Source organism: Bacillus canaveralius, assembly GCF_002860125.1.
GTDB classification, from domain to species: domain Bacteria; phylum Bacillota; class Bacilli; order Bacillales; family Cytobacillaceae; genus Bacillus_BJ; species Bacillus_BJ canaveralius.
Map to the genome: position 1 here is coordinate 1 of NZ_PGVA01000058.1, position 46077 is coordinate 46077.

Genomic DNA, 46077 nt, shown 5'->3' on the forward strand with positions numbered 1-46077 from the left:
TTCGGACAAGGGAAGGATAAAAAAGGTTAAGCCAGTCTGAACGCAAGTCTGATTCGGACAAGGCAAGTCCAAAAAAGCGAAAGCGAGTCTGAAGGCGGGTGTAGTTCGGACAAGGGAAGGATAAAAAAGGTTAAGCCAGTCTGAAAGCCGGATCTATTCGGACAGGGCAAGGCTAAAACAAGCGAAAGCGAGTCTGAAGGCGAGTGTAGTTCGGACAAGGGAAGGATAAAAAAGGTTAAGCCAGTCTGAACGCAAGTCTGATTCGGACAAGGCAAGTCCAAAAAAGCGAAAGCGAGTCTGAAGGCGAGTGTAGTTCGGACAAGGGAAGGATAAAAAAGGTTAAGCCAGTCTGAACGCAAGTCTGATTCGGACAAGGCAAGTCCAAAAAAGCGAAAGCGAGTCACAATGCGTGTCTCTTTCGGACAGGGGAAGGCGTAGCAAGCTTAAGCTAGTCTGAATGCATTAGGATTAGAGCTGGTTCATACAACTTTCAAGCCAAAAAGGTTATTAATATATTTATACATAATAAGTATCGCTTGTACTTCCAAATGAAGTATAGTTTTTCTTTAAAACCCTGCAAAATGTCCTTTTATTTAAACCCACCTTGCACCACTCATAGATGCTCCGAGTAGTAATCTTCCGATCAGGAAATAGCAGCTGAAATTCCTTCACATTCCGCAAAATAGCTAGTTGGATATTTTCATGTCCTCCACACTTTCTGCACACAAAGTCATTATTTTTTATAGAAACCAGAAAGGACTTGCAAGTTTTACAATACATTCCCTTTTGTAGCTGTTCATAATTATATTTAGGCAATTGCGTAAATGGATTTTTAGTTTGGTGTAGTGAAATTAATGTTTGGGCTAGTTTCTTGTGCCCATCATTCAACTTAGACGGAGTTTGATTTAAATCTTTCAAAAAACGATTTACCTGGGTTGGTAAAATAATGGGTTGGTCCATTGGGGCTTGAAATAAAGTGAATTCAGGGTTAATAAAGATAACGGGGGCTTCAACAAGGTAATTTTGCTTGAGGTTTTGGAGCAGCTGACGGAAAAGAGTCGCACTCCTTTTCAACTGGTCTACAGGATTCTTATATTCACGAGCGGTTGTCACGGAATAAAGTTTGTCCGCTTCCAAGTAACAATCACCTTGATAATTTTTTATATCCAAAAGGTGAATAACTCCCTGCGATATGATTAATGTATCAATTTGAAAATAAGAGTTATTTACTTCAAGCAGCAAGTCATTTATGATATATCTTTCTTCTTCGAGAATCTCTGCCTGCAGGTCAAATCTTACCTCCCCTTCATAGCCTTTTTCCAGGTTTGCATAGTGAAACTTTTCCTTATTAGTCAACTCCATTCGTGTGTTTAAATAGCGTGTAGCCTTTAATTCATCCGATTCAGATCGACCTTTAAGTAACATAAGCCACTTCCTTTCTTAATCTCTAAACTTATTTTATAAAAAATCACACTAGAGATATGTGAATATTCCGTTAACATTTCAGTTTGGATTCATGTTTCAACTGCTTTGTAGAATAATCATTATTAGAGGACGCAACTGCCGGGTGGAGTATTATCATACATAAGGACAAAAAATAATACACACGAGATTTTCCTATAAATCTAGCAGGTAGGAGGAGTCTCCCTTCTATATGTTGCATAACTAAATTAAAAGCCTCTGTGCAATTATCGTATTGATTTTCTAGCCAAAAAGAAAGTGGGTCTTATATACTTGCTTTTTTAACTTCGTTCTTCAAGTAACGCATCAGGAGCTTTTTTGACCCCAATTAAATGGAATTATACGAAGTATCTAATAATTCTAGAATTATTGATATAAGTCATACGCACTTCAACATTACTCATTGCCAGCATGATAAAAAATTTCTTTTGAATAAACTGTAACACCAGAGTTTAGTAACCCAAGACACTAAAATAAAACAGAGCTTGAAATAAAGTCAAACTCTGCCCAAGCACAATCTGTACTTTAACCTTATTTACCTTACAAAGCCATTCCTTAGGTCACCTTACTTGAATTCATAGATTCAAAATGTCCCGCCTTTATAAAATGAGGGGGGAACCGTCTTTCCGAAAAAGTAATCGTCAGAAGAAATGTTCTGTCGATCACTGCCAGTCTGTGTGAAAGACTCCAGCCATATCAGTTCGTTCATACGTATGGGCACCAAAATAATCACGTTGTGCTTGCAAAAGGTTGGCATTTGAACGGCCTGTCCGGTAACTATCGTAATACGAAAGTGAAGTACTTAAGCAAGGGAGCGAGATACCGGAGTTTATTCCCTCACAGACCACTTTTCTTAATGCAAATTGGTATTCTTTAACCTTTTCTGCAAAATAGGGAGCGATCAGCAAATTGGATAGGTTCGCTTCTGCTTCAAATGCTTCACTTATTACATTTAAAAATTCTGCGCGAATGATGCAGCCACCACGGAAAATCAGGGCCATATCCTTTAGAGGCAAATTCCAGTCATAAAGGTCTGAAGACATTTTATATTGACTGAATCCTTGCGCGTAAGCACAAACCTTCCCCATGTACAATGCTTGTCGCACGTACTCAATCCACAAGTCTTTATCTAAATTTTGTTGTTCCATTGATGGACCTTCCAGAATCGTTTCGGCAATAACCCGTTCCTCTTTGATAGAAGAAATATAACGGGCAAACAAAGATTCTGTAATAATGGATGATGGGATTCCGTTATCAATGGCTTGAATACTTGTCCATTTACCGGTGCCTTTTTGTCCTACTTTATCAAGAATAACATCTATAAGTGATAATCCCGTTCGTTCATCCTTTTTCCTCAGGATCTCTGCAGTGATTTCGATTAAATAACTTTTCAGCTCTCCTTGATTCCATGTTGCAAAGATGTCAGCAATTTCATCGATAGGTAAAAGTAACTTTTCCCTCAAAAAAGTATAGGCCTCTGTGATCAGCTGCATATCTGCATACTCAATTCCGTTATGAACCATTTTAACAAAGTGACCCGCACCTTTTGGACCAATGTACACACAGCAAGGGGTATCTCCTACTTGATCTGCTATTTTGGTAAGAAAGGGGGCTACTTTTTCATACACATCTTTATCTCCGCCTGGCATGATGGATGGGCCATTTAAAGCCCCAACTTCGCCACCAGAAATACCGATTCCTAAATAACCAATTCCTTTAGCTATCAATTCACTATATCTACGTTCCGTATCTTCGTAATGGGAGTTACCACCATCCATGATTATATCGCCTGCCTCAAGAAAGGGGACTAATGAATCTATCACGGAATCTATCGGTTTGCCTGCTGTCACCATCAAAAAGATCTTTCTTGGAGTTTTTAAGGACTCAACAAAATCTTGAATGTCATAGTACGGATTGATAGGTTGCCCTTTACTTTTTTGTACAAGTTGATCGGTTAAATCGCTCGTGTAATTATAGACAGCAATTTGATCGCCCTCACTAGCCATGTTTAAGGCGATATTGCTGCCCATTACCCCTAATCCAATGACACCAATTGTATTGAACATTGTGACCTGCTCCTTTATCTCAAATTAAGAGGCAGTAAAGACCTCACTTAAGCTTAGAAGATACTAAGAGGATAAGTGGGAATTTACTGCCCGGAATAACCAGATTTTTTCCTTGGGCATTTACCCCTGGAGAAATTAATCAGGCTCCTGCATGCCGGTGATTAATTCCTATCATGAAACGAACCGGCTTATACAACTAAACTTAATAATAGAACAAATCCTAATCCAGCTACCGAAATAATGGTCTCAAGCAATGTCCATGTCGCAAATGTTTCTTTCATGCTTAAACCAAAATACTCTTTGAACATCCAGAAACCAGCATCGTTCACGTGAGAAGCTATTAAACTACCAGCTCCAGTTGCAAGCACGACTAAAGCGAGGTTAACATCAGATTGACCTAACATTGGAATCACTAAACCAGCAGTTGTTAATGCAGCAACGGTTGCAGACCCTAAGGAAATACGTAAAATCGCTGCGATAATCCAGGCAAGTAAGATGGGTGATAATGAAGTTCCTTTGAATAAGTCTGCTACGTAGTCGCCTACACCGCCATTTATTAATACTTGTTTGAAGGCACCGCCGCCCCCAATGATCAAGAGCATCATTCCAATGTGGGTAATCGCTGTTGTACAAGAGGCCATCACTGTTTTGATTGGAATTTTTCTGGCCAGTCCCATCGTATATACTGCAACTAATAAGGAAATCAACATGGAAGTAGATGCATCACCAATAAAACGGATACTTGCCAATAAACTATTATCCTCAAATCCCAGTGTTTTTTGCAGTAAAGTAATAATCGTTGCGATTGACATTAAAATAACTGGAAGCATTGCTGTAAATACACTGATTCCAAAACCAGGTGTGTCTTCAAGTTTAAACGCTTTTTGTTCACCTAATGACGCAATATTACCGGTTTTCGTAAATGATTCAGGTACGAGTTTTTTTGCTAGTTTAGTAAACAAAGGTCCAGCTAAAAGCACTGTTGGAATGGCGATAATAAAACCGTAAAGTAAAACTTCACCAATGTTAGCGCCATACTCACCAGCAATAACTGTCGGCCCTGGATGTGGCGGCAAGAAACCGTGTGTAACGGATAAAGCTGCTGCCATCGGAATACCGAGGAACAAGATAGAAATTTTTAATTCTTTTGAGATAGCAAATACGATTGGAATTAATAAAACTAATCCTACTTCAAAGAATAAAGCAACACCGATAATGAATGAGGCAACAACGACTGCCCACTGAATATTTTTTTCACCGAATTTGTTGACGAGGGTCATCGCAATTCGTTGAGCTCCCCCTGAATCTGCGATCAGCCTGCCCAACATTGCTCCGAGTCCGAAAATTAATGCTAAATGACCGAGTGTCCCGCCTAATCCTGCTTCAATTGTTTTGACAATTTCCTCTAGCGGCATCCCGAGTGCTAAAGCGACGCCGAACGATACAATAATTAATGAAATAAAAGTGTTTAATTTTAAGCCCATAATTAATAGTAGTAATGCTAAAATTCCAACTGCTACAATGATTAATGGCATTATAATTCCTCCAAATAATTATTTATTTGTGTTTATTAAGCTTCTTTGATAATTTGCAATCCGTGTATAATCATCTTCTAATGCTCTGGATAAGTTAATAAAGATTGGCATTAACTGCCTATACTCCTTAGCTGAGTCTTCTTTTGGTGTATGTCTGTAGGTGCTGCCAATCATTTCAGAAACTACATCAAAAGAATCAATTTTTCCTGTGGCATATAGGCCTAAAATACAGGCACCCAGACAAGAACTTTCGTAGCTTTCTGGGACTACAACTTCGGATTCGAATATATCGGACATCATTTGACGCCAAACATCCGACCTTGCAAAGCCTCCAGTTGCTTGAATTCGGGTTACAGGACCGTCCATGCATTCAGTTAAAGCTAAAAATACAGTGTATAAATTGTAAATGACTCCTTCTAATGCCGCTCGAATCATATGTTCTTTCTTATGCGACATTGTTAGACCGAAAAATGAGCCACGCACGTCTGGATTCCATAAGGGAGCACGTTCACCTGCGAGGTATGGATGGAATAACAATCCATCAGCACCTGGCCTTACGCGTTCAGCAATCTTGGTTAATACTTCGTATGGATCAATGCCCAGTCTCTTCGCTGTTTCTATTTCTGAAGAGGCAAATTCATCCCTAATCCAGCGAAGGACCATCCCGCCATTGTTTACTGGCCCACCAATTACCCAATGTTTTTCCGTTAAGGCATAGCAAAATATTCGTCCCTTTTCATCTGTTTGCGGCTGGTCAATAATGGTTCGAATGGCACCGCTAGTCCCAATTGTGACTGCAATCTCGCCCTTTTTAATGGCATTTACACCCAGGTTGGATAGCACTCCATCGCTTGCGCCAATGACAAAGGGCGTTTTTGGATCAATTCCCATCTGTTTCGCTAAATCTGGCTGACAGTTGTTAAATATCTTGGTTGTTGGTACGAGTTCAGCTAATTGATCAGGTGTAACACCTGCAATTTTTAATGCTTCTTCATCCCAATCCAAGTTTTTAAGATTCATCATGCCCATGGCTGAAGCTAAGGAATAATCGACAACGTATTGATCAAACAACTTTTTAAAGATATATTCCTTGATCCCGATGTATTTTTTAGCGTTGGCAGCGATTTCAGGACGCTCATTCATAATCCAGGCGATTTTGCTTAAAGGTGACATAGGGTGAATGGGTGTTCCTGTTCGTCGATAGACTTCATGTCCATTCAATTCATCTTTTATTTTATGTGCCCAAGCTTCACTTCGATTATCTGCCCAAGTAATACATGGCGTAAGCGGTTGGTCATTATCATCAATGACAATAACACTATGCATGGCACTACTAAATGAAACAAACGATAGCTTTTTTTGCGAATGATGTTTCATTATATTAGAAGTGGCTTGTATGACAGCCTGAAAAATCTCTTCCGGGTTTTGTTCAGCTGTCGATATATCCGGTGTGTAAAGCGGGTAACCAATATTTTCTTGTTGAATGACTTCTCCTTTTTCACTAAATAAAACAGCCTTCGTACTTGTCGTACCGATGTCTATACCTAACATATAACTAGTCATTTTCTTGCTCTACCCCTTTAGCTAGCAGTTGTTGTGACATCCATAGGTATTCTACTTTACCTTGAACATCATCAAAGTTTTGATGTAAGGACTTAATCATCAGGGCTCTATCTTTTGTTTTTATTGCTTCAATATAAAGCTGATGATTTTCCAAAATTCTTGTAAAGTCATCGTATTTTTCCTTAAAACGTATACGCATCGATAAAAGAATGAAACTCTCCATAACGGGTTTTAAATTATTCCAGATCATAAGCATGTAGGAATGATTAATCGCACGAATAATCGTTTCATGGAATAAGACATCTTGATATGAAAATTCATCAGCATCTCCATATCTTATGGCAACTTTCATCATTTCAAGTATTTTACTTAGTTCCATCACTAAATCATGAGTGTCTATCCTTACAAGTCGTTCAAATACAAACGATTCTATGAGTAAACGAACATCGTAAATTTCTTCTATTTCTTTTTCTGTTAAACCAATGACAACTGCACCCATTCTTTCTAATCGAATGATATTTTCCGACGCAAGTATTTTTAAAGCTTCACGAACGGGAGACCGGCTCACCGAAAAGTCTGCAGCTATTTTATTTTCCGATAGGATGGTACCGCTTTCAATTATGCCGGCGATAATACGCATCCTAAGCTCGCATGCTACACGATCACCTGCCGAAGCTCTTGTGAGCCATTTTGAGGGATATAAAAATTCCCTTGTTTCGGCCATAAACTCACCCTCTTACTTTTTAAGTATACTTGTATACAAGTATTATAACCTAAATTTTAATTTATGCAAGCGCTTTATTTTTGCCTTCTTTAGAGTTTTAATCAAACAAAATATCATAAGCTTAGCGGATTTATACGCTTTTCTCATTTTGATCTGTACTGAGAACCGTGATATGACAATAATTTGAGTTATAAACGTGCTGTATTTTCAACACTCAAAAAGTTGCTATCTAAAAGGGGAACTTTTACACTGGAGAAGTAATATACTAAATTTAACAGGTGGATAAAGATGGCTAAAACAATAGTAGAGAAACTAAACTTACAAAAATATAACAAAGTAGCGGTATTGAATTTGCCTGATGGAGCAGATTATTTAGCGGAGTTAGCAGATTATGATACAGAGCTAACCGATAGTGCATATGATCTTATTTTTGCTTTTGTGTTGGATATGGAGTCTTTAAAAGGACTCGTAAACAAGGTTATCGAAAAGAATTATCTAAATAAAAACGGCTATATCTTTTTGGCTTATCCAAAAAAAGGGAATAAAGTATATCCAACGTTTATTCATCGCGATGAGCTATTAGATGGGTTAGGTGCAGATGAGAATGGTTATGTTGGGACAAGTAATATTAAATTTGCGCGGATGGTAGGATTGGATGATGTCTTTACTGTTGTCGGTCTAAAAGAAGATGCTCGAAACAGAAATCAAACATCTACAAAAGCAAGTCAATGCGTAGATGACTATATAGCGTTAATTCCGCAAGTGGAAAAAGATCTGCAAGATACTCCAGATTTACTTGCGTTCTATCAAGCATTAACCCCAGGGTACCGTAAAGATTGGGCTCGTTATGTGTATAGTGCTAAACAAGAGGCGACAAAAGCAAAAAGACGCGAGGAAATGAAAATGATTCTTGGATCGGGTTACAAGAGCCGGGATCTGTATCGCAGAGATAAAAATTAAATATGCCTTAATGACCAGTGCAGCCGTATAAATGGTGGGACTGGTCATTATTGTTATTAAGGACGCAGTTTTAAGCAAAAATACCCTTGAAAAATGGCAATCAGCATGAGTTTAACTGCCAATCTTCATTTTACACGATAACTTTTTACCGGTGTATACAACGTCCCTCTATAAGGATAGTTGTTTGATACAAATCTAAGGGCTTATCATTTACTATAATTACTTCAGTTACGTCTAACTGCAGACTTTTTTGTAAATAATAAGAAGGAGATTTTGTTAAAGACAAAGAATATGTAAAAAAAGGTTTGCTTTTATGCCTAACTGCAGACCATTTTGTAAAGGGATGAGTTAAATGAATGGGCAAATTCAAGAAAAAATCGAAAATATCTTTGAACGGCAAAAAGGGTTCGCAAAAACGAAGGATTTTATCAACGAAGGTATTAGCAATTATTATATTCGCAAGCTGGAAACTCAAGGAGACATCAATCGGATAAAGCAAGGACTGTATCGGCACTCAAAATATGAGGGAGAGCAGCAAGATGAAATTGTAGAGGTCTCAAAAATAATTCCTAAAGGTGTAATATGCCTTCTCTCCGCGCTAGCTTACCATGATTTAACTACATACAATCCGTGGGAATATCAGGTTGCCATTTACAGAGGGGCTAAAAAGCCGACTTTGCCAAACTATCCACCAATTAAGATAATTTATTTTTCTGAAACACAATATCAATATGGGATTGATGAGATCGAGATAGATGGGAATAAAGTCAAAATATATAATCGAGAAAAAACGATTTGTGACATTATCCGTTATCGGAAGAAAATCGGTATTGATATCATGAAGGAAGGTTTACGAAATTACCTACAAAGACCAGAAAAGAACCTAACAAAACTTGTCGACTGTGCAGAAAAACTGCGAATCAAAACGGTTCTTCTAAAGTATCTAGAGGTGCTTTTGTGATGAGTGAGATAAAAAGTATTCCTGCTTCTGTTGCGGAACGATTAAAAAATGTGGCCAAACAGAGTGGTGAGGCGTTTGATCTCGTATTACTTCTATATTTTCAGGAGCGGTTCTTGTATCGGTTATCAATTTCGGAATATAGGGACAAAATTCCTAATTTTTTTTAAAATAATTTTGCTGGCTATATTCATTGAGGTAAATTTGGGAGTGTAGCGATAGACATGGAACAGAACCGTATAAAAATTTTTTTCGAATCCTAAGGTGACTGGGGAATTCTGTCATTGTTTATGGCGTGTAAGATTGCGTTTAGTTGTAAAAAAATCCTTACCCAATGAAGGATAAGTATTTTTTTATCAGGTAACAAACGCACTAACCATATTATTCATTAATGAAACTCAACATCAATTCTTCTCCTGTTATCAGCCTGCAACTTCGGCATATGGATTTCCAGAACGCCATTTCTATATGTCGCTCTCACACCGTCTTCAGAAACGGGGCTTGGCAAGGTAACAGAACGTTGAAAACGGCCAACAAAGCGTTCTCTTCTGTGCATATTTTCTTCTTTTAACTCATTCACTCTGTGAACAGTCCCGCTAATCGTAAGCATGTTATTGTCAATGTTGATATTCACATCTTCCTTCTTTTCCAAGCCTGGAATATCACAAGTGGCTACAACTTCATTTTCTGTTTCATGAATATCAATGTTTGGCGAGCCAAAATTCTGGCCAAATCCAGTTCTTATCGTAGGAAAATCAGAAGTGAAAAAACGGTCTAACTCTCTTCTAACGTTTTCAAGATGGCGAAATGGTTCAAAAGGGGTCAATGACAATGTGGTTACCTCCTGTAAGTTAAATTTGTTAGGATTATTTTACCTAAATAACTTATCGTTATTCATAAGTAGAGCAACCAAAAAAAGAAAAAAAGAAAATCGACTCGAAACAACTAAATATTGACACAAGCTACAGTGTATGTTATTTAAATAGTGGTTAGCACTTAAGGAGATAGAGTGCTAATAATGTAAATTCCTATTTTTGCAGACTTCTTTATAATCATTAAATGGCACTATACATATTGAAAGGAGAAACTTTAATGGCAAAAAAGCAGTTTAAAGCAGAATCTAAAAGACTATTAGAAATGATGATTAACTCTATTTATTCTCAGCGGGAGGTTTTTTTACGAGAGTTAATTTCCAATGCCAGTGATGCAATCGATAAAATCTATTACAAAGCCTTAACCGATGATACTTTAAGTTTTAATAAAGACAGCTATTACATACAAGTCATACCAGATAAAGCAAATAGAACCCTAACAATCATCGATACTGGTATTGGAATGACAAAAGAAGAACTGGAGAACAACCTTGGAACCATTGCCAGGAGTGGCTCTTTAGCATTTAAAAATGAAAACGAAGCGAAAGATGGGCATAATATCATTGGCCAATTTGGTGTCGGGTTTTATGCGGCTTTCATGGTTGCTGATGTGGTTACTGTTATCAGTAAGGCTTTAGGCAGCGATGAAGCTTACAAGTGGGAATCTAAAGGTACAGATGGATACACGATCGTTCCAAATGAAAAACAGTCCATTGGCACTGAGATTATTCTGGAAATCAAAGCGAACACAGAAGAAGAGAATTATGATCAGTACTTAGAAGAGTATCAATTAAGACAGACCATCAAAAAATACTCTGACTTTATTCGCTATCCAATCAAAATGGATGTTACTGGTAAGAGGCCGAAAAAGGGCAGCGAGACTGAATTAGAAGATTATACAGAAGAACAGGTTATCAACAGCATGGTTCCGATTTGGAGAAAGAATAAAACTGAGCTTACTCCTGAAGATTATGAGAATTTTTATACGGAAAAACATTACGGGTTTGACAAGCCGATCAAGCACATCCATATCAATGTCGATGGTGCCGTCAGGTATAATGCGATATTATATATTCCGGAAAAAATACCGTTTGACTACTATTCAAAGGAATATGAAAAGGGTGTCGAATTATATTCTAACGGTGTGTTGATCATGAACAAGTGCGGCGACTTGCTTCCTGATTATTTTAGCTTCGTTAAAGGAATGGTTGATTCTGAAGATTTATCCCTTAACATATCGAGAGAGATGCTGCAGCAGGATCGTCAATTGAAGCTGATCGCAAAAAATATCAACAAGAAAATCAAAAGCGAACTGCAAAGCTTATTGAAGAATGATAGAGAGAAGTATGATGAATTTTATAAATCATTTGGCCGGCAGTTAAAATACGGGGTTTATAGTGATTTCGGAGCCAACAAAGAAGATTTGCAGGACCTGTTAATGTTTTACTCATCGAAAGAGAAGAAGCTGGTCACGCTGGATGAGTATGTTTCCAGAATGCCGGAGGACCAGAAATATATTTATTATGCTTCAGGCGAATCGTATGAAAGAATTGAAAAGCTGCCACAGACAGAGCTGGTATCTGAAAAGGGCTATGAAATACTATACTTTACCGAAGATATCGATGAGTTTGCCATCAAAATGTTGATGACATATAAGGATAAGGAATTTAAATCTGTTTCCAGCGGTGACTTAGGGATTGAAGCAGAAGAAAATCAAGATAATGCCAGCTCAGACGACAATGAAAACAAAGACCTCTTCGACTACATGAAAAATATTTTATCCGGGAAAGTGGAGGATGTCAGGGTCTCCAAAAGATTGAGGTCTCATCCAGTGTGTTTATCAACTGATGGTGAAGTGACGATTGAAATGGAAAAAATACTGAACACCATGCCTGATAGCCAAAATGTCAAAGCGGAAAAGGTGTTGGAGATTAATCCAAATCATGAGGTATTCAACTCCTTAAAAGAAGCATTTGAAACCGATAAAGAGAAATTGAATTTATACACAAACTTGCTGTACAATCAGGCACTTCTGATTGAAGGGTTGCCAATCAATGATCCAGTAGAGTTTACAAATGATATTTGCAAAATAATGGTATAAAAGAGAGGTGCCTGACCCCGACCGCGTTAAAGCGCTGAAGGTCAGGTGCTTTTTTTTTATGTCAATTTTTCTATAAAAATCAGTCTATTCCCGAAAAAAGAAAATTTTAAACTCCTTCTTCTGCATCAGTTCCGAGACACGAAATTTGTCAAAACAATAGGTAATCGTTTCTATTAACACGACCAGTAATGAATATTAAACTAGTATTGTACGTTACTTAGAGTGTCTAAATAATTAAATGGAGGGATTCGATGAGTATCAAGAAAAAGGTTTTAAGTGTTTCTTTATCCGGCTTAATGGCATTGGGTGCTGTTACTGCAATTGGACTTCCAACGGGCGCGGTTGGCAATGGACCAAGTGCCGGCAATGGTTCCATCCAGACTTCTATTCTACATACGTACGCAAGCATGGTTGACTATCTCAAAACTCAGGATGAAAAACAAGGAGCAATGGAGCTCGAAGTGATTGGGCAGACAGTGAAAGGCCGTGATATTTACATGGCGAAGTACATCTCCAATCCTGAAAATCCTACTATTCTCTTTTTAACTCAGCAGCACGGGAATGAACAGCTAACGACTGAAGGTGCACTTGAATTTATTAAGCACTTGGGAACGAATAAAACCAAGGGTGTCCTCGATAATGTAAACGTTCTGATCATTCCAATGCTGAATGCCGATGGCGCGATGGGCGATGTGAATTTCTCCCTTGATGAATACCATGCAGACGGTGATCGCCATCTTACCCGCTACAATGCGAACAATGTGGACTTAAACCGTGAGCATGATAAAACTACAACGGCAATGCAACCGGAAGTACGGGTCCTTCATGAAAATGTTTTTCAACAATACAACATTGATTATATGATCGATTTGCACCATCAAGGTACACTAAGTGAAACAGAAGGCGAGCTTGTTTCGGGATCTATTCTCTATCCGACAAATTCGAGAGTAAAACCTGAAGTTTTAGAAGGCTCAAAAAAACTTGGTGCAGTGGTCTATCATGAGCTAGAGAACACGGGCTGGGGACATATTGGCAAATATAACGGAGGCTCCGGTGAAAATATCGGCCGTAATGGTGCAGCTGTTCGCTATGATATCGCAACGCTTTTGTTTGAAATGCGCGGGATGTCTGATCACTACATTGAATCCTACGCTCTTGGACAAAAGAGCAATGGCTACTTAATTAAGCAGACCATCTTAACATTGGATGCGACGGTTAAAGCTATTGCCGATGGATCAATCGAAACAGCTGATACAAGCTTTTGGGATACCCTGCCGACACAAACGAGCAGATCAGGTGAAGAAGCGGACGAATAAAAAATGCCCGTCAATGCCTGTTTATTCATATAACCAAAATCAAGATACAAATGGCCTGCCGGAGAAAGTACCGGCAGGTCTTTTGCTCTGTTTTACGAACTCAAAAACTGACACTCGCATATATTCCAGCAGACCATCATTTAAATCCGGCAGGGCATTTTTTTAAATCTATCCAATCTGGAACAAGCGGCGCCAGCTTCATAGCCAAAATAACTACAACTCTTCTAATCAGCTATGCCCACTTTGAGTTTCGCCAGTTACTTCTGTAAAATAAATTTTATAAAAACACTTGAAAAAGGAGCTTAAATGAACGAATTTATTGTAATTGGTGCGGGGGTTTTGGGTGCGTCGACAGCGTACCATTTAGCCAAAGCAGGCGGAAACGTGACTGTAGTCGACCGGCACGATCCTGGCCAGGCGACAGATGCAGCTGCTGGCATCATTTGTCCATGGTTGACCCAGCGGCGCAACAAGGCGTGGTATGCACTCGCTAAAGCTGGAGCGGCGCATTATTCATCACTTATTGCACAGCTTGAAGAGGAAGAAGAAACGAAAACGGGTTACAAGCAAGTCGGAGCGATTAGTCTTGGTACGGCTGCCGGCAAGCTCAAAAATATCGAGGAGAGAGCGGCTAACAGACGTGAAGATGCCCCTGAAATCGGCGCTATTCGTCAGCTGACACCGATGGAAACAACAGCTATGTTCCCGCCTTTATCCAGTGACTACGGATCAGTTTATATTAGCGGCGCGGCGCGTGTCGATGGACGTGCATTGCGGCAAGCTCTTGTGAATGCGGCGAAAAAGCAAGGTGCCAAGTTTATACACGGCTCGGCCCAACTGGAGCATACAGGCAGCATAGTGACGGGCGTAAAGGTTGAGGATACACGGTACAGAGCTGAGTGTGTGATTGTGGCGGCTGGTGCATGGGCGAATCAGCTTTTAGCACCTCTCGGCCTTAACCTGTTAATCACATCGCAAAAAGCACAAATTGTTCATCTTCACCTCGAAGACGCGCAAACTGGCGAGTGGCCAGTCGTCATGCCTCCGAATAATCAATATATTCTCGCCTTTGATGAGGGCCGTGTCGTGATTGGGGCTACACATGAAGATGATATGCAGTTTGATCGCCGTGTGACAGCAGGCGGCTTACATGAGGTCCTCGATAAAGGTTTAGCCGTTGCACCGGGGTTGTCCAACGCTACGTTCGTTGAATCCCGTGTCGGGTTTCGCCCTTTCACACCGGACTTTCTGCCGATTATCGGAGAAGTACCTGGTTACAAAGGCCTTCTTCTTGCGAATGGGCTCGGCGCTTCAGGATTAACCGTTGGACCGTTTCTTGGCTCCCAGCTTGCCAAATTAGCCCTCGGACAATCGGTCGATATAGACCTCACTTTGTATAATGTGGCAGGGGCTATTGGCTGATAAAAAACGATGTGACTTATTAAAATCGCTTTAAACACAATCATTCCACTGTCTATTGAGATATTTATCATTTTTTATTGTGCCCGTCACTCTTTTCTGTGATGGGCATTGTTTTTAAAAAGAATTATAAATAAATCTGTTCATCTTGGGTATACAACTTATAAATAATACAGTCAGTTACTTCACGAATGGACAGGAGAGGAATAATGTGCGATGGAAAGGCAGACGAGGAAGCTCAAACGTTGAAGACCGACGGGGCATGGGAGGTAAAACGCTTGTCGGAGGCGGGATTGGCGGTATCGTGATCCTCTTGATTGTGACACTGCTAGGCGGTGATCCAGGAGCCATTTTGAACAATATCGGGATAACCGGTTCAGACACAACCACCCCATACGAGGAAACGAAACAGGAGGAAGAGCTTGCGGATTTCGTATCTGTCGTTCTTGCGGATACAGAGGAAGTGTGGACCGAGCAGTTCAGGCAACAAGGCCTCGTTTACGAGGAGCCGACCCTCGTCTTGTACACGGACAGTGTCCAGTCCGCCTGCGGAGCAGCTGGTTCATCGGTTGGGCCATTTTATTGTCCGGGTGACCAGAAGCTGTACATCGATTTGAGCTTTTATGATGAACTTCAAAAAAGATTTGATGCTCCCGGGGATTTTGCGATGGCCTATGTGATTGCTCATGAAGTGGGACACCACGTACAGACGCTTCTTGGAACGACTGACGAGATCATGCCTCTACGTGAACAACTCAGTGAAACAGAGTTCAATAAGTATCAAGTTCGCTTTGAATTGCAAGCAGACTATTATGCTGGCGTGTGGGCACATCATGCGCAGGGAATGGATTTACTGGAGGAGGGTGACCTTGAAGAGGCTTTGAATGCAGCAAGCGCTGTTGGTGATGACAGCATCCAAAAACAGTCTCAGGGCTATGTTGTACCCGAGAGCTTCACGCATGGCACTTCCAAACAGAGGAAGCGTTGGTTTTACAAAGGGTTTGAATCCGGAAGCATCGACGGAGGAGATACCTTTAATGCAAGCGATCTATAAGGTTGTTATGAGCCGATTCACAACGACTGTTGTATCTTAATTGGATGAGTGATAGAGACTTGTCAGTAGAAAGGAGAAGTCGTATGCAAACACAAGTAAGATCATTCATACTGAAGGACGATGGAGAAATTCCAAATAACCCGGAGCTGCCTGTTATTGTGTATGAGGGCATTTTCCGTGATAACCCGAATGGGATTGAAGCTACTTTCAACCGTTATAATTGGTCGGGCAATTGGACAGGTGGTGTTTACGATTACCATCATTACCATAGCAATACGCATGAAGTATTGGGCGTAAAAACTGGAAAAGCAACGATTCTTGTCGGGGGTGATCAAGGAGAGCGCCTGGAGTTGAACGCCGGTGATGTTGTTGTGCTTCCGGCCGGGACAGGCCATAAGAAGATTGAGAGCAGTGACGATTTCGAAGTTGTTGGTGCCTATCCGGCCGGGGCTGGCTACGATTTGAGACAAAGGGATCCCGGACTGCGTGCACAGTCGCTCGCTGAAATCCGCAATGTCCCTGTTCCCGAAACCGACCCGGTGTATGGGGATAGTGGCCCCTTACTTGAAAAATGGAACAAATAGGACGGCTTGAATAAACCGAATGATTGTTACGAAAAAACTAGGGGTGCCCCAATGTTGGGACACCCTTTTGCTTCTGATAAAACTATTAGAAAAACTTATTTACGGTGCATTTTGAATTCAAGGAATAATTGGTTGTAATAAGCCAGGTTCTTTTTGCCGAGGTTTTCGTACACCTCCAGCTTTTTCGTTAACGCTGGCGGTGGATAGAACCGCGCATCGGTGACCATTTCTTTTGGCAAGTATTTGAGAGCTTCTTTGCTCGGCGTCGAATAGCTTACATATTCGGCATTTTGTGCCGCAATCTCAGGGTCGAGCATGAAGTTGATAAACTGATGGGCAGCTTCGATTTTTGTCATCATCGCCTCGTTGGAATCGAAAGTTTCATAGATTACTTTGATGCCTGTTTCTTTCTCAAAGCGATCGATTAACTCGGCATCAATATAATCGCCCCAGTTATAAACCGTCAACGTGTTGCCAATCCCTGCAGAATATCAAGGGATATTTATGGTTGCGCAGGTGCCCACCTTTGATGGATCCCAAGGTACTTTACTTGTCAATCAGGGGCCTAATGGAGATTACCTTGGTGGAAAAGTGCTGGCGAAATTCACCACAATAGATGACGGAGCTACATGGTTCTTCGCAAACTTGGTTGATCCGGATCATGTAATTGATCATAAAAGTGAAGAGGCTAACTAGTGGATATTAATCAAAGAAAAAGGATGTAAACCGCTTATTCGAGGCTTACATCCTTCTCTTTTAAACCTCCTTGGAATAACGCATATCAACAATTAGCTAATAGGCATACCATGGCGTTCTAGTGCTGCAGCTTCTAAAATGGACATCCCCTGGTCTTCAGCAAATGCTGCAAGCTTCGCGGAAACAGCAGGAGCAAGGTTTACAGGAGGAGCTGCATGATTCATCGCGCGCTGGCGAGCAGCATTTCTGCGCGCAAACGGTCCCCAAATCGCAAAAGTAATACCCGGATCCTGAATATTAATGAAAAGCGTCTTTCCATCCGGGGAGAAGGCAGGGCCGGCAAATTCAGAACCATTCAGCTGGTTTTCTGCAAACGGATAAACCTTGCCTTCCGGGGTCAGGCCGACAATTCGATCATTTCCTGGTCCATCCTCTGCAATCCAAAGATCCCCCCATGGCGTAATCGTGATATTATCAGGCATATCCAAATCATTCGAAGCAGCCGATTCATAAAAAAGCTCCAATGTATTTGTGGAAGGAAAATATCGATAGATACGTCCATGTCTTCCATCGCCGGCACTTGTGTCATCAAACCAGAATGCACCAGCAGAAAACCAGGCTCCCTCTAAACGGCTGAACTGGATACAGCCGTTCGCTGTTGCATCTTCCTTGGCCCGTTCTGGCTTTACTTCTTTCCAAACGATTCCAAACGTTTGTCCATTTCTAAACGTACTTGCTGATGATAGAGGCAACTCATCAATGGCCGCAGCCTCAAGCACCCCGCCTTTTTGAAGAGAACCAAGCTTCTGGCTGCGATCATGTGGTGTAAAACGATATAGAAAGCTAGGGCTGTTATCTTCTGTTAAATACCAAATGCCTGTGGTCGGGTCAACGGCACACGCTTCGTGTGAGAAATAACCCATGTCACGGATTGGGGTTTTAGACATTTCATTTTCAGGATCAAGGGGATTTACTTCAAACACAAAGCCATGGCCAAGATCACGTGTCTCTTCACAGGTCAGCCAAGTACCCCAAGTTGAAGGTCCACCGGCACAGTTGCGGATATTTCCTGAATTGGTTACGTACTCTTTAATAACTTTTCGGTTCGGTCCCACTACCAGAGCTGTTGTGCCGCCAGCAGCGCCCCGGCTCCAAGGGTTTTTCCCATTGACCGGGTAGTCCGCGTTCGTACCGAGTTCATGATTTCTTACTAGAATCGTTGTATTTTTGGGACCTTCAAACGCAGCCATTCCATCTAAATTTCCAGGTACTAGATCACCATTCGACATTTTGTTTCCGGTTTGAGAAATAATACGGTATTGGAATCCCTGCGGAAGATCAAGAATGCCATTTGGGTCCTTTACTAAAGGACCAAAACCGCCAAAACCATCAGTTGCTTTGCTGGTAGAAGCCGCAAAACTTTTTGTAGCGCTACTGAGGGCAAATATTCCCGTACTGCTTAGTGTTAAGGCCAAAGTGCCCATTCCACTGACTTTTAAAAAATCTCGTCTGTTAAGTCCTGAATTATTAGCTTTCATCAAAATACCTCCAAACATCTTTTTAGCTGAGGTTCTCCGAAGTTAATCTATAAAAAAGTTAACAAATCATTCTTAAAGCTTTGTGAATCTACTGTAATTACTTGGTTAATGATGATAAATGCAACTTATGGAATATACAATCTATCAACACGCAACTAAATAATGGGATTTTTACCTGCTGGAAGTAATATATAAGATCATAGGAATTCTGTTTGTATTTATACAGGTGATAAGATTTAGGGATATTTTCATAAATTGTATGAGTTGTGCCACGCCCATTATTAATGTCGTATGTATATTTTTACGAAGTTATTTAATAGATGTAAAATTTGTTGAAAAATTCATAGGAACTGTGTTCTGCGTTGTAAACACGGATCTTCACATTCATCTTTTTTGAATTAAATGTGTGAAAAGTCATGCATTAGTCCCGTTTGCTCAAACTTGCAGCAGGGTACGAAGATAGAAGTAGGTTTACGAACCAAATACCTTTCAGGGAGGAATTGCTGAATGAAAGACGGGCGTAAAAACAATGAAAACAGAAAAAATGAGCAATTAGAGCAGTTTCGTGTCGATGATGCAGGCCAAAAAATGACGACCAATCAAGGATTGAAGATTTCAGAAGATGAGTTTTCGTTAAAAGCGGGTGAACGAGGACCGACGTTAATGGAGGATTTTCATTTTCGGGAAAAGATGACCCATTTTGACCATGAGAGGATTCCCGAGCGAATTGTGCATGCGCGTGGTTTCGCAGCCCATGGTGAGTTTGAAGTGTATGAATCTATGAAAGAATATACAAAGGCTAAATTTTTACAGGACCCAGCCGTGAAAACGCCTGTCTTTGTCCGATTTTCAACTGTTGCCGGTTCACGCGGGTCGGCTGAGACTGTTCGGGATGTGCGTGGTTTTGCGACGAAGTTTTACACTGAAGAAGGAAACTATGATCTAGTCGGAAATAATATTCCCGTCTTTTTTATTCAAGATGCGATAAAATTCCCCGATCTTATTCATGCGGTCAAACCCGAACCACATAATGAAATGCCGCAAGCAGCATCTGCGCACGATACGTTTTGGGATTTTGTAGCCAACAATCAGGAATCGGCCCATATGATCATGTGGCATATGTCGGATCGGGCAATTCCAAGAAGCTTGCGGATGATGGAAGGGTTCGGTGTGCACACTTTCCGCTTTGTTAATGATCAAGGGAAAGCACATTTTGTAAAATTCCACTGGAAGCCTGTCCTTGGTGTGCATTCACTTGTGTGGGATGAAGCGCAAAAAATATCAGGAAAGGATCCTGACTACCAGCGTCGCGATTTGTGGGAATCGATTGAGAAAGGAGATTATCCTGTATTTGAACTGGGCGTCCAGCTTCTTGCTGAAGAAGATGAATTCAAATTTGATTTCGATATTCTTGATCCGACAAAACTTTGGCCGGAAGAAGATGTGCCTGTAAAAATCATTGGTAAAATGACCTTGAACCGCAATGTCGATAATGTGTTTGCCGAAACGGAACAAGTGGCATTCCATCCGGGCCATGTTGTACCGGGCATAGACTTTTCAAACGATCCGTTGCTGCAAGGACGTTTATTTTCCTATACAGATACGCAATTAATCCGCCTTGGCGGTCCAAATTTTCATGAGCTGCCCATCAATAGACCGGTCTGTCCGTTCCATAATAACCAGCGCGATGGATATGGGCGCCAGACGATTAATGTAGGGCAAGTAAGCTATCATAACAATTCGCTCGCAGCAAATACACCGGCCCCTGCAAGTGAGGCAGAGGGCGGTTATGTACACTATCAGGAAAAAGTGGAAGGCCGCAAAATCCGCAGCCGGAGCGATAGTTTTAAAGACCACTTTTCGCAAGCGACATTGTTTTGGAACAGCATGAGTCAACCTGAGAAACAGCATATCATCGAGGCATTCAGTTTTGAACTGGGAAAAGTGAAGAGCATGTCCGTACGGCAGCAAGTCGCCGATATGTTTGCCAATGTCAATCTCGAATTGGCGACAGCATTTGCTGAAGCGATCGGTGTGAATCCTCCTCAAGGGGGCGGCTCAAACGTCACAAAATCTTCTGCGGCACTAAGCCAGGAAAATACAAAGAAAAAGCCAAATACGCGTAAAGTTGCTGTTATTGTCGGAAATGATTTCAACGGTACTGATCTCGTGTCCGTTCTCGGTTCGTTGAAGTCAGAGGGAATTCAGCCTGAAATCATCAGTGAAAAACTCGGGACAGTAAAAGGGTCAGATGGCAGCGGGCTTGAAGTCGCTCATACCTTTTTAACGGCTGATTCCGTCTTATTTGATGCAGTTTATGTCGTGGGCGGAAGCGGTCAAAGCAGAAAATTTCAAAATGATGCTGCATACTTTGTTAATGAAGCATTCTCCCACTTTAAGGCGATCGGCGCGACACATGAAGGTGTGAAATGGCTGGAAATTTTCAATAAAAAGAACTGTCCAGGCGTCGTAACAGGTGAAGATATCAACGGGTTTGTCACAGAATTTGTTGCAGCCGTTGCGGCCCACCGCCACTGGGACCGCCAAATCGTTTAACTAGAATAATAACCTCTCGTCAAAAACCAAATTTTTCTCTCACTGGAGAAGAGTTTGGTTTTTTCTTTTCCCCCTAAAAATAAATTCGTTTGACAGACTGATTAAGGACTTTCTTCCCTTACTAAGTATCCGGAATTTTTTTATTATTATGAAGGAACTATTTTTCAAAAAAATAGTTTACAAATGATACATTTCCTTAACAATTCTATAGAAAGGATTTACACCTGTTTTACCCTTCCTCTGTATACTTCTAAGAGTTCAATTAAGCTATTAAATAATCACTAGAAAGGTGAATGAAGGATGATTAAAAAAAAGCATGGCAATGCTAAGAAAGTACTATCAGCTTCGCTTGCATTAGCTCTTATGTCAGCTCCTTTTCTTTCCACACCAGCCAGTGCAGAGTACGCGCACAATCATCAAACAGGTAAAAATCATCATATAGAAGACCATAACGATGATGATCGAGACAGGTCACATAAGGCTTCTGTTTTAAAGCTTCGCGTTATGGAAACGACAGATATTCACACAAATCTATTAGCCTATGACTATTACAAAGACGCTGCCTATGAGAAAGTGGGCTTAGCTAAAACAGCGAGGCTTGTAAAGCAGGCACGCCAAGAAGTGAAAAATAGTCTATTAGTAGATAACGGGGATTTAATCCAGGGGACTCCGCTTGGAACATATAAGGCAAAAATTGATCCTTTGGAAAATCGGGAAGTGCATCCCGTCTTTAAGGCAATGAACCAAATGGACTATGATATGGCTACATTAGGTAACCATGAATTCAATTATGGGCTTGAATTCCTTGATGAAGCCTATGATGATGCGAATTTTCCTTTTGTGAATGCAAACGTTTATAAAGATGACCACGATAATAATCCAAACAATGATAAAAATAAATTCACCCCATATAAAATCGTCAAGAAAAAAGTAGTTGATGAGCATGGAAAGAAACATGTGATCAAGGTTGGCTATATTGGCTTCGTACCTCCACAGATCAATGAGTGGGATAAAGCGCATCTTGACGGTAAGGTCATCACGAAAGATATTGTTGAGACAGCAAGGAAATTCATTCCGAAAATGAAGAAAGATGGCGCAGATGTAGTGATTGCCATGACGCACTCAGGCTTCAGCGCGAATAAAGGAAACACGGAAGACGTCATTTACTCATTAAGTGAAGTCCCTGGTATTAACGCGATTACTTTTTCACATACGCATAAAGTATTCCCTGCTAAAACAGAGGCAGCACTGGATGGATTGTTCTTGGGACCGGATAAAAAGCCATTGCCTGGTGTTGATAATGCCAAGGGGACGATTAACGGGGTACCAGCGGTTCAAGCGGGCTATGGCGGCGGTTCTTTAGGAATTATTGACCTTGAGCTGAAAAAAGAAAAAGGCGAATGGTCGGTTGTAAATTCCCAATCGTCGACTCGGGAAACATATAAAGACGTAAAAGATCCTGCAACCGGAAAGACGGTAACGGAAAGTACAGTGTCACCGGATCAAGCGATTGTTCGAGCAGTTAAGGATGCACATGATGCAACAGTAAAATATGTGAACACACCAATTGGAAAAACAACAGATGACATTCACAGTTATTTTTCATTGGTTCAGGACGATCCTTCGATCCAAGTTGTAACCAATGCGCAAAAATGGTTTGTTGAAAAGTACGTGGCCGAGAAGAAGCCTGAATATAAAGATCTGCCAATCCTGTCTGTCGGTGCACCATTCAAGGCCGGCCGCAACGGAGTAGCCGAGTATACAGAAATCAAAAAAGGTGATTTAACGATCCGCAGTGCCGGCGACTTATATTTATATGACAACACATTGAAAGCGATCAAAGTAAAGGGTTCTGTTGTCAAGGAATGGATCGAGATGAGTGCCGGTAAGTTTAACCAAATCGATCCTAAGAAAACAGAAGAACAGGCATTGCTAAATCCAGCGTTCCAAGTCTTTAATTTCGATGTTATCGATGGGGTTCAATATCAAATCGATGTAACAAAAGCGGCAAAATACGATCCGAATGGGAAAGTGATTAATCCTGATTCAAGCCGGGTCAGCAACCTAATGTATAATGGCCAGCCTGTTGATCCGAACCAGGACTTTATCGTTGTTACGAACAACTATCGTGCTGGTGGCGGCGGTAACTTCCCGGGTGTAAAAGGAAGCGAACTGGTTGTCGATTCAGCTGATGAGAACCGCCAAATTCTCATGGATTATATTGCTGAAATGAAAGAGATTACTCCGACCGCCGATGATAACTGGTCGATCGCACCTATTGAAGGAAATGTGAATGTTACATTTACCACCTCTCCAAAAGCAGAAGCTTATATAAAAGAAGGCAGCAAAATCAGCAACACAAATAAAACAGACAGCTTGGGCTTCGGTATCTTCAAGCTGGACATTGGTGTCGCCCCTAAAGAAAACACAAAAGTGCAATTGCTGGGCTTAAACGATTTGCATGGCCAGCTTGACACAGATACGAAAGTCGGAAACCAATTTGCAGGAAGCATGGAGTACACAGCTGCCGCGATTAGACAGCGTGAAGTGACGAACCCCAACTCCCTGTTGGTCCATTCTGGTGATATGATCGGTGGAAGTCCGCTCATTTCAGCTCTTTTCCAGGATGAGCCGACAGTGGAAGTGATGGAAGCGATGGGCTTCGATGTCGGTACGCTTGGAAACCACGAATTTGACGAAGGCATAGCCGAATTAAGACGGATGATGAATGGCGGTGACCATCCAAAAGGCTCGCCAGGCTATGATGGTATGAACTTCCCTGTTGTTGCAGCAAATGCGTTTGATATGTCAACAGGTGATTTAATCACCAAGCCCTATGCGATCGAAGATGTTGGCGGCCAAAAACTCGGTTTCATTGGCGTTGTCACCCAGGAAACACCTAATATGATTGTTACAAAAGGTAATGAAGACCTGAAAATTACCGACGAAGCAGAAGCGATCAACAAATATACCCATGAATTAAAGCAACAGGGTATCGAAGCAATCGTTGTGCTTGCCCATAATCCTGCCACGCAGGACGGTTATACTGATGCATTCGATGCTTCGCAAATTGCTGAAAAAGTAGACGATGAAGTCGATGTCATTTTTGCAGCACACAACCATGTGAACGTGAACAGAGTAGTGGATAACAAGTTAATCGTTCAAGCCTATTCATATGGTTCTGCTTTCTCGGATGTCGACCTTGAGCTTGATCCTGTCAGCGGGGAAATTGTTAAAAAAGCAGCAGAAATTGTAACGGTTTATCAAAACGACTACACTCCAGATCCAGCCGTTTCAGCGATTATGAAGAAGTATGAAGATAAAGTAGCCCCAATCAAGGCTGAAGTGGTTGGTCAATCCGCGACAACCTTAGCGAAGAACTATCCTTCGACAGCATCGGAATTCGCTGATGTTGCCCTCGGTAACCTAATCGCTGACGGCATGAAGAAGGCGATGAACTCGGATTTTGCGTTGATGAATGGCGGCGGGGTGCGTGCCCAGCTTGACGCCGGCGAAGTAACATTTGGTGATCTGTTCTCGATTCAGCCATTCGGTAACATCCTGAATAAAGTAAAACTTAGCGGTGCCGATTTAGAGACGGTGCTGAATAACCAAATTACAATGAATCCGACAACTAAAGCTTTAAGTCTCGACTTCCATGTAGCTGGATTCAAGTACACGTATGATTCTGGTACAGGAAAGGTTGTCGACATCATTATGCCGGACGGAAGCAAAATTGATAAAACGAAAGAATATACAGTGGTTGTTAATAACTATATGTACGGTAATACGAAATACGGAATTGGTGCACTTTCTACTGATTTAGAGGTAGGACCGGAAGACTTACAGGCGACAGTTGATTTTGTAAAATCACTGCCACAGCCGTTTGAATATAAAGCGGAAGGACGCATTCAAAAGCTTGCACCTGTAGTTGCAACACCATAGGACAGATGGATGACAAACTGTTGATTTTATTATGATAAGTCCTATATAAAAGCGGCTTAATAAAGGGTGAAACCTTTATCAAGCCGCTGTATTATTTTTATGTTCATTGATGCATTCCATTTCCCTCAACCTTAACAATCTTGTTTACCATTTTTACTCCTCCTGTCCATTATCGTTCGACTTTCTAAACAAGTGCCATTTCCCGAAGCTTTGCAGCTGCTTCCGACATGACTTTTAATTTTGCGTAAGCGATACGATCACTATTCATCGGCCGTTGCGCAAAAGTTCCAAAGCCACAATCAGGATTCAGGAAGATTTTTTCATCTGGCAGATAGTTTCTGAGCTCTTCCACCTGCTCAACGATTTCTTCAACGGTTTCGACCGCTTCTGTCCGTGGATTTACGATCCCAAATCCGAGCTCTTTTCCGCCAAAGTCACGAACAGCATCAATTTCTCCGGCGCGGGGGGTCGCATATTCGAGGATAAGCTGGTCTACATGCACATTGGAAAGATAGGGGGTTAAAGGGTAATAAGGGCCGCGAAGCAATACTTGCTCCTGTGTGCTCCAGTTGCCACGGCAAACATGGACACCCACCCTTGTTGCCTGGCCCAGCATTCCATCTGTAACTTGATTCATTAAGTCGACGGCAAAGGCAATTTCTTCTTCAGCGTCCGCTTTAGCTGTCAGTGCACCACACATGAACGTCCGGTTTGCATTTTTCTGGGTGAAAACAAGTTCCGTCAGAACGGGTTCATCAAATTGGACAAAATCGACGCCTGCTCTAATTAGATCTTGCAATTCTTCTCGCAAAACTTTGATGATATCGGCGGATAAATCCTCTTTTGTCGGATAGGCTTCCTTTGATAATCCTTCCACCCACATTGCTCTCGTTAAAAGATACGGCCCTGGCAAAGCGACCTTAATAGCTTTATCTGTATGCTTTCTAAGGAACAAATAGTCATTTAAAGCGAGTGGTTTTTTGCGGCTGATTTTACCTGTCGCTGCCGGATTAGACATTGAAAAAGCCGGGACATCCAAAGTTCCCAAAATTTCCTCAAAGCCTGCTTTATCCTCAACATAATCAAGAAGCTCAGAGACCGTGAGCATCCGAACATTATTCAAATGATCAGCTACGAAAGAAATAAAATTATCCCGTCGCTGTTCTCCATCCGACACAATATCAATGTCTGCTTCTTCTTGCCATTTCAGGCATTCCAATATTGACTGATCGGCAGCTGCTTGAAATTCCTCATCACTTATTCTTCCGGCCCGTTTATCACGCATCGCCTTTTGTACTTCCTTTGATCTCGGCCAGCTGCCGATGACAGTGGTCGGGAATTTGGGTAATTCCATAGTTGGTTTTTCCTCCATGTTAAAATACAATTGAGAGTTTGATATCAATGTTGATCACTTGATTAAGAGTTTGATAAATTGGTGAACGGACAAGCGTGTCATTCCATAATTGTAAAAGAATTTCTTCTTGTTCAGGTGAGGAAACAAAGAATGTCCCTGATATCTGTTTGATTTGAGGGCTGCCTTCATCTTCTAATTCCAGATGGTACAAGACATTTTCCAATCCGCCTTTTAAAGAGAGCTCCAGATTATCGATCACGATGTTTCGCCTCGACGCCTGAGTTCTATAGCCAACTGTTAAACAAGAAGCAAGTGAGGCCAGCAGATAATCAATAGCACTTGGCGCAATCACCTTATGACTAAAATCTGCAGGCTGGCCAGCCATGAAGGTATGGTTCCGTGAGTGGATTTTTGCGGAGAGGCCTTGTTCTCCGCGTACACGAACACTCCACTTGTACCCTTTAGCTGCCTGTAAATCCTTCTCGAGTTCGGCATGATTGGAGCCTTTTTCAACCAAATAGCGCATTGTATGATCTCCCGGTTCTGAACCCAGGTATTTGTGCCCGACCATCCGGCACCAGGCCGGTAAATCTTCAGCAACCGTTCTTTCCCTGCTTCGTACTTCCAGTACCTGCCCAGCCAGAAGCGGGTCCATCGCTTTTTTTATGATTAACAGCAAGCCAGACCCACAATCTAAGTCTCCACCATCACATACGCCATCAACTGTTCTCATGCTAATAGGTGATCGACGCGGCACCAAGGCTAAGGAACTCAACTAATTTCGCTCCCCCGACAATGGTTGCACCCTCAATAAGGTTATCTTCTTCCAAATTTCGCTTTTTAAAGCAAGGACTGCATACCCAAACAGTTCCTCCCGCTTCAATAAACTGATCCATGAGCTGTTTTAAAGGGGCAAAACCTTCCTCATGAATTTCATCCGCATAACCTTTTGACGCAAGAAATGCACCCTCAACATTTAAGAAAACCACTGTTTCCTGACCTGATGCGACCGCAGCGTTTGCTACCACAAAACCAACAGTTGCTTTGTCCGGATCGTTCTTTGCATTCGTTAAACTGACTAAAAATTTCCCAGCCATATCATTTATTCCTCCATCGTTGAATGTTTTTTATGTAAAAGGCGGTTTTTAGCCTTTTTCAATGTAGTAATGGCTTATCCTGCCTAAGTCTGTCCGGTTAAGAAGCCGATGCTTTTGCATTCTGCACCAGGCTGGCAGATCTTCACGGGCGCCCGGGTCGTAGGAGATTACTTCGATGATTTGCCCGCTTCTCATTTTTTTCATTGTTAAGAACAGATTCATGATCAGTTCCCCGCACCCGGTCGGACCAGCATCATAAGTCAGATCTGGTTCATAGTTAAGTTCCATTCATTGTATTCCCCCTGATAAAAAAGTTTAGGCAGATATTCGCAAACTTCTCCCAAAACGCCGTCTAAAATAAATTTTTGAATCTGTCAAAAAATGTCCAAATACTTGTGTTCCATTACATTATAGAAAAATGATACTCTTATATAAATTCAATTTATCTATTATGGCGATGATAATTAATCGATTCTATGAATCGGAGGGCAAACTGTGATGGATTTACACCAATTGTATGTGTTTACAAAGGTAGTTGAACATAAGAGTTTTTCCAAGGCTGCCGATGACATTTTTTTAAGCCAATCAACAGTGAGCTCCCATATTCATGCGTTGGAAAGGATGTTAAATGTTAAACTTTTCGATCGTGTCGGCAGGGATAGTATTGTTACCCCCTATGGAGAACGTTTGTATGAATGGGCACTGAAAATATTGCGATTAAAGGATGAAGCTTTACTCGATCTAAATCAAGGTATGAAAGAGTTGCGGGGAGTTGTCCGAATTGCCGCCAGTTCTGTGCCTGGCCAGTTCATGATCCCTAAAATGGTCAAGATATTTAGAACGCAATACCCTGAGGTTACATTTCATATCAATCAATCGCCTTCAAAAATTGTTTCAGAAAAAGTGCTTAATGGTTCTGTCGATCTAGGGGTCCTCGGAGAAAAATATGAAGATGACAAGCTTCATTATATTCCCCTATTAAAAGAGAAATTGGTTCTGATCACATCTACACAGTTTAAAATCAAAGATCCCGTAAACATGGAAGACATCACGAAATACCCTCTTGTGATGAGAAGCTCTGAATCTGGAACCAACTCTATTCTTGAAAAATTTTTGAAAAAGAAGCAAATTCCAAAAGATCAATTAAATATTATTACCTATACAGACAGTGGTGAGAGTTTAATTCAATTCGTAAAGCAAGGCATCGGTATCTCAATTATTTCCGAAATAGCCGCAAAAGAATATGTGATGAATAAGATGATTTGCCTGCATGAGATTGACGATTTAAACGACGAAAGGTATTTCTACCTCGTCTACAATAAAAATAAAACGCTATCATTGATCTCAAAATTATTTATTGATGAAGCTGGTAATTTGCTTGAATAGAGAGGGTCACTGGTATATCAAAAAGGCGGACTTTTCATTTTGTGAGCAACATTTTAAACAAGCGTTGAATTACAAAATCGTGGCACAATGAAAAAAACATTTGCTAACTTAATAGCAAATGCTAATTTAAACTGACAATTTGTAACCCTTGCCCTTGCAAGTACTCAATAATCTGCGGCAACGCTTCGATAACCGATTGCGATTCGTGGAGAAGAATGATAGAGCCGGATGCCTGGGAGCTCAGTACATAATGAAAGATTTCCTCTGAACTGCGCCCTTTCCAATCTTCGGTATCTTTATTCCATAGGACCATTTTTTGTTGGTGTTTAGCCATTAAATCGATTGTGGCTGCATTCTTAGCTCCATATGGAGGTCTAAAGAGCTCGACTTTTTCACCGATAACCTCTGCGAGCAATTGATTGGATTGCAGTAACTCGCTCTCCTGCATTTCCAGGGAAAGATTCGCGAAATTGGGGTGGTTCATAGAATGACTGCCGATCGCGTAGCCATTCGACTTGGCATACTGAACGGATTCAGGATATTTTTTCACATTCATGCCTATAAAGAAAAAAGTACCGCCAACCTGATAGTTATTTAATATATTTACTATCTCTACTGAATATTTAGAAGGACCGTCATCGAATGTAAGCGCAACAGAACCTTCCGGAATGCTATAGGTCACTGCCTCGTTTAAGTCAATAACAGGAACAGCAGTTTGATTTGCCACATCGATTTCCTCTTCTGGAATTAACGGTTCTGGTTCTGCCTGGTTCACAACGGCATCTTCCACGACACTTTCCGCTTTTACCGTTGTTTTTTGGGCAATTGTTGTCTCATTTATAAAAGAATGACCTGAATATCCTAATAGAATGGTCGACATGACACTGATCATGGCCACAGCCATCCAACCAAGCTTACGATTATAGCGGCGGGATGTTACCCCTGGCTGATCTTGATTAAAATCATTAAACGGTGTATTAATAGCTAAGAATGGTAAAGTTTGAACTTCGCTTGTTTGTTGGATTTGCTTAATAGAGTTTAAGGCTTTCACATATTCTTCCGAACAAGCAAATTGTAACCGATCACTGTGATCACAATATGTTTTTGTTAAAAAACTTGTATGCTGTTGCCTTGATGGATCCCAAAAGCTCTGTAACGATAATCTATATTTATAGTTTTGTTCAAAAGCAGTGATTGCTTTTAGTTTCTCGGCAGTATCATCATCTATTTCCCACAGTAGTTCAACTTCCTGTTCAAATGTTAATTTTATATGTAAAAATGATTTATTAAACGCCCGCTCGACAGATGATAATTCAAGCAGCTTTCCCTGATAGACTGACATGGCTGCCCCCTTTGCTCTCCAGTCATAAATATTTATATAGCTGCCAGATTACTCAGATGGAGTAGATGAAGCCGCAGTCTTCGCCGAAAAAGAGATGGACATCCGATCTGTGAAATCATTAATCGTCTGCATTAACTCTGTTTTTTCCTCAACGATTCTTTCATATTGCTCCACGTAATTTTGATTTTCTACCTCTAGATTCCTGACGCGCTCTTCAAGCTCTTTGATTTTTAACATGTTTTGATATTGAGTGTTGGTCGATTCTTCACTGAGCTTTGCATATTTAATCATTTCTTTTTCCAACTGGTTTGTCATTTTTTCAAACTCATTATTCGACGTAGTTTGATAGTCTTTATAATCTTCGAGAAGCTGGTCATAACTCATTTGTTTATTGGTCAGCTTACCTTCCAGCACACTATACTCCTTGTTTTTTTCCTGCAAGAGCTGCTCTTTTTTGACTTCATCATGCTTTAAGCGGCGAATCATTTCATTCGCATTATATAATTGCTCCTCCAGGCCTTTCTTTTTATAAAGAGTCAATTGCCGGTCTTTCAGCATATTTTCGACAGAAACAATCAAATCCAGTGAAACCTTATCTTGACTGTCTTTTTGGAAAACCTGTTTATTGACAGGGCTATCGACTGAATCGACTTTTTCGACATGATCAAGCAGCATCTCCACTGTCTCGATTGGTGATACCACATCTTCGTTGCCTGGTTCCATTTGGTTTTGATTGGAAAGGACTCCTTTAAACCAACCCATTGATTTATTTTTTGTATCCTTGCTCATAACTTCAACTCCTCCTAATTAACTTAACGAATTTCTATCTATTAAAAGTGGTGAAAAAGGGTAAAAATAACCCCTGCTAAAGAATCTATTTCCTTTTATATACCAGAATACGACAAAAAACCTATTATAATCCTGATTCTATTGTATGATTATGTTGAAAAATGTCAATAAGAGACTGGTATATAGTGCTTATTTACGACATTGGAGGCGAGAATTTGAGATAGAATCTATTAAAATATTAGATAATACCGTTTTCTTGTTTCTGCATAAAATGAAAAGAGGCGAAGAAACTCAACAAAGTTTCTTCGCCCTTCTTATCGAGATTTGGGCTTTGCTTACCACAAGAAAAGCGGAATAAAAATTAATGCGGCTATCGCTCCCAGAGCAATCCCCGCGGCAAATCCCCAGCCCCAACCGCCATAACCATATCCTCCATAGCTCCGGCCCCTTCCAAACGGCCGAAGAAATACTCTGGATGGAGTGACTCGCTCAATAATTCCTCGATGAATACGGCCGTCACGCGTTCTAATTTGCACAGCTCTTCCAATTCCCCGGTTACACATATTGTAATAACGTGATATAGACATTATCTGCACCTCCCAATAAGGATGAATTTCCAACTCCTTAATAAGGTATGTCCAAATGTTTTTATTGGAATAGTTAGATACACAGGGCAAATGTGGAAATGTAATCAACGGTATCACATATTTTTGGAAATGATTTCATTTGGATAGTATAGTAATAGCCAAAAACTTGGAGTGGAGGTAAATATATAAAATGTTTTAAAGTTTATAAATTATAATAGGAATGGTATATTTATAACTAGCTATCCTTAAATTTTATAGAGAAAAACATTTTAGAGGGGGATTAAAATGAAAAAATTCAAACTGTTTAGTGTATTTTTAGTACTTACTCTTTTGTTGGCAGCTTGTGGTTCATCAGAAGATAAGGCATCAGGCGGTGAATCAGGCAGTGGGGAAGACAAGGTTTATAAAGTTGGAATCGATACAACCTACCCTCCATTCGAGTTTGAAGAAGGCGGAGAATACACAGGAATCGATATTGACCTGATCAATGCGATTGCTGAAAGCCAGGATTTTAAAATTGAATTAAAGCCTATGGACTTTGGCGGAATCATTCCTGCAATGCAAGCAAATCAATTGGATGTTGCAATTGCCGGTATGAGCATCACGGATGAAAGAAAAAAGGTAGTCGATTTCTCCGAGCCATATTTTGACGCCGGGCTCACACTGGTTGTGAAGCAAGGCAGCAAAGATATAAGTTCAGTTGATGATCTGAAAGGCAAAAAAGTAGCCGTTAAAAAAGGAACGACTGGTGCAAAATTTGCCACAGATAATGCTGCAGATAAAGGCTTTGAAGTCGTTCAATTCAATGACAGCCCAGCGATGTTCCAAGAGGTCGCAAACGGCAATGCTGACGTGCTTATCGAAGATTATCCGGTTATCGCTTATGCGATTGCCAAAGACGATCTTGGATTGGAAATCGTTGGTGACCGCTTAAATGGGGATAAATATGGCATTGCTGTGTTAAAAGGCGAAAATCAAGATCTTTTGGAAAAAATCAATAAGGGTCTTGCAGAGCTTAAAGAAAACGGCAAGTATGATGAGATTATAAACAAATACCTTGCTGAATAGTTAATATTTGAACACAAGATGGCGCGCACTCGTGCGCGCCTTGTTTTTGAAAGGAGATGAATGGATGGACACGATTATCGCTGTTTTTCCATATTTAGTAGAAGGCCTTCAGGTCACTCTTTATATATTTGCAATCGCAATTATTTTAGGTTTTGTTATCGGTCTCGTTATCGCGTTATTCCGATTGGCTCCTTTAAAACCTTTGAACTGGATTGCAATCGTATTTGTTGATGCAATTCGCGGGACGCCATTTATTGTCCAATTGTTTTTTATCTACTTCGGCTTAAATTCATTTGAATTCATTCAGCTGGATAACACAACGGCAGGGATTATTACGGTGGCGATTAATGCAGGAGCTTACTTTGCAGAAATTATCAGAGCCGGTATTCAATCAATTGATAAAGGACAATCTGAAGCAGCAAGATCGCTTGGCTTAACAAGTGTTCAGAATATGCGCTATATTGTTCTTCCCCAGGCGTTTCGAAGAATGCTTCCTACCATAACGAACCAATCAATTATCAGCTTAAAAGATACCTCCCTTCTTTCCATTATCGGAATTGCTGACCTAACCCAAAAAGGGGAAATTCAAGCCTCAGCTACGTTCGAAGCATTTAATATTTGGCTTACAGTTGGTGTTATGTATTTTGTGATCATTTATTTACTAACATTACTGGCCAATTTCCTTGAAAGGAGATTTGAGCTGCGATGAGCATCATCCAAGTGAAAAATTTACGAAAATCGTTTGGCACGTTAGAAGTGTTAAAAGATATCAATGCGGAAGTCAAGGAGAAAGAAGTCGTCTGTGTCATCGGACCTTCTGGTTCCGGGAAAAGTACATTCCTGCGCTGTCTGAACCGTCTTGAGGACATAACCGATGGCCATGTCATTGTGGATGGCAAGGATATTACCGACCCAAAGCTGGACATTAATAAGGTGAGACAAGAAGTAGGAATGGTTTTTCAACAATTCAACCTCTTCCCGCATAAAACTGTATTGGAAAATATCACACTCGCCCCAACAAAAGTACGCTCTATCGATAAAGAAGCGGCTAATAAGAGGGCACTTGAGCTGCTCGATAAAGTCGGCTTGCGTGAGAAGGCGGAAAGCTATCCGGGAGAATTATCAGGAGGGCAAAAACAGCGTGTTGCGATTGCCCGTGCACTTGCGATGGATCCAAAAATTATGCTTTTTGACGAGCCTACATCAGCGCTTGATCCGGAAATGGTCGGCGATGTCCTGGAAGTCATGAAGCAGTTGGCTAAAGAAGGGATGACCATGGTTGTCGTCACCCACGAGATGGGATTCGCGCGTGAAGTCGGAGACCGGGTCCTCTTCATGGATGGCGGTTATATTGTCGAAGAAAACAAACCGAATGAATTGTTCGGTAATCCACAGCATGAACGAACAAAAGCATTTCTAAGCAAGGTATTGTAAAAAATCGAAGGTAGCTCCTTCGATTTTTTTTTACAGAAAATAAAGTTCATAAAGCTCTTTAACTGAAAAACGGTTTCCACGGCACACTCCTGTTTATTTAGACAAAGTCATTCATTTTTCGGTAGCTTATTACATTGAGAGATTTCAGAAGTTTAAAAAAAGTAAAAGGAGGGTATATATCGATGTTTCTTGTTAATCAGTACATGAAAATTCTCCAATATATTAACAAATTAAGAAATCCTGCTAAGTACCTTTTTCTCGTGCTCAAAATTGACATCTAAACCTTTTCCATGATTAACTATAATAGATGGAAAATTTAGAATTGTCATCAAAAGGGGGAAATCAAGAATGATAAAACGAGGGTTGTTTTCGTTACTCGCTTTATTTGTACTTGTAATTGCGGGTTGTTCATCTTCACCTTCAACGTCTTCATCTTCAGAAGGTGAAGCAGATCCAACAGCGGTCACAATTGCGACTGGGGGAACGGGTGGAGTGTATTACCCATTAGGTGGGGGAATGGCAGAGATTTTAGAGAGTGAGCTTGATATTACCGCGACTGCCCAGGTAACCGGAGCTTCCGTTGAGAACATGCAGCTGCTCTCCAAAGGTGATGTTCAGGTTTCATTTACACAAAATGATATTGCCGATTATGCTGTTAATGGCACAGAAGTCTTTAAGGAAAAGCTTGACGGGATTAGTGCCATTTCAACATTATATCCTGAAATTATTCAGCTCGTTGTCGCAGCCGATAGCGATATTAATTCAATAGAAGACTTAAAAGGAAAGAAAGTTTCGGTCGGAGCTCCAGGAAGCGGAAACGAAGCGAATAGTAAACAAATTTTAAAAGCAGCGGGCCTATCATATGACGATATCGAAGAAGACTTAAAATCATATGCAGATTCAGCTGACAGCTTTAAAGATGGCCTAATTGATGCGATGTTTGTTACTTCAGGAGTCCCTAACGCTTCTGTATCCGACATTGCGGTAACAAAAGGAGTTCGGGTTATCAGCTTGGGTGATGATGTGATTTCGAAGCTTAAAGAGGAGTATCCGTTCTTTATCGATGAAGTCGTTCCAAAGGGATCGTATGATGGCCAGGAAGAGGATGCAACAACAGTTGCGGTTTTAGCTGCATTAACGGTTAACAGCGATTTAAGTGAAGATTTTGTTTATAAGTTGACAAAAGCAATCTATGAGAACCTTGACAGTCTGGGTTCCAAGCATGATAAAGGGAAAGAAATTACACTGGATACAGCTCTTGAAGGATTAACGATTCCTGTTCATCCGGGAGCAGAAAAGTACTTTAAAGAGAAGGGTATTAGCAAGTAAGGAGGAAAATGCAGGGGAGCTCGCAAGCTCCCTTGTACACATCTTATGAGGAAATATCTTTTGCTCCCCATATTTTTACTGCTCCTTTTTTGGTTAGTAAATATAAAACAATCCCCAATGCTGACCATCACATCAAATGAAACGAATAAAGTACTATGGAGCAAGCCCGTTGCAAAGGATGATATATTCACGATCCGGTTTACCCATTCTGTTGAAAAAACAGAAGTGGATGAAGTGATTCGGGTCGGAAGCGATGAGTTAGTTATTGATTCTACCATTTATGAATCCTTCGGGGCAGGGCTGCCTTTTGATATTGAAAAAGGACAAAAAATGAGAACTGAAAACGGAAAGATTATCATTGAAAATATTAATCGGAAAGTTCCGTTTATTGATCTTTTTATCGGACAGGTTATTGCCAACCATGCATTGTTATTTAAGGGAGAAACGATACCTCTGAAAGACTTAAGTGAACCAGGCACCTCTCTGCGATTCTCCGTTACACAAGAGAGTCCAATACAATCATTTTTAAGGAGGTTGTTTCAATTTGAATAAAGGGTTACAGGAACAAAATACTCTTTCACAAAAGGATCTCCAGGATCTCCTTGCTGAATATGATCCGGAAGCCGGTACAAGAAGATTAAGCGGCATTGTAAATAAACTCATTACGGCTTTTGCTGTCTCATTTTCATTATTTCATATATACACCGCCTTTATTGGCGGGTTAAGCTCACAGCTTCAGCGCTCGATTCATTTAGCGTTTGTCCTTGGCTTAATCTTTCTGCTTTTTCCATTTTCAAAAAAGAAAATAGGCGAAACAAAGATTCCGATTATCGATGTGATACTTGCTTTTGTCGGCATCTTTGTTGGATTATACTGGCTGTTATTTTTTGATGACCTGGTGAGCCGGATCGGAATGCCAACTACACTTGATTTAATTGTCGGGGCGCTTGCTATCTTGCTCGTTCTTGAAGGATCAAGGCGCGTTGTCGGCATACCGATAACACTCATAGTTTCCGTATTTCTCTTGTATGCATTATTTGGCCAATATTTCCCCTCCTTTTTAAGACATGGCGGCATAAGCTTTGAGCGCTTATTTTCGCATATGTATTTTACAACGGAAGGGATCCTGGGAACCCCGCTTGCCGTTTCCGCTACCTTTATTTTCTTATTCGTCCTCTTCGGGGCCATTCTCGATAAAACGGGGGTAGGAGATTATTTTAACGATCTGGCTCTTGTCATTGCAGGACGTGCCAGCGGCGGACCAGCGAAAGTGACAATTTTTTCAAGTGCCTTACAGGGAACAATAAGCGGCAGCTCAGTGGCCAATGTAGTCACATCAGGTGCGTTTACGATTCCGCTCATGAAAAAACTTGGTTACCGAAAGGAATTTGCTGGTGCTGTAGAAGCTTCATCCTCAACCGGAGGGCAGATCATGCCTCCGGTAATGGGAGCTGCCGCGTTTTTGATGGCTGAATTTACGGGTATTCCTTATTGGGAAATCGTTAAAGCGGCTGCAATACCAGCAGTTCTGTATTTTGTTGGCATTTGGATCATGACTCATTATGAAGCGAAAAGATTAGGACTGCGCGGTTTAACGAAAGAAGAACTGCCGTCTGTTAAATACGTATTAAAAAAGCTTTATTTACTGGTTCCGATTGTTTCAATCATCTACCTGCTAAGCACTGGAATGAGCCCGATGCGAGCGGCGCTGTACGGGTTGTTTGTCGCGATAGTGACAGGGTTTATCCAGCCGGGTGAAAAACGCTTGACCATTAAAGGGCTTATAGAAGCGCTTGAAACTGGGGCAAGGGCTGCCCTGGGCGTAGCTGTGGCTTGTGCGGCGGCCGGCATGATCGTCGGGGTTATCGTTCTTACAGGAATAGGCCTGAAATTTGCCAACGGGCTCATTGATCTTGCCGGTGGGCAGGTATTTATTACCCTGATTATGACGATGGTTGCCAGTTTAATTCTCGGTATGGGCGTTCCTACGACAGCAAATTATGTTATAACCTCAACAATTGCAGCACCGGTTTTAGTTGAGCTCGGCTTTCCGCTCTTGGCGGCGCATATGTTTGTGTTTTATTTTGGTATTGTGGCGGATATCACTCCACCGGTTGCATTGGCTGCCTTTGCTGCTTCAGGAATCGGCCAGAGTGACCCCTTGAAAACGGGTGTGGAATCAACACGCTTGGCAATTGCGGCCTTTATCATTCCTTATATTTTTGTTTTCTCGCCGCAAATGCTGCTGATCGATACGGATTGGGTCGGGGCTACGCTTATTATGATCAGCTCAACCATAGGAATGATCGGAGTCGGGGCCGGGATGATCGGTTATTGGGTGAAGCCAATACCTATATTGTTAAGAGGAGTTTTGGTCATAGCCGGGATTTTATTGGTTGTTCCAGAGCTTATCTCCTCAATCGTGGGAGCTGTTTTAATGGTTGGCATATTTATGTACCAGAAATTTATTCAGCGCGGACCCGATTTGGGGATATCAAAGGGAAGCCAGGATCTATCAAATTAACATTACCTGCAAAGATCGAGGGGGTTCCCTTCGATCTTTTTATTTCGATTCACCATAGATCACAGCGCACTTTTTGATTATGAAGAAGCGTCTATCGATTATTTCTCTGTGTGATTTAAAGGTTAACCAGCAGTTTTTAGGGAAGTATGAAATAGAGAGATTATTAGATAAAAAATTTGATGACGCGTGTTTGTTCCCGCAGCCGGGAGCTTGAATTTTAGATCGGAAGGGGATGCTCAAATTCATGTATGACTGTATGATTATTGGAGGCGGAATAGCGGGCCTTCAAGCGGCGATCCAGTTAGGCAGATACAAACACAAAGTTCTCGTCATCGATGCAAACGATGGCAGGTCATCTATTTGCAAAGGCTATCATAATGTTCTTGGCTACCCTGATGGTATAAGCGGGGAAGAACTCAGAAAAATTGGCCGAAAACAAGCCGAACAATATGGCGTTGAGTTTTTTGCTGGTAAAGCGGACCAGGCTAAAGCAATAAATGAAGGCGAATTTAATATTATGACCGACACAGGGGAAAGCTTTACCGGAAAAAGGCTGCTGCTTGCTACAGGGGTAATGGACCGTATTCCAAACTTCCCCGAGATCTATCCATGTCTGGGAATGACTGTGTATGTTTGTCCCGATTGTGATGGTTATGAGGTCAAGGATCAAGAAACAATTGTGTTAGGATCGGGAAATCCCGGCGCGAATATGGCCTTGACTCTCCTGTATTGGACAAACAAGCTCACCTTTATTAACCATGAACAAAAGCCGGTAGATGACAAACTTCAGCAAAAATTAAAGGACCATTCGATTCGATATATTGACGAACCGATTCAAAATATTGTTGTGGATGGTGAGAACTTTAAAGGGGCCATTTTAAAGAATGGAGAAAAACTCCCTGGCAGTCGCGGTTTTATCGCTTTTGGCGGTAATGAAGTCAAATCCGGTCTGGCGCAGCAGCTTGGGGTTCAAACATTGGAAAACCGCCATATTCCGATTGATCCGAGAACGAAAATGACCAATGTTCAAAACGTTTGGGCAGCAGGAGACGTTGCTGCCCACTCAGAACAAGTCACCATTGCTATGGGGGACGGCTCCCAGTCCGCCATTTGGATTCACAAAAGCTTGATGTAAACTGCCTGGGGAACAAGTTTTATATCAGGCTTGTTCCTGTGCCTTCAACACCTCCAAGCTGGTTATTTTTAAAGTTTTCCGGAATGGGTTCGCTTGTTGGTGTCTCCAGGCTAAAGCCTTTTTCGTCATTTATGATCATCATAAAATTAAAACGGTTAACGGTTAATGATTACTACGTTTCACTTCTTTTTAAACAGAAATCATCAAATTTTTTTGCTATAAAAAAACCTCCCCATCGCGGAGAGGTTGTCCAAAGTCTAAGATATGTTTATTCTTTTCAACGGTGATACCGCAGGGCCCTCAACAACATCACCTTTGTAGCTGAATCTCGATCCATGGCAAGGACAGTCCCATGTCCGTTCCCCGTTGTTCCACTCCAGTTCACAGCCCATGTGGGTGCAGGTCGTATCGACAAGGTGCACTTCGCCGTTTTTATCCTTATAGGCTCCTGTCCTTTTCCCGTTGATCATCACAACAGCACCTTCATCCTGGTTGAGCTCTTCAGGCTTTCTGTCCGGATGGTCAAGCTTGCCCCCGATAAATGATTTTGCAACCTCGGCATTTTGTGAAAAGAGTCTTTTTAAACTCGGGTCCGTGTTAAATCTCGATGGGGTGAAGAGCTCTTCGTATTTATTTTTTCTGCCAGCAATGATGTCGCACAGCAGCAGTGCCGCAACCGTTCCGTTTGTCATACCCCATTTACGGAAACCGGTTGCCACAAGAATATTCGGATTGTTATCCGTAATATTGCCGATATAAGGAAGTTTGTCGAGAGTGATTAAGTCCTGGGCAGACCATCGATATGGGATCTCTTTTATGCCAAATGTTTTTTCGGCAAAATCCTCAAGCGCCGCGTAATGCTCAGACGTGTTTATGCCATGGCCAGTGACATGGCCTTCCCCACCTACGAGAATCAGTTGTTCGCCATCGATTGAAGCTGAGCGCAGCGAACGGGTTGGCTGCTCGGCATTGATATACATTCCACCCGGATACTGCTTTTCAGGCTTAACGGCAAGCACATATGAACGTTCAGCATGCATTCTTGCAAAATAGCCCCCGGTTTTGTCATAAAAAGGGAAGTGTGAGCTTATGATGACATTGCTGCAAGTAAGGCGGTTGCCATCGCGGGTGACAACGACAGGCTTTTTTCCTTTCTCAATGTTCTCCGCAGTTGTATTATCATATATCTTGCCGCCGTCTTTAACGATCTCATCGATAAGACTCGTTAAATATTTTAAAGGATGGAATTGAGCCTGACTTTTCATGACAATCGCGGCCTTCATTTCCACCGGGATCGGGATTTCGGCTAAATATTCACTGCTAATACCAAGCTTTTCATACGCTTTATATTCGTTAATCAGTTTTTGAATATATTCGCTGGAATTGGTATAGACGTAAGCATCCTCTTCACTAAAATCACAGTTAATTTTGTGCTTGTTTACTGTATTTTTCAAAAACTGAACAGCTTCATTGTTTGCCTCATAATAGAGCCTGGCCGTATCTTCGCCAAAATGGCTGATCAGTTCTTCATAGATAAGGCCATGCTGGGCGGTAATTTTAGCCGTTGTATGACCAGTAGTTCCGTTTAAAATATTACTTGCATCCAATAAAACAACCTTAGTGCCTTCTTTCCCAAGCAAATAAGCAGCTGTTATTCCTGCAATTCCGCCTCCAATGATAACGGTATCTGTCTCAATATCTTCTGTTAATCTTTCAAATGAAGGAAGCTCCGTAGAATCCCTCCAATAAGGCTCGGGGAATTGCGGCATCCTTCCCGGTGAATCGCCATGGTCTGTCATGAACTTAACCTCCTTATAGTCTAAAATGGCTAGCTTTTCTTTTCAATCTATTACCCACAGATTGAAAAGTTATTCATCCGAAACAGCACATCAGCTTCAGAAGTGGTTGGTTTTTTACTCGAGTAAATTTCACAATGTAATAAGCTAAACCGAAAAACGAATGAAAAAAACCTGGTCGAGGCAACAGACGCCGCGCTAACAGATTTGATCAAGCAGACAGGCTAATGATGATGTTCCGGCATTTTTTTTATAGGCATTCACCCAATAGCCCTTATCTGCATATCTTGATGAGAGAGAGCAGGTGCAGGATTTCATTAAAGGGAGTGTTTGAAATGGCTGGAAAGATCCTTCATTATTTTGCCGGCGGAAATACAGCCCGAGGTTTTTATAGTTTATATGATTCTAACTTAAAAGATTTATCGCGTTTGTTTATATTAAAAGGCGGCCCCGGGACAGGGAAATCAACGCTTATGAAAAAAATAGGGAGACAATGGCTAGAAAAAGGATACAATGTCGAGTATCTCCATTGCTCCTCTGACAATGAATCGATTGACGGTGTGATGATCCCAGCTATAAAAGCAGGCATCGTCGACGGAACAGCACCCCACGTTATTGAACCGAAAACACCAGGTGCCGTTGAAGAATATGTTAATTTAGGTGAAGCGTGGGATTCTCGACTGCTCCTTGAAAGCAAACAGGAGATTGTAAAGCTTTCTAAAGAAATTTCACAAGCTTTTACGCAAGCTTACTCAACTTATGCTGAAGCATTAAGGATCCATGACGACTTGGAAAAGATCTATATTGATAATATCGATTTTGAAAAGGCGAACAGCCTGACTAACAGGCTGATTGACATGTTTTTCGGAACGATCAGTTTAAATAAGCAGTCTGCGGTAAAGCATCGTTTTTTAGGGGCGGCGACTCCGAAAGGCCCGGTTGATTATATTCAAAACTTAACAGAGGACATCCCAAAAAGGTATTTTATTAAAGGACGCCCGGGTTCCGGAAAATCGACGATGTTAAAGAAGCTCGCAGCAGAGGCGGAGGAAAGAGGCTTCGATGTTGAGGTGTATCATTGCGGGTTTGATCCGGAAAGCCTGGACATGGTAATCATCAGGGAAATTGGGATTTGTATCTTTGATAGTACCGCTCCACACGAATATTTTCCGAGCCGTGACGGTGATGAAATAATTGATATGTATAAAGCGGTCGTTGCACCAGGAACCGATGAAATTTTTGCGGATGAGATTGAACGGGTGGCCAAACGCTATAAAGAGAGGATGTTAACGGCCTCCTCCCATTTGGCAAGGGCAAAACAATTCCACGATGAACTGGAGACGATCTATATAAAAGCGGTCGATTTTTCGATTGTCGATGATTTTGCAGAAAAGATCCAGGCCGATTTTCTGAGCCAGGCTGCGCTGCAGGAGGATATTAGTCGTCAGGTCCTGCGTGTTTAAGCGATTTTTCCAAATAAAAAGAGGCAGAAACCAACTCTGCCTCTTTTTATTTGAGAATTTTACCATTCATCGCGGAGCTGCTGTTCGGCGAGATGCAAGCAGAAAGTTATCATTAATTTTCTGATTAAAATCCCTTGGCCTATTAAAAACATGAATGATAAAGAATCCGCTCGCATTGGAAATATCGATTAAGACACTATAGAATGGAAACAGGAGAGTGCCCTTTCCCACTTCAGATTGCGAATTTCTCGGGAGGAAATGATGGAAAAAAACATTGGATTGATAAAAGAGATGCTGACTTTCCACAGGAACGAAGAAAATGCGGAACCAATGGAAAAGTACATGAGGAACCAATTTCCGTTTCTCGGCATTAAAACACCGGAAAGAAATCAGCTGGCAAAAGAGTTTTTCCATAAAACAAATCTATTGAAGGAACCTTTTAACGAAGAGTTTGTTTTAAAATTATGGATCGAACCTGAGCGGGAATATCAATATGTTGCACTTGACTACATAGGAAAGTCGTTAAAAAAGCTTGATAAAGAACAGATGCCCTTTTTCGAACAGCTGATCACAACAAAATCATGGTGGGATACCGTTGATATGCTTGCCCCGAAACCGGTTGGGAAGATTGCTGCCGAACATCCAGGGATGATTGAGGAGTATCTGGAAGGCTGGGCAAATGGTGAAAATCTCTGGTTGAGAAGGTCCGCGCTTCTCTTTCAGTTAAAATATAAAAACAAAACAAATGCTCAATTATTATACAGGTATATTTCTCTCAACGCTGAAAGCAAAGAGTTCTTTATCCAAAAAGCAATTGGGTGGGCACTAAGGGAATATTCGAAAACAAATCCTGACTCTGTTCAACAATTTATTGACAACCAGCCATTAGCTCCTTTAAGTGTTCGTGAAGGAAGTAAATACTTGAGTTAAGCATCAACGAATCGAACCGTGATAAAATAAAAAACAGGTTGAAAAAATAAGAGAAGGTGTAAAGATGATTAAATGCATTGCGATCGATATGGATGGAACATTACTAACAAGCTCCCACCAAATTACAAAAGAAAATGAACAAGCCATTAAAAAAGCGCAGCAAATGGGTGTGGAAGTAGTCATTGCAACCGGCAGGTCCTATCAGGAAGCAAGGTATGTTTTAGATGTCAATCAGATTGAGTGTCCGGTCATTGGCGTCAATGGGGCGGAAGTGCGTTCAGCAGAAGGAGTTGTTGTTGCCGCGAGCCCGCTTGCGAAAGAAAAGGCGAAAGAGGCGGCAGTAAGATTACTGGAAAACAATGTGTATTTTGAGGTATATACAAACAAAGGTACATACACGAGTGACGGCGAAAAGGGCGTCTCTGTGTTGGTCGATATTTTTATGAGTGCAAATCCGGAAGCGGACGTGGAAGAAGTGATCAAGGTAGCCCGGGAGCGTTTAACGAAGGGGTTTGTCAACATAATCGATCATTATGACACACTTTTTAACGATGATCAGTATCACATTTATAAGCTGCTCGCTTTTTCTCATCATATTGACCATCTCGCTGCGGCGAAGGCTTCACTGGAACATGTGGAGGAACTCGCAGTCAGTTCATCAGGGCATGAAAACCTTGAAATCACCAATGAAAAAGCCCAAAAAGGCATTGCGCTCGAGGCGTTTGCCAGCAGTAAAGGAATCTCATTAACAGAGACGATGGCGATTGGCGACAATTACAATGACCTTTCCATGTTTAAAAGGGTGGGCCGTTCAGTGGCAATGGGAAATGCTGATGACATTATTAAGGCACAGTGTGATTTTGTTACATTAACAAATGAAGAAAGCGGTGTTGGAAAAGCCATTTTGGAAGCATTGAATACAGCCGAAGCACGTTATTGATTTTTGCGAATTTTGTTAGTATGCGAAGGAAGGATGCCGATGAAAAAAAGCCTGTTTCTTTTATTGTTGTTCGTTTTTATGCTTTTTGGGTGTTCAAATACTGAGGACGGAACAGAAAAGCCAGCCGATCCACAAGAAGCAGAGACAGCCGGAAAAGTAACGGAACCGCAAATCATAGCAGATCAGCTCGACATACCGTGGTCGATCACGAAAAGCCAGGATACGTTTTATATAAGTGAACGGACAGGCAGTATTGTCCAAATCAAAAATGGAGAAAAAACAGTGCAGCCGGTGCAGCTCGCCAAACCATTGGCAACGGCATCTGAAGCTGGATTGCTTGGTTTTGTGCTTGCTCCTGATTTTGAGGAAACCGGCCGGGCATTTGCTTACTATACGTATGAGGATGAAAGTGGGCAGTTTAACAGGATTATCGAGCTCGTGCTCACAGATGATCAATGGTCGGAACAGAAAGTCCTGCTCGACCAAATACCGAGTGGCCAATATCATCATGGCGGGCGCTTGAAAATCGGCCCGGACGGCAAATTATACGCGACTGCGGGCGATGCGGCAACAGAACCTGAAATTGCCCAGGATCCCGAATCTCTGGGCGGAAAAATTTTGCGCCTCAATCTTGACGGGTCGGTTCCGAGTGACAATCCATTTTCCGGATCATATGTGTACAGCTATGGACACCGCAATCCGCAGGGGTTGGCATGGAATGAAACAGGTACACTATATGCAAGCGAACACGGGCCATCGGCACATGATGAAATTAATAGGATTGAAGCAGGATTAAATTATGGCTGGCCCGAAATCGTCGGGGATGAAACAGCACCTGAGATGGAATCACCGCTAGTTCAATCCGGAAACGATACATGGGCTCCTTCGGGAATGGCTTTTCACAACGGCAAGCTGTATGTCGCGACATTGCGCGGCAATGCAGTCCGCCAATTTGACCTTGAACAAAAAACGACGAGTGAATTCATTTCAGGGCTCGGGCGCATTCGCGATGTATTGATTGAAGGAAATACATTATACTTCGTCAGCAATAACACCGATGGACGGGGCAATCCGGCCGAGAATGATGATAAGCTTTACAGAGTGGAACTGGAGATTGAAACAGGCCAAGGGCAAAAAAGCTAAACCAGTCTGACAGCGGGTCTGGTTCGGACAGGGCAAGGCCAAAAAAGCTCGATCTAGTCACAAAGCGAGTCTGGTTCGGACAGGGCAAGGCCAAAAAAGCGAAATCCAGTCACAAAGCGGGTCTGGTTCGGACAGGGCAAGGCCAAAAAAGCTCGATCTAGTCACAAAGCGGGTCTGGTTCGGACAGGGCAAGGCCAAAAAAGCGAAATCCAGTCAGAAAGCGGGTCTGGTTCGGACAGCGCAGGGCCAAAAAAGCTCGATCTAGTCACAAAGCGGGTCTGGTTCGGACAGGGCAAGGCCAAAAAAGCGAAATCCAGTCAGAAAGCGGGTCTGGTTCGGACAGGGCAAGGCCAAAAAAGCGAAATCCAGTCAGAAAGCGGGTCTGGTTCGGACAGGGCAAGGCCAAAAAAGC

General features: G+C 41.6%; 36 protein-coding genes and 1 pseudogene. 21 read left to right on the forward strand and 16 right to left on the reverse strand.

The features are described from left to right. Nucleotides 1-516 precede the first annotated feature (516 nt). The 5 genes from CU635_RS19425 to CU635_RS19445 all read right to left on the reverse strand — a co-directional run bounded on the left by CU635_RS19425 (nucleotide 517) and on the right by CU635_RS19445 (nucleotide 7349). A complete protein-coding gene (locus CU635_RS19425) occupies nucleotides 517-1425 on the reverse strand; it encodes a nuclease-related domain-containing protein (RefSeq protein WP_101579038.1) in 909 nt (302 codons plus the stop codon). 698 nt (nucleotides 1426-2123) lie between these two features. After that, on the reverse strand, nucleotides 2124-3527 hold the full coding sequence (gene gnd / locus CU635_RS19430) for a decarboxylating NADP(+)-dependent phosphogluconate dehydrogenase (protein ID WP_101579039.1): 1404 nt from the start codon (nucleotides 3525-3527) through the stop codon (nucleotides 2124-2126). 188 nt (nucleotides 3528-3715) lie between these two features. After that, entirely contained in the window at nucleotides 3716-5062 is a 1347-nt protein-coding gene (locus CU635_RS19435; RefSeq protein WP_101579040.1) for a GntP family permease, read from the reverse strand. Between the two features lie 18 nt (nucleotides 5063-5080). After that, nucleotides 5081-6625 carry a gluconokinase gene (gene gntK, locus CU635_RS19440; protein WP_101579041.1) on the reverse strand — a complete coding sequence of 515 codons (1545 nt, stop codon included), beginning with the start codon at nucleotides 6623-6625 and terminating at the stop codon, nucleotides 5081-5083. Next, on the reverse strand, nucleotides 6618-7349 hold the full coding sequence (locus CU635_RS19445; protein WP_101579042.1) for a GntR family transcriptional regulator: 732 nt from the start codon (nucleotides 7347-7349) through the stop codon (nucleotides 6618-6620). Before CU635_RS19445 ends, gntK begins: the two co-directional genes overlap by 8 nt. A 288-nt stretch (nucleotides 7350-7637) precedes the next feature. Between CU635_RS19445 and CU635_RS19450 the strand changes: the two genes are divergently transcribed. Both CU635_RS19450 and CU635_RS19455 read left to right on the forward strand, forming a co-directional pair. Continuing rightward, nucleotides 7638-8309, forward strand: coding sequence for a YdeI/OmpD-associated family protein (locus CU635_RS19450; RefSeq protein ID WP_101579043.1), 672 nt, complete (start codon nucleotides 7638-7640; stop codon nucleotides 8307-8309). 352 nt (nucleotides 8310-8661) lie between these two features. After that, nucleotides 8662-9270, forward strand: coding sequence for a type IV toxin-antitoxin system AbiEi family antitoxin domain-containing protein (locus CU635_RS19455; RefSeq protein ID WP_101579044.1), 609 nt, complete (start codon nucleotides 8662-8664; stop codon nucleotides 9268-9270). Nucleotides 9271-9655: 385 nt separating this feature from the next. Here CU635_RS19455 and CU635_RS19465 read toward each other — a convergent pair whose 3' ends face one another. After that, the gene (locus CU635_RS19465; protein ID WP_101579046.1) at nucleotides 9656-10099 is read right to left on the reverse strand and encodes an Hsp20/alpha crystallin family protein; all 444 of its coding nucleotides are present in this window, start codon (nucleotides 10097-10099) and stop codon (nucleotides 9656-9658) included. Nucleotides 10100-10359: 260 nt separating this feature from the next. Here CU635_RS19465 and htpG point away from each other — a divergent pair, with 260 nt between their 5' ends. The 5 genes from htpG to CU635_RS19490 all read left to right on the forward strand — a co-directional run bounded on the left by htpG (nucleotide 10360) and on the right by CU635_RS19490 (nucleotide 16613). After that, nucleotides 10360-12240, forward strand: coding sequence for a molecular chaperone HtpG (gene htpG, locus CU635_RS19470; protein ID WP_101579047.1), 1881 nt, complete (start codon nucleotides 10360-10362; stop codon nucleotides 12238-12240). Nucleotides 12241-12491: 251 nt separating this feature from the next. After that, nucleotides 12492-13556, forward strand: coding sequence for a M14 family zinc carboxypeptidase (locus tag CU635_RS19475; RefSeq protein ID WP_101579048.1), 1065 nt, complete (start codon nucleotides 12492-12494; stop codon nucleotides 13554-13556). Nucleotides 13557-13862: 306 nt separating this feature from the next. Further along, nucleotides 13863-14978: an NAD(P)/FAD-dependent oxidoreductase gene (locus tag CU635_RS19480; protein ID WP_101579049.1), complete on the forward strand. Its 1116-nt coding sequence runs from the start codon at nucleotides 13863-13865 to the stop codon at nucleotides 14976-14978. Between the two features lie 208 nt (nucleotides 14979-15186). After that, the gene (gene ypfJ / locus CU635_RS19485) at nucleotides 15187-16029 is read left to right on the forward strand and encodes a KPN_02809 family neutral zinc metallopeptidase (protein ID WP_101579050.1); all 843 of its coding nucleotides are present in this window, start codon (nucleotides 15187-15189) and stop codon (nucleotides 16027-16029) included. 83 nt (nucleotides 16030-16112) lie between these two features. Further along, nucleotides 16113-16613, forward strand: a complete 501-nt coding sequence (locus tag CU635_RS19490) for a cupin domain-containing protein (RefSeq protein WP_101579051.1) — start codon at nucleotides 16113-16115, stop codon at nucleotides 16611-16613. A gap of 95 nt (nucleotides 16614-16708) precedes the next feature. Here the strand turns inward: CU635_RS19490 and CU635_RS23955 are convergent. Together CU635_RS23955 and CU635_RS19505 are read right to left on the reverse strand one after the other, a co-directional pair. After that, a pseudogene (locus CU635_RS23955) lies at nucleotides 16709-17089 on the reverse strand (hypothetical protein); the annotation flags it as partial. Nucleotides 17090-17401: 312 nt separating this feature from the next. Further along, on the reverse strand, nucleotides 17402-18847 hold the full coding sequence (locus tag CU635_RS19505; RefSeq protein ID WP_101579053.1) for an alkaline phosphatase PhoX: 1446 nt from the start codon (nucleotides 18845-18847) through the stop codon (nucleotides 17402-17404). A gap of 507 nt (nucleotides 18848-19354) precedes the next feature. On the opposite strand from CU635_RS19505, the gene CU635_RS19510 reads away from it, so the two are divergent. Then, on the forward strand, nucleotides 19355-21403 hold the full coding sequence (locus tag CU635_RS19510) for a catalase (RefSeq protein WP_101579054.1): 2049 nt from the start codon (nucleotides 19355-19357) through the stop codon (nucleotides 21401-21403). A gap of 300 nt (nucleotides 21404-21703) precedes the next feature. Then, on the forward strand, nucleotides 21704-25348 hold the full coding sequence (locus CU635_RS19515) for a bifunctional 2',3'-cyclic-nucleotide 2'-phosphodiesterase/3'-nucleotidase (RefSeq protein WP_101579055.1): 3645 nt from the start codon (nucleotides 21704-21706) through the stop codon (nucleotides 25346-25348). 184 nt (nucleotides 25349-25532) lie between these two features. On the opposite strand, the gene CU635_RS19520 is transcribed toward CU635_RS19515, so the two are convergent. From CU635_RS19520 to CU635_RS19535, 4 genes are read right to left on the reverse strand one after another with little or no spacing between them, the layout of a single operon-like run. Further along, nucleotides 25533-26702: a cobalamin-independent methionine synthase II family protein gene (locus tag CU635_RS19520; RefSeq protein WP_101579056.1), complete on the reverse strand. Its 1170-nt coding sequence runs from the start codon at nucleotides 26700-26702 to the stop codon at nucleotides 25533-25535. A gap of 19 nt (nucleotides 26703-26721) precedes the next feature. Then, complete coding sequence (locus CU635_RS19525; protein ID WP_245917537.1) at nucleotides 26722-27477, reverse strand: sulfurtransferase TusA family protein; 756 nt, start codon at nucleotides 27475-27477, stop codon at nucleotides 26722-26724. Continuing rightward, nucleotides 27437-27799 (reverse strand): DsrE family protein, encoded by a 363-nt coding sequence (locus tag CU635_RS19530; protein ID WP_101579058.1) that lies wholly within the window; start codon nucleotides 27797-27799, stop codon nucleotides 27437-27439. Before CU635_RS19530 ends, CU635_RS19525 begins: the two co-directional genes overlap by 41 nt. Nucleotides 27800-27847: 48 nt before the next feature. Then, nucleotides 27848-28087, reverse strand: a complete 240-nt coding sequence (locus CU635_RS19535) for a sulfurtransferase TusA family protein (RefSeq protein WP_101579059.1) — start codon at nucleotides 28085-28087, stop codon at nucleotides 27848-27850. Nucleotides 28088-28297: 210 nt separating this feature from the next. Here CU635_RS19535 and CU635_RS19540 point away from each other — a divergent pair, with 210 nt between their 5' ends. Further along, complete coding sequence (locus CU635_RS19540) at nucleotides 28298-29185, forward strand: selenium metabolism-associated LysR family transcriptional regulator (protein WP_101579060.1); 888 nt, start codon at nucleotides 28298-28300, stop codon at nucleotides 29183-29185. A gap of 121 nt (nucleotides 29186-29306) precedes the next feature. Here the strand turns inward: CU635_RS19540 and CU635_RS19545 are convergent, their stop codons facing one another. The 3 genes from CU635_RS19545 to CU635_RS19555 all read right to left on the reverse strand — a co-directional run bounded on the left by CU635_RS19545 (nucleotide 29307) and on the right by CU635_RS19555 (nucleotide 31903). Continuing rightward, nucleotides 29307-30527 (reverse strand): polysaccharide deacetylase family protein, encoded by a 1221-nt coding sequence (locus tag CU635_RS19545; RefSeq protein ID WP_101579061.1) that lies wholly within the window; start codon nucleotides 30525-30527, stop codon nucleotides 29307-29309. Nucleotides 30528-30575: 48 nt separating this feature from the next. Continuing rightward, nucleotides 30576-31316 carry an AAA family ATPase gene (locus CU635_RS19550; protein WP_101579062.1) on the reverse strand — a complete coding sequence of 247 codons (741 nt, stop codon included), beginning with the start codon at nucleotides 31314-31316 and terminating at the stop codon, nucleotides 30576-30578. Nucleotides 31317-31651: 335 nt separating this feature from the next. After that, the gene (locus CU635_RS19555) at nucleotides 31652-31903 is read right to left on the reverse strand and encodes a hypothetical protein (RefSeq protein WP_101579063.1); all 252 of its coding nucleotides are present in this window, start codon (nucleotides 31901-31903) and stop codon (nucleotides 31652-31654) included. A 285-nt stretch (nucleotides 31904-32188) separates the two neighbouring features. Here CU635_RS19555 and CU635_RS19560 point away from each other — a divergent pair, with 285 nt between their 5' ends. The 7 genes from CU635_RS19560 to CU635_RS19590 all read left to right on the forward strand — a co-directional run bounded on the left by CU635_RS19560 (nucleotide 32189) and on the right by CU635_RS19590 (nucleotide 39393). Beyond that, on the forward strand, nucleotides 32189-32971 hold the full coding sequence (locus CU635_RS19560; protein ID WP_101579064.1) for a transporter substrate-binding domain-containing protein: 783 nt from the start codon (nucleotides 32189-32191) through the stop codon (nucleotides 32969-32971). Between the two features lie 64 nt (nucleotides 32972-33035). Next, entirely contained in the window at nucleotides 33036-33680 is a 645-nt protein-coding gene (locus CU635_RS19565) for an amino acid ABC transporter permease (RefSeq protein WP_101579065.1), read from the forward strand. Continuing rightward, on the forward strand, nucleotides 33677-34405 hold the full coding sequence (locus tag CU635_RS19570; protein WP_101579066.1) for an amino acid ABC transporter ATP-binding protein: 729 nt from the start codon (nucleotides 33677-33679) through the stop codon (nucleotides 34403-34405). Before CU635_RS19565 ends, CU635_RS19570 begins: the two co-directional genes overlap by 4 nt. A gap of 348 nt (nucleotides 34406-34753) precedes the next feature. Next, nucleotides 34754-35734, forward strand: coding sequence for a TAXI family TRAP transporter solute-binding subunit (locus tag CU635_RS19575; protein ID WP_101579067.1), 981 nt, complete (start codon nucleotides 34754-34756; stop codon nucleotides 35732-35734). Between the two features lie 60 nt (nucleotides 35735-35794). Further along, nucleotides 35795-36286, forward strand: a complete 492-nt coding sequence (locus CU635_RS19580) for a DUF1850 domain-containing protein (protein ID WP_180955635.1) — start codon at nucleotides 35795-35797, stop codon at nucleotides 36284-36286. Continuing rightward, the gene (locus CU635_RS19585) at nucleotides 36279-38258 is read left to right on the forward strand and encodes a TRAP transporter permease (RefSeq protein ID WP_101579069.1); all 1980 of its coding nucleotides are present in this window, start codon (nucleotides 36279-36281) and stop codon (nucleotides 38256-38258) included. Before CU635_RS19580 ends, CU635_RS19585 begins: the two co-directional genes overlap by 8 nt. Nucleotides 38259-38502: 244 nt before the next feature. Continuing rightward, nucleotides 38503-39393 carry an NAD(P)/FAD-dependent oxidoreductase gene (locus CU635_RS19590; RefSeq protein WP_101579070.1) on the forward strand — a complete coding sequence of 297 codons (891 nt, stop codon included), beginning with the start codon at nucleotides 38503-38505 and terminating at the stop codon, nucleotides 39391-39393. A 257-nt stretch (nucleotides 39394-39650) separates the two neighbouring features. On the opposite strand, the gene CU635_RS19595 is transcribed toward CU635_RS19590, so the two are convergent. Next, on the reverse strand, nucleotides 39651-41192 hold the full coding sequence (locus tag CU635_RS19595) for an FAD-dependent oxidoreductase (protein ID WP_245917538.1): 1542 nt from the start codon (nucleotides 41190-41192) through the stop codon (nucleotides 39651-39653). A gap of 332 nt (nucleotides 41193-41524) precedes the next feature. Between CU635_RS19595 and CU635_RS19600 the strand changes: the two genes are divergently transcribed. From CU635_RS19600 to CU635_RS19615, 4 genes are all read left to right on the forward strand, one after another. Further along, nucleotides 41525-42652: a PRK06851 family protein gene (locus CU635_RS19600; protein ID WP_101579071.1), complete on the forward strand. Its 1128-nt coding sequence runs from the start codon at nucleotides 41525-41527 to the stop codon at nucleotides 42650-42652. A 261-nt stretch (nucleotides 42653-42913) separates the two neighbouring features. Then, nucleotides 42914-43582 (forward strand): DNA alkylation repair protein, encoded by a 669-nt coding sequence (locus CU635_RS19605; RefSeq protein WP_245917539.1) that lies wholly within the window; start codon nucleotides 42914-42916, stop codon nucleotides 43580-43582. Between the two features lie 64 nt (nucleotides 43583-43646). Continuing rightward, complete coding sequence (locus CU635_RS19610; protein ID WP_101579073.1) at nucleotides 43647-44522, forward strand: Cof-type HAD-IIB family hydrolase; 876 nt, start codon at nucleotides 43647-43649, stop codon at nucleotides 44520-44522. 39 nt (nucleotides 44523-44561) lie between these two features. Next, nucleotides 44562-45665, forward strand: a complete 1104-nt coding sequence (locus CU635_RS19615) for a PQQ-dependent sugar dehydrogenase (RefSeq protein ID WP_101579074.1) — start codon at nucleotides 44562-44564, stop codon at nucleotides 45663-45665. Nucleotides 45666-46077 lie beyond the last annotated feature (412 nt).

Excerpts from the sequence above, each read along its gene's own strand:
- CU635_RS19590 (WP_101579070.1), top strand. The coding sequence starts at position 38,503 with ATGTATGACTGTATGATTATTGGAGGCGGAATAGCGGGCCTTCAAGCG.
- CU635_RS19435 (WP_101579040.1), bottom strand. The coding sequence starts at position 5,062 with ATGCCATTAATCATTGTAGCAGTTGGAATTTTAGCATTACTACTATTA.
- CU635_RS19520 (WP_101579056.1), bottom strand. The coding sequence starts at position 26,702 with ATGGAATTACCCAAATTCCCGACCACTGTCATCGGCAGCTGGCCGAGA.
- CU635_RS19545 (WP_101579061.1), bottom strand. The coding sequence starts at position 30,527 with ATGTCAGTCTATCAGGGAAAGCTGCTTGAATTATCATCTGTCGAGCGG.
- gnd (WP_101579039.1), bottom strand. The coding sequence starts at position 3,527 with ATGTTCAATACAATTGGTGTCATTGGATTAGGGGTAATGGGCAGCAAT.
- CU635_RS19575 (WP_101579067.1), top strand. The coding sequence starts at position 34,754 with ATGATAAAACGAGGGTTGTTTTCGTTACTCGCTTTATTTGTACTTGTA.
- CU635_RS19510 (WP_101579054.1), top strand. The coding sequence starts at position 19,355 with ATGAAAGACGGGCGTAAAAACAATGAAAACAGAAAAAATGAGCAATTA.
- CU635_RS19610 (WP_101579073.1), top strand. The coding sequence starts at position 43,647 with ATGATTAAATGCATTGCGATCGATATGGATGGAACATTACTAACAAGC.
- CU635_RS19535 (WP_101579059.1), bottom strand. The coding sequence starts at position 28,087 with ATGGAACTTAACTATGAACCAGATCTGACTTATGATGCTGGTCCGACC.
- CU635_RS19450 (WP_101579043.1), top strand. The coding sequence starts at position 7,638 with ATGGCTAAAACAATAGTAGAGAAACTAAACTTACAAAAATATAACAAA.
- CU635_RS19515 (WP_101579055.1), top strand. The coding sequence starts at position 21,704 with ATGATTAAAAAAAAGCATGGCAATGCTAAGAAAGTACTATCAGCTTCG.
- gntK (WP_101579041.1), bottom strand. The coding sequence starts at position 6,625 with ATGACTAGTTATATGTTAGGTATAGACATCGGTACGACAAGTACGAAG.
- CU635_RS19615 (WP_101579074.1), top strand. The coding sequence starts at position 44,562 with ATGAAAAAAAGCCTGTTTCTTTTATTGTTGTTCGTTTTTATGCTTTTT.
- CU635_RS19540 (WP_101579060.1), top strand. The coding sequence starts at position 28,298 with ATGGATTTACACCAATTGTATGTGTTTACAAAGGTAGTTGAACATAAG.
- CU635_RS19600 (WP_101579071.1), top strand. The coding sequence starts at position 41,525 with ATGGCTGGAAAGATCCTTCATTATTTTGCCGGCGGAAATACAGCCCGA.
- CU635_RS19570 (WP_101579066.1), top strand. The coding sequence starts at position 33,677 with ATGAGCATCATCCAAGTGAAAAATTTACGAAAATCGTTTGGCACGTTA.
- CU635_RS19555 (WP_101579063.1), bottom strand. The coding sequence starts at position 31,903 with ATGTCTATATCACGTTATTACAATATGTGTAACCGGGGAATTGGAAGA.
- CU635_RS19550 (WP_101579062.1), bottom strand. The coding sequence starts at position 31,316 with ATGAGCAAGGATACAAAAAATAAATCAATGGGTTGGTTTAAAGGAGTC.
- CU635_RS19490 (WP_101579051.1), top strand. The coding sequence starts at position 16,113 with ATGCAAACACAAGTAAGATCATTCATACTGAAGGACGATGGAGAAATT.
- CU635_RS19475 (WP_101579048.1), top strand. The coding sequence starts at position 12,492 with ATGAGTATCAAGAAAAAGGTTTTAAGTGTTTCTTTATCCGGCTTAATG.
- CU635_RS19560 (WP_101579064.1), top strand. The coding sequence starts at position 32,189 with ATGAAAAAATTCAAACTGTTTAGTGTATTTTTAGTACTTACTCTTTTG.
- htpG (WP_101579047.1), top strand. The coding sequence starts at position 10,360 with ATGGCAAAAAAGCAGTTTAAAGCAGAATCTAAAAGACTATTAGAAATG.
- CU635_RS19505 (WP_101579053.1), bottom strand. The coding sequence starts at position 18,847 with ATGAAAGCTAATAATTCAGGACTTAACAGACGAGATTTTTTAAAAGTC.
- CU635_RS19445 (WP_101579042.1), bottom strand. The coding sequence starts at position 7,349 with ATGGCCGAAACAAGGGAATTTTTATATCCCTCAAAATGGCTCACAAGA.
- CU635_RS19425 (WP_101579038.1), bottom strand. The coding sequence starts at position 1,425 with ATGTTACTTAAAGGTCGATCTGAATCGGATGAATTAAAGGCTACACGC.
- CU635_RS19595 (WP_245917538.1), bottom strand. The coding sequence starts at position 41,192 with ATGACAGACCATGGCGATTCACCGGGAAGGATGCCGCAATTCCCCGAG.
- CU635_RS19480 (WP_101579049.1), top strand. The coding sequence starts at position 13,863 with ATGAACGAATTTATTGTAATTGGTGCGGGGGTTTTGGGTGCGTCGACA.
- CU635_RS19455 (WP_101579044.1), top strand. The coding sequence starts at position 8,662 with ATGAATGGGCAAATTCAAGAAAAAATCGAAAATATCTTTGAACGGCAA.
- CU635_RS19605 (WP_245917539.1), top strand. The coding sequence starts at position 42,914 with ATGGAAAAAAACATTGGATTGATAAAAGAGATGCTGACTTTCCACAGG.
- CU635_RS19565 (WP_101579065.1), top strand. The coding sequence starts at position 33,036 with ATGGACACGATTATCGCTGTTTTTCCATATTTAGTAGAAGGCCTTCAG.
- CU635_RS19530 (WP_101579058.1), bottom strand. The coding sequence starts at position 27,799 with ATGGCTGGGAAATTTTTAGTCAGTTTAACGAATGCAAAGAACGATCCG.